Annotated in this window: 53 protein-coding genes, 1 tRNA gene and 1 other RNA gene (1 of these 55 only partly in view); 21 read left to right on the top strand and 34 right to left on the bottom strand. The window is 60.4% G+C overall.

Going from position 1 to position 56,964, the window contains the following annotated elements; genetic code table 11:
* On the top strand, positions 1-310 hold the end of the coding sequence (locus TL5118_RS09490) for a tyrosinase family protein (protein ID WP_058242833.1). It extends 1,427 nt beyond the left edge of the window; only the last 310 of its 1,737 coding nucleotides appear in the window; its start codon lies beyond the left edge, outside the window; its stop codon occupies positions 308-310.
* A 5-nt stretch (positions 311-315) separates the two neighbouring features.
* Positions 316-762 carry a hypothetical protein gene (locus tag TL5118_RS09485; protein WP_058242832.1) on the top strand — a complete coding sequence of 149 codons (447 nt, stop codon included), beginning with the start codon at positions 316-318 and terminating at the stop codon, positions 760-762.
* Here TL5118_RS09485 and TL5118_RS09480 read toward each other — a convergent pair.
* Positions 759-1,673, bottom strand: coding sequence for a LysR family transcriptional regulator (locus tag TL5118_RS09480; RefSeq protein WP_058242831.1), 915 nt, complete (start codon positions 1,671-1,673; stop codon positions 759-761). The two genes, TL5118_RS09485 and TL5118_RS09480, sit on opposite strands and share 4 nt — an antisense overlap.
* Before the next feature lie 112 nt (positions 1,674-1,785).
* Between TL5118_RS09480 and TL5118_RS09475 the strand changes: the two genes are divergently transcribed.
* From TL5118_RS09475 to TL5118_RS09465, 3 genes are all read left to right on the top strand, one after another.
* Positions 1,786-5,226, top strand: a complete 3,441-nt coding sequence (locus tag TL5118_RS09475) for an indolepyruvate ferredoxin oxidoreductase family protein (protein ID WP_082626210.1) — start codon at positions 1,786-1,788, stop codon at positions 5,224-5,226.
* 175 nt (positions 5,227-5,401) lie between these two features.
* The gene (locus tag TL5118_RS09470; protein ID WP_058242830.1) at positions 5,402-6,496 is read left to right on the top strand and encodes a CobW family GTP-binding protein; all 1,095 of its coding nucleotides are present in this window, start codon (positions 5,402-5,404) and stop codon (positions 6,494-6,496) included.
* A gap of 167 nt (positions 6,497-6,663) precedes the next feature.
* Positions 6,664-7,248, top strand: a complete 585-nt coding sequence (locus tag TL5118_RS09465; RefSeq protein WP_058242829.1) for a hypothetical protein — start codon at positions 6,664-6,666, stop codon at positions 7,246-7,248.
* A 93-nt stretch (positions 7,249-7,341) separates the two neighbouring features.
* Here TL5118_RS09465 and TL5118_RS09460 read toward each other — a convergent pair whose 3' ends face one another.
* From TL5118_RS09460 to TL5118_RS09450, 3 genes are all read right to left on the bottom strand, one after another.
* A complete protein-coding gene (locus TL5118_RS09460) occupies positions 7,342-8,970 on the bottom strand; it encodes a methyl-accepting chemotaxis protein (protein ID WP_058242828.1) in 1,629 nt (542 codons plus the stop codon).
* 482 nt (positions 8,971-9,452) lie between these two features.
* Positions 9,453-10,097 carry an NADPH-dependent FMN reductase gene (locus TL5118_RS09455; RefSeq protein WP_058242827.1) on the bottom strand — a complete coding sequence of 215 codons (645 nt, stop codon included), beginning with the start codon at positions 10,095-10,097 and terminating at the stop codon, positions 9,453-9,455.
* A 203-nt stretch (positions 10,098-10,300) separates the two neighbouring features.
* Positions 10,301-10,390 (bottom strand) — tRNA-Ser (locus TL5118_RS09450).
* Positions 10,391-10,731: 341 nt separating this feature from the next.
* Here TL5118_RS09450 and TL5118_RS09445 point away from each other — a divergent pair.
* Complete coding sequence (locus TL5118_RS09445; protein WP_058242894.1) at positions 10,732-11,829, top strand: AI-2E family transporter; 1,098 nt, start codon at positions 10,732-10,734, stop codon at positions 11,827-11,829.
* A 38-nt stretch (positions 11,830-11,867) separates the two neighbouring features.
* Here TL5118_RS09445 and TL5118_RS09440 read toward each other — a convergent pair whose 3' ends face one another.
* From TL5118_RS09440 to TL5118_RS09395, 10 genes are all read right to left on the bottom strand, one after another.
* Positions 11,868-12,587 carry an alanyl-tRNA editing protein gene (locus TL5118_RS09440; protein ID WP_058242826.1) on the bottom strand — a complete coding sequence of 240 codons (720 nt, stop codon included), beginning with the start codon at positions 12,585-12,587 and terminating at the stop codon, positions 11,868-11,870.
* Complete coding sequence (locus tag TL5118_RS09435) at positions 12,588-15,068, bottom strand: DUF3772 domain-containing protein (protein WP_165590037.1); 2,481 nt, start codon at positions 15,066-15,068, stop codon at positions 12,588-12,590. It lies immediately after the preceding gene.
* Between the two features lie 36 nt (positions 15,069-15,104).
* A complete protein-coding gene (locus tag TL5118_RS09430) occupies positions 15,105-16,139 on the bottom strand; it encodes a cysteine synthase A (protein WP_058242824.1) in 1,035 nt (344 codons plus the stop codon).
* A 54-nt stretch (positions 16,140-16,193) separates the two neighbouring features.
* Positions 16,194-17,321: an NUDIX domain-containing protein gene (locus TL5118_RS09425; RefSeq protein WP_058242823.1), complete on the bottom strand. Its 1,128-nt coding sequence runs from the start codon at positions 17,319-17,321 to the stop codon at positions 16,194-16,196.
* Between the two features lie 28 nt (positions 17,322-17,349).
* Complete coding sequence (locus tag TL5118_RS09420) at positions 17,350-17,793, bottom strand: TrgA family protein (protein ID WP_058242822.1); 444 nt, start codon at positions 17,791-17,793, stop codon at positions 17,350-17,352.
* A gap of 61 nt (positions 17,794-17,854) precedes the next feature.
* A complete protein-coding gene (locus tag TL5118_RS09415) occupies positions 17,855-19,081 on the bottom strand; it encodes an SAM-dependent methyltransferase (protein ID WP_058242821.1) in 1,227 nt (408 codons plus the stop codon).
* A 76-nt stretch (positions 19,082-19,157) separates the two neighbouring features.
* Positions 19,158-20,615 (bottom strand): cryptochrome/photolyase family protein, encoded by a 1,458-nt coding sequence (locus tag TL5118_RS09410; RefSeq protein ID WP_058242820.1) that lies wholly within the window; start codon positions 20,613-20,615, stop codon positions 19,158-19,160.
* Positions 20,616-20,683: 68 nt separating this feature from the next.
* Entirely contained in the window at positions 20,684-21,907 is a 1,224-nt protein-coding gene (locus TL5118_RS09405; protein ID WP_058242819.1) for an aminotransferase class V-fold PLP-dependent enzyme, read from the bottom strand.
* A 216-nt stretch (positions 21,908-22,123) separates the two neighbouring features.
* The gene (gene acuI, locus TL5118_RS09400; protein ID WP_058242818.1) at positions 22,124-23,113 is read right to left on the bottom strand and encodes an acryloyl-CoA reductase; all 990 of its coding nucleotides are present in this window, start codon (positions 23,111-23,113) and stop codon (positions 22,124-22,126) included.
* Between the two features lie 18 nt (positions 23,114-23,131).
* On the bottom strand, positions 23,132-23,647 hold the full coding sequence (locus tag TL5118_RS09395) for a DinB family protein (RefSeq protein ID WP_058242817.1): 516 nt from the start codon (positions 23,645-23,647) through the stop codon (positions 23,132-23,134).
* Positions 23,648-23,773: 126 nt separating this feature from the next.
* Between TL5118_RS09395 and TL5118_RS09390 the strand changes: the two genes are divergently transcribed.
* From TL5118_RS09390 to TL5118_RS09370, 6 genes are all read left to right on the top strand, one after another.
* Entirely contained in the window at positions 23,774-24,496 is a 723-nt protein-coding gene (locus TL5118_RS09390) for a FadR/GntR family transcriptional regulator (RefSeq protein ID WP_058242816.1), read from the top strand.
* 276 nt (positions 24,497-24,772) lie between these two features.
* Positions 24,773-25,297 carry a DUF1287 domain-containing protein gene (locus tag TL5118_RS09385; protein WP_207383445.1) on the top strand — a complete coding sequence of 175 codons (525 nt, stop codon included), beginning with the start codon at positions 24,773-24,775 and terminating at the stop codon, positions 25,295-25,297.
* Between the two features lie 13 nt (positions 25,298-25,310).
* Positions 25,311-25,661: a transfer-messenger RNA gene (ssrA, locus tag TL5118_RS20910) on the top strand.
* Positions 25,662-25,748: 87 nt separating this feature from the next.
* On the top strand, positions 25,749-26,990 hold the full coding sequence (gene chrA, locus TL5118_RS09380; protein WP_058242815.1) for a chromate efflux transporter: 1,242 nt from the start codon (positions 25,749-25,751) through the stop codon (positions 26,988-26,990).
* 182 nt (positions 26,991-27,172) lie between these two features.
* Positions 27,173-27,652, top strand: a complete 480-nt coding sequence (locus TL5118_RS09375; RefSeq protein WP_058242814.1) for an SspB family protein — start codon at positions 27,173-27,175, stop codon at positions 27,650-27,652.
* A 132-nt stretch (positions 27,653-27,784) separates the two neighbouring features.
* Positions 27,785-28,336, top strand: coding sequence for a class I SAM-dependent methyltransferase (locus TL5118_RS09370; RefSeq protein ID WP_058242813.1), 552 nt, complete (start codon positions 27,785-27,787; stop codon positions 28,334-28,336).
* Between the two features lie 15 nt (positions 28,337-28,351).
* Here the strand turns inward: TL5118_RS09370 and TL5118_RS09365 are convergent, their stop codons facing one another.
* On the bottom strand, positions 28,352-28,570 hold the full coding sequence (locus TL5118_RS09365) for a DUF6500 family protein (RefSeq protein WP_058242812.1): 219 nt from the start codon (positions 28,568-28,570) through the stop codon (positions 28,352-28,354).
* 188 nt (positions 28,571-28,758) lie between these two features.
* On the opposite strand from TL5118_RS09365, the gene fumC reads away from it, so the two are divergent.
* From fumC to TL5118_RS09350, 4 genes are all read left to right on the top strand, one after another.
* A complete protein-coding gene (gene fumC, locus TL5118_RS09360) occupies positions 28,759-30,153 on the top strand; it encodes a class II fumarate hydratase (RefSeq protein WP_058242892.1) in 1,395 nt (464 codons plus the stop codon).
* Positions 30,154-30,264: 111 nt separating this feature from the next.
* Positions 30,265-30,408 (top strand): hypothetical protein, encoded by a 144-nt coding sequence (locus tag TL5118_RS21370; RefSeq protein WP_165590036.1) that lies wholly within the window; start codon positions 30,265-30,267, stop codon positions 30,406-30,408.
* A 70-nt stretch (positions 30,409-30,478) separates the two neighbouring features.
* Positions 30,479-30,664, top strand: coding sequence for a DUF4169 family protein (locus tag TL5118_RS09355; RefSeq protein ID WP_058242811.1), 186 nt, complete (start codon positions 30,479-30,481; stop codon positions 30,662-30,664).
* Complete coding sequence (locus TL5118_RS09350) at positions 30,661-30,882, top strand: ribbon-helix-helix domain-containing protein (RefSeq protein ID WP_058242810.1); 222 nt, start codon at positions 30,661-30,663, stop codon at positions 30,880-30,882. Before TL5118_RS09355 ends, TL5118_RS09350 begins: the two co-directional genes overlap by 4 nt.
* 91 nt (positions 30,883-30,973) lie before the next feature.
* On the opposite strand, the gene TL5118_RS09345 is transcribed toward TL5118_RS09350, so the two are convergent.
* The 12 genes from TL5118_RS09345 to TL5118_RS09290 form a co-directional block, all read right to left on the bottom strand.
* A complete protein-coding gene (locus TL5118_RS09345) occupies positions 30,974-32,353 on the bottom strand; it encodes a cytochrome P450 (protein ID WP_058242809.1) in 1,380 nt (459 codons plus the stop codon).
* Positions 32,350-33,582: a hypothetical protein gene (locus tag TL5118_RS09340; RefSeq protein ID WP_058242808.1), complete on the bottom strand. Its 1,233-nt coding sequence runs from the start codon at positions 33,580-33,582 to the stop codon at positions 32,350-32,352. Before TL5118_RS09340 ends, TL5118_RS09345 begins: the two co-directional genes overlap by 4 nt.
* A 74-nt stretch (positions 33,583-33,656) precedes the next feature.
* Positions 33,657-34,418 carry a cytochrome c biogenesis CcdA family protein gene (locus tag TL5118_RS09335; protein WP_058242807.1) on the bottom strand — a complete coding sequence of 254 codons (762 nt, stop codon included), beginning with the start codon at positions 34,416-34,418 and terminating at the stop codon, positions 33,657-33,659.
* A 133-nt stretch (positions 34,419-34,551) separates the two neighbouring features.
* Positions 34,552-37,719, bottom strand: coding sequence for an Rne/Rng family ribonuclease (locus TL5118_RS09330; RefSeq protein WP_058242806.1), 3,168 nt, complete (start codon positions 37,717-37,719; stop codon positions 34,552-34,554).
* Between the two features lie 473 nt (positions 37,720-38,192).
* Complete coding sequence (locus TL5118_RS09325; protein ID WP_242601761.1) at positions 38,193-38,924, bottom strand: HAD family hydrolase; 732 nt, start codon at positions 38,922-38,924, stop codon at positions 38,193-38,195.
* Entirely contained in the window at positions 38,878-40,212 is a 1,335-nt protein-coding gene (locus tag TL5118_RS09320; RefSeq protein ID WP_058242805.1) for a sigma-54-dependent transcriptional regulator, read from the bottom strand. The genes TL5118_RS09325 and TL5118_RS09320 overlap by 47 nt, the downstream gene beginning before the upstream one ends.
* Positions 40,213-40,226: 14 nt before the next feature.
* Positions 40,227-42,011, bottom strand: coding sequence for a sensor histidine kinase (locus tag TL5118_RS09315; protein ID WP_058242804.1), 1,785 nt, complete (start codon positions 42,009-42,011; stop codon positions 40,227-40,229).
* Positions 42,012-42,056: 45 nt separating this feature from the next.
* Positions 42,057-42,725 (bottom strand): phosphoribosylformylglycinamidine synthase subunit PurQ, encoded by a 669-nt coding sequence (gene purQ / locus TL5118_RS09310; protein WP_058242890.1) that lies wholly within the window; start codon positions 42,723-42,725, stop codon positions 42,057-42,059.
* A gap of 236 nt (positions 42,726-42,961) precedes the next feature.
* A complete protein-coding gene (locus TL5118_RS09305; RefSeq protein ID WP_058242803.1) occupies positions 42,962-44,377 on the bottom strand; it encodes a hypothetical protein in 1,416 nt (471 codons plus the stop codon).
* A 188-nt stretch (positions 44,378-44,565) separates the two neighbouring features.
* Positions 44,566-44,796 (bottom strand): phosphoribosylformylglycinamidine synthase subunit PurS, encoded by a 231-nt coding sequence (purS, locus tag TL5118_RS09300; RefSeq protein ID WP_058242802.1) that lies wholly within the window; start codon positions 44,794-44,796, stop codon positions 44,566-44,568.
* A gap of 77 nt (positions 44,797-44,873) precedes the next feature.
* Entirely contained in the window at positions 44,874-45,635 is a 762-nt protein-coding gene (purC, locus tag TL5118_RS09295) for a phosphoribosylaminoimidazolesuccinocarboxamide synthase (protein ID WP_058242801.1), read from the bottom strand.
* 159 nt (positions 45,636-45,794) lie between these two features.
* A complete protein-coding gene (locus TL5118_RS09290; RefSeq protein WP_058242800.1) occupies positions 45,795-46,289 on the bottom strand; it encodes a tellurite resistance TerB family protein in 495 nt (164 codons plus the stop codon).
* Positions 46,290-46,449: 160 nt separating this feature from the next.
* On the opposite strand from TL5118_RS09290, the gene TL5118_RS09285 reads away from it, so the two are divergent.
* Positions 46,450-46,767: a DUF1476 domain-containing protein gene (locus TL5118_RS09285; protein WP_058242799.1), complete on the top strand. Its 318-nt coding sequence runs from the start codon at positions 46,450-46,452 to the stop codon at positions 46,765-46,767.
* A 151-nt stretch (positions 46,768-46,918) separates the two neighbouring features.
* Complete coding sequence (gene bmt, locus TL5118_RS09280) at positions 46,919-47,935, top strand: betaine--homocysteine S-methyltransferase (RefSeq protein ID WP_058242798.1); 1,017 nt, start codon at positions 46,919-46,921, stop codon at positions 47,933-47,935.
* Between the two features lie 22 nt (positions 47,936-47,957).
* Here the strand turns inward: bmt and TL5118_RS09275 are convergent, their stop codons facing one another.
* The 3 genes from TL5118_RS09275 to TL5118_RS09265 form a co-directional block, all read right to left on the bottom strand.
* Positions 47,958-48,344, bottom strand: a complete 387-nt coding sequence (locus TL5118_RS09275; protein WP_058242797.1) for a response regulator transcription factor — start codon at positions 48,342-48,344, stop codon at positions 47,958-47,960.
* Positions 48,344-49,333, bottom strand: a complete 990-nt coding sequence (locus tag TL5118_RS09270) for a sensor histidine kinase (RefSeq protein WP_058242796.1) — start codon at positions 49,331-49,333, stop codon at positions 48,344-48,346. The genes TL5118_RS09275 and TL5118_RS09270 overlap by 1 nt, the downstream gene beginning before the upstream one ends.
* Positions 49,334-49,415: 82 nt before the next feature.
* Complete coding sequence (locus TL5118_RS09265) at positions 49,416-50,498, bottom strand: PA0069 family radical SAM protein (protein ID WP_058242795.1); 1,083 nt, start codon at positions 50,496-50,498, stop codon at positions 49,416-49,418.
* Between the two features lie 328 nt (positions 50,499-50,826).
* Here TL5118_RS09265 and TL5118_RS09260 point away from each other — a divergent pair, with 328 nt between their 5' ends.
* Positions 50,827-51,525, top strand: coding sequence for a cobalamin B12-binding domain-containing protein (locus TL5118_RS09260; RefSeq protein WP_058242794.1), 699 nt, complete (start codon positions 50,827-50,829; stop codon positions 51,523-51,525).
* Positions 51,526-51,540: 15 nt separating this feature from the next.
* Positions 51,541-52,200 (top strand): DUF1638 domain-containing protein, encoded by a 660-nt coding sequence (locus tag TL5118_RS09255; protein ID WP_058242793.1) that lies wholly within the window; start codon positions 51,541-51,543, stop codon positions 52,198-52,200.
* 59 nt (positions 52,201-52,259) lie between these two features.
* Here TL5118_RS09255 and TL5118_RS09250 read toward each other — a convergent pair whose 3' ends face one another.
* Positions 52,260-52,670, bottom strand: a complete 411-nt coding sequence (locus TL5118_RS09250) for a SufE family protein (protein ID WP_058242792.1) — start codon at positions 52,668-52,670, stop codon at positions 52,260-52,262.
* 157 nt (positions 52,671-52,827) lie between these two features.
* On the opposite strand from TL5118_RS09250, the gene TL5118_RS09245 reads away from it, so the two are divergent.
* Positions 52,828-53,337, top strand: coding sequence for a CBM20 domain-containing protein (locus tag TL5118_RS09245; RefSeq protein ID WP_131727430.1), 510 nt, complete (start codon positions 52,828-52,830; stop codon positions 53,335-53,337).
* Positions 53,338-53,445: 108 nt separating this feature from the next.
* Here TL5118_RS09245 and rnd read toward each other — a convergent pair whose 3' ends face one another.
* The 3 genes from rnd to purM all read right to left on the bottom strand — a co-directional run bounded on the left by rnd (position 53,446) and on the right by purM (position 56,446).
* A complete protein-coding gene (gene rnd / locus TL5118_RS09240; protein ID WP_058260781.1) occupies positions 53,446-54,603 on the bottom strand; it encodes a ribonuclease D in 1,158 nt (385 codons plus the stop codon).
* 203 nt (positions 54,604-54,806) lie between these two features.
* Positions 54,807-55,400, bottom strand: coding sequence for a phosphoribosylglycinamide formyltransferase (gene purN, locus TL5118_RS09235; RefSeq protein WP_278044374.1), 594 nt, complete (start codon positions 55,398-55,400; stop codon positions 54,807-54,809).
* Positions 55,397-56,446 (bottom strand): phosphoribosylformylglycinamidine cyclo-ligase, encoded by a 1,050-nt coding sequence (gene purM, locus TL5118_RS09230; protein WP_058242789.1) that lies wholly within the window; start codon positions 56,444-56,446, stop codon positions 55,397-55,399. Before purM ends, purN begins: the two co-directional genes overlap by 4 nt.
* Between the last annotated feature and the right edge of the window lie 518 nt (positions 56,447-56,964).

The raw sequence follows: 56,964 nt of genomic DNA, 5'->3' as shown, positions 1-56,964 counted from the left end.
TGAGCTCTACGTGGCGCCGGGCAACAGCGAAGCTGTGCCGGGCAACGCCGATACGGTTCTGGGCGGCACGTTTGAATTCTTTGGCATGCGCGGCGCCAAACACAGCCATCACGCAGACCCGCTGCATATCACCTATAACATCACCGATGCGGTGCAGGCGCTGAACGGGCAAGGCTTGCTGGAGAAGGATACAGAACTGTCCTTCGCCATGGTCACACAATCCAATGAGGTCGGCGGGCTGGAAGCGGCGGCCGAGGCCACACAAATGCGTGATGGTCAGTTGCTGGGGGTCAGTGTCGCCTCCATCTAAAGGGCATGAGACTGTCCCCACCCTCCCTAAGCGTGGCCGCCTTGGCGGCTGCGCTTGCCCCTGCTTTGGGGGCTACCCTATCACTGGCGGGCACTGTTGCCCTCGCCCCCGCCCCGCTTATGGCTGATCAGATGACCGAAGACGCAGCCCTGTTTGAAATCCCACTGACCACGTCAGATGTGCCAGAGCGCTGGCGGTTGGACCACGGGCCCTTGCCAGCCAAGGCTCAGATCACCCTGCTCTATGAAGATGGCAGCGCCTTTTCCGGGGTGCAGTTCTTTGGACAGCGCGGGGCAATCCCCCCCGGCAGACATCAGATCATTGCCGAACCACCGACGCAGCCTATCCGAGGTAGTATACGAGTGCGCGCCTTTATCTGGACGCCTACCACCGGTCTGCGACCCGCCACCCCCGGGGAGATCACCCTGCTGGAACCGTTGCCCGCCCGTTAAGGAGCGGCCTCGCCGCGGCCTGCGATCTGCTGCACCACGCTGACCAAAGCCTCAGCCCCCGGCAATTGCCGCCGTCCGCGCCGGGTGGCGACTGACCAATTGGCCAAGGTCTGCAGGTCCAGATCCACCTCAACCAGCGCGCCTTGAGCCACGTAATGGCGGGTGCAGTCGCGGATGCTGAGCATCACCAGATCGCTGTTCACCGTCAGATCGCAGATCAGGCTGGTGTTTTCGCTGTCGACCACCAGCGGCAGATCCTCGACCTTGGCGTAGCCAAACCAATCGGCAAACTGCGCCAGAACCGAAGGCGCGTAATGGGATCCGGCCAGACCGAAGTCCTGCAGGTCCTGCGGGTGCAGCTCCGGCTTTGCCAAAATAGGATGCCCCTGACGCACGAAGGCGCGGCCGGGCTGCGCCCCAAGCGGCAACATTTCCAGCTGCGCCGCCTCAGGCATCAGGGCCGAGGTGATGCCGACAATTACATCCAACTCCTCCGCCAGCAGCTTATCCACCAAGACAGGTGTTGGCCGCACCAGCACATCCAGCGTCATGCGTGGGTTTTCCTTCAGCCATTTCGCCGTTGAACGCCCGCCAAAGGCCGAAGCAAAGGCCGCCGTCATCCCCAGACGCACATGGCCCGCCGCCCCATCCCGAAGCGCCTGCACCGTGATATCTAGATTGCGCGCCTGAAACAGCAGCCGCTCCACCTCGGCCAGTAGGCTCTGACCATGGGCGGTCAGCTGGATCGGGCGTTCCTTGCGGTCAAACAGCTGAAAGCCTAGCCGCTCCTCCAGCGATTTGATCGCATTGGACAGCGCGGGTTGGGTGATATTGGCCATGGCGCAGGCCTGCGCAAAGCTGCCGGTCTGGGCGACCAGTTCAAAGTAGCGCAATTGGGTGAGGTTCAGCATCGGGCACGGCTCCGCACAGACATTCATGTAGCGAATGGAAAATATAGAAAATCCAAATTTGTGCAAATGTTGCTACCCCCCTAAACTGCGCGAAATTCAGGAGCCTTCGCCAATGACTTACGCCTTCCCCGAAAAACGACTGGAGATGACCCTCGCCGACCGGTTGGAACAGCCCGAAGGCTGGGTTTACATGACGGGGATGCAGGCCTTGGTGCGGCTGCCGATCCAGCAGGCCCGGCGGGACGCTGCGGCGGGGCTGAACACGGGCGGCTATATCTCAGGCTATCGGGGCTCACCGGTTGGGCGCTATGACGTTGAGCTGTGGCAGGCCGAAGAGGTGCTGAAGGCGCACAACATCGTGTTTCAGGCCGGGCTGAACGAAGATATGGCCGCCACCGCCGCATGGGGCAGCCAGCTGGTGGGGCATTTCCCCGGCGCCCGGGTCGAGGGCGTGTTTTCCATCTGGTACGGCAAGGCACCGGGCATGGACCGCTCGATGGACCCGTTGCGCCACGCGAACCTTGCGGGCACCAACCCCAAAGGCGGCTCACTCTTGCTGGTGGGCGATGACCACGGGGCAAAATCGTCAACGCTTGCCTGTTATTCAGACCTGAACTTTGCCTCCACCGGCATTCCGCTCCTGGCCCCGGCCACCGCGCAGGATGTGCTGGATTTCGGCCTGCATGGCATCGCCATGAGCCGCTTCACTGGCACCATCGTGGGGATGAAACTGGTCACCGACGTGGTTGAGGGCGGCGGATCGGTTGAGGTCGGGCTGAACAGCCCCGAAATCACCGTGCCTGAGGCGCCCGAAGATGTCGCCATCCAGCCGTTCCGCGCCATTCTGGAGCAGGAAAAACTGCTCTGGGACGTCAAGATCAAACGCTGCCTCAGCTACGCCCGGGCCAATGGGCTGAACCAGATCAGCGGGGACACAAAGGCCAAGGTCGGCATTCTGGCAGCGGGCAAAACCTGGCAGGATCTGCGTCAGGCGCTGGACGGGCTGGGCTTTGACGGCGACCATATTGGCGACGCGCCTGTGCGCCTGATGAAGGCCGGGATGGTCTGGCCGCTGGACCCAGAGGCGATCAAGACCTTTGCGCAAGGGCTGGACACCATTGTTGTGGTCGAAGAAAAACGCGGATTGCTGGAGGATCAGCTGCGCGCCACGCTGTACGGATCGGACCTGACCCCACGGATCGTCGGCAAGACGTTTTCCGGCGAAACCGGGGAGGTTGCTTTCCCAAACTATGGTGAGATCAGCCCAAATCTGGTGGCCCGGGTGATTGCGCGGGTGGTCAATGAAACCAACCCCAACTACGGGTTGGCGGTGCCCAACCAGCCCGGCGCAGCGCCGCGTCTGGGTGGCGGCGTGGCGCGACCACCGTCGTTCTGTGCAGGCTGCCCGCATGGCCGTTCAACCCAGGTGGTTGAGGGCAGTCGCGCCCTTGCCGGCATCGGTTGTCACACAATGGCGGCCTTCCGCGATCCAGCCACCACCAACTCGATCAGCCATATGGGCGGCGAAGGCGGCATGTGGCTGGGCCAGTTCCCCTTTACGGATGAGGGCCACGTCTTCGCCAATATGGGTGACGGCACCTACAACCACTCGGGCTATATGGCGATCCGCGCCGCCATCGCGGCCGGAGCTCCGATGACCTATAAACTGCTGCACAACGGCTTTGTCTCCATGACCGGGGGACAGCCGCATGACAGCGAAGTGTCGCCCCAGATGATGGTCCAGCAACTGCGCGCCGAAGGGGTGAACCGCATTGCGCTGGTCAGTGATGAGCCTGCAAAATACAGTGATATGAACCGCCCCGCCGGTGTGACCGTCCACCACCGTACCGCCCTGGCCGAGGTGGAGCGTGAACTGCGCCAGATCGATGAGGTGACGGTGCTGATCTATGACCAGCCCTGCGCCACCGAACGGCGGCGGCTGCGCAAACGCGGCAAATGGCAGGATCCGGACAAACGTGTCTTCATCAACGCGGCGGTCTGTGAGGGCTGCGGTGATTGCTCCACCGTGTCACAATGTATGGCGATTGAACCGCTGGAAACCGATCTGGGCCGCAAGCGGGTGATCAACCAGACCTCCTGCAACAAGGACTTTTCCTGTGTTGAGGGGTTCTGCCCCTCCTTTGTCACCGTTTCGGGCGCGAAGCCGCGGCGGGTCAAAGCCGCGGCCGCCCAGTTTGACACCGATCACCTGCCAAAACCGCAGATCGCCGCCGTTGACAGCAGCTGGTCCATTCTGGTGTCCGGCATTGGCGGCGCGGGGGTTGTGACCGTGGGCCAGACCCTTGCCGTGGCGGCCCATGCCGATGGTTACTTTGCCTCAAACCTCGACATCACCGGGCTGGCGCAGAAATACGGTGCGGTGCATTCCCACATCAAGATCGCCGCCGCGCCGGAAAAGATGCGCGCCACGCGGATTGCGGACGATGAAGCCGATGCGCTGATCGGCTGTGACCTTGTTGTTGCCGCCGGGGATGAGGCGCTGGCGAAAGTCAAAGACGCCGAGGCCGTCTGCGTGACCGACACCACCGTGGTGCCAACCGGCGAATTTGCCAGCAATCCTGACTGGTTGCTCAACGGCGCCGAGCAGTTGGAGAGGTTGACCCGCACCCTTGGGGATCGTGCCATGGGCATGGATGCGCAAGGTCTGGCGGAGAAGCTGATGGGCGACCGGGTCTTTGCCAATATGCTGCTGGTGGGCGCCTCATGGCAGCAGGGTGGCCTGCCGTTGTCTTATGAGGCGTTGATGCATGCGATCACCCTGAACGGGGTGGCGATTGAAAAGAACAAGCAAGCCTTTGAATTGGGTCGCCTGGCCTATGCGGAGCCGGAAACCGTCTCCCGCCTGATGCAGCCCAGCCCGCCTGTCTTGCTGGACGCCCACCGGCCCCAAACGGCGGCAGAGGTGATCGCAGATCGTCTGGAGCGGCTGCAGGCCTACGGCGGTGCCAGCTATGTGGCGCGCTACCGGGCCATGATCGACCAGCCGGGGTTTGACGCCCTGTCACCCGAGGCACAGCTGGCGCTGGCCAAAGGGGCCTATAAGCTGCTGGCCGTGAAGGATGAGTGGGAGGTGGCCCGCCTGTACGCCCGGCCTGAATTCCTGACCGAGCTGGAGGCCGCCTTTGAGGGTGATCTGAAGCTGCAGTTCCACATTGGGGCCTGGCCCTTTGCCAAACGGGACAAAACCACCGGCAAACTGGGCAAGGCGGCACTGGGGCCCTGGCTGCTGCCAGCGCTGCGTCTGATGAGCCGGATGCGGGGGCTGCGCGGCAGCTGGTTGGATCCCTTCCGCTACGGGCAAGAGGCGCAGCTGCACCGTGAGGCACTGGCGATCTATGAGGCGGATGTCAGCTTTGCATTGACGCAGGCCGCAGCGGGTGCCGACCCGCAAGTGCTAGCAGAATTGCTGAACCTGCCAGAACAGATCCGCGGCTATGGCCATGTGCGCGAACGCCATCTGGAAAAGGTGCAGACCCGCCGCACGGAACTGCGCGCCGCCCTGACACAGCCCAGCACCGTCGCGGCAGAGTAAGGCCGCCGCCCTTCGTGGCTTCCAGGATCGCGCCCTGCACTGCGGGGCGCGGTCTGTCGAAGTTTCCGGAGGCTGTGGTGAGCGCCCCAACCAATTGACACGGTAAAGACCCCGTATTGCGGCCAAGATGGCGCGAGATTATTATGTTATTTCATAACAATTTGAGAAGTCCACCATGACCGTCCCTACTGCCATACCTGTCAGCCTTCTCACCGGGTTTCTGGGTGCAGGCAAAACCACGCTCCTGAACCATCTGCTGCGCGAGCCCAAGGCGGGGCGAATTGCCGTTGTTGTCAATGAATTTGGCGATGCCGGCCTTGACCATGATCTGGTTGAACAGGCGGCAGAGGATGTGGTGTTGATGGCGGCGGGCTGCATCTGCTGTTCGATCCGGGGGGATCTGTCGCGCACGCTGACCTCACTTCTGGCGCGTCGGCAAACCGGGATGTTGGACTTTGACCGGGTGATCATCGAAACCACCGGATTGGCCGATCCCGGCCCGGTGCATCACACCCTGCTGGTCGATCCGCAACTGGCGCCGCATTTCACCCTTGATGGGATTATCACGGTGGTCGACGCCGTATTGGGCGCCGATACACTGGATCAGCACAGTGAAGCACAGGCGCAGGTGGCGATGGCCGACCGCATCGTCATCAGCAAAATGGACCGCGCCCGCCGCGTGGACACGCAGGCGCTGAAACGTCGCCTGGATCGTCTCAACCCACGCGCCACGCGGCTGCAAGCCAACCATGGCGCGGTGCCGGTGGAGGCGCTGTTCCACCTCAGCCCGCTGCGCCGCGAAACCGGGCCGCAGAACGTGATGGACTGGCTGTCCGCCGCCCCCCTGCCCCAAAGCAAGGATCCACTGGCTGGCCTGTCTGGGTTTTCTGTACCACAGCCCGGCCTCACTGCCGCCATTGAACCCTCATCGCACCACGCCTTTGACAATCGGATCGTGACCGCCTCGATCGAGATTGAAGAGCCGATTGCCCCCGGTGTTTTCGATTTCTGGCTGGAAACGGTGATCGCTGCACGGGGCGCGGACATGTTGCGGATGAAGGCGATCTTGCACATCGAAGGCACTGCCCCCCCCTATGTCATCCATGGGGTGCAGCATATTTTTGAGCCCCCGGTGCCGCTGAAGACCTGGCCACATAAAGACCGCACCAGCCGTGTTGTGCTGATCGCGCGGGATTTCAGTCAGGGTGATCTGGACCACTGCCTGGATGTGCTGCGCATGCGCCCGAAAGAGGTGGTGGCGGAGATGTGAGACATCGGAACCGCCTGTACCGACAGCGTTTTGACCACTGAACGGGCAGACCTCGCGGCCCTTGCCCCCTTCTGCGCCGTCAGTACCCATAACATGTGCGTGAGAGATTGACGCAGTCTGAGATTGCAGGCATTGACCTGATCGTTCCAAAAACTCAAAAATGGCCCATGTTCCGCTTTTTATACACCATCGTGAAACTGTTCGGCGGCGAACAGCGTGCAACGGCTCTGCTGCAAAACAAACTGCGGGTGGCCAAACGCGCTACCTCGCAGGTTGAAATGACGCTTGAGAAGGCCGTGCGCGGCATTAAGGTCGAAAGCACCCGTCTGATCAAGAAAAGCGAAAGCCTGCCCAAGCAGGAACAGATCGATCTGGCCGATGACATTCTGGCCTCGGTCTCGGACGTGGAAAAGAAGGCCACAGTGGGCTTCCAAAACGCCAAACGTCTGCATGAGCTGATTGCAGGCATCGCGCGGCACCCAAACCTGCCCGACTGGGAGCGGATTTCTTATCAGGTGGATGCCCAGCAAGCCAATGCGCAGGCGATCAAACAGCATGCCGTGGCGCTGACCCAAGCGATGCACACCAATATCGACCGGCTTACCGCGCAATATGCCCCGGACGAACCGGAAGAAGGGCTGGAGGCAGAAGCCACCGCCGAGGCTAAGGCGGAGGTCGCACCCACGACCGCCTCCAAGCCAGCCACCAAATCAGCCACCAAGCCCACACCGAAGGCCGAAACGGATCAATAAGCCCAAAAACGCAAAGCGCCGCCCATCACAGGCGGCGCCTTTTGTTTCTAGCATTGCGTCACGTGCGCATAGCTGCGCCCGCTTGCCAACGGGTCAGGAGGCCAGACGCAGCGCGTCGTCTTCTCCTTCGGTAGCCTCCGCAACATCGCTGTCCTGCAACTGATCCGGCTCTGCTGCACACTCGTCAGCTGTGCCTTCCGACGCTTCTGCAGACTTACCCGTGCCGTCGAGATCGAAATAGCTCACCACATCGGTCAATTGTGCCGCCTGCCCTGACAGCTCGGTCGCGGTGCTGGCCAGCTCTTCTGAGGCGGCAGTGTTTTCCTGCGTCACCGCATCCAAGCGCTGCACAGCCTCATTGATCTGGCTGGCACCAATCGCCAGTTCCCGCGAAGAACCGGAAATGCCACTGACCAGGGTGGAGGTCTTTTCGATCTGCGGCACCAATGCGGTGACCATTTCGCCAGCCACACGGGCGCGTTCAACCGTCTCACTGGACAGCGTGGAAATCTCGGCCGCAGCTTTCTGGCTGCTTTCCGCCAGCTTGCGCACTTCGCTGGCCACAACCGCAAAGCCGCGGCCATGTTCACCAGCGCGCGCCGCCTCCACCGCAGCATTCAGCGCCAAAAGATCGGTCTGACGCGAAATGTCCTGCAGAACGTTGATCCGTTCCCCGATCATCCGCATGGCAGAGACCGCTTCGGAAACCGCATCCCCCGATTTCTGCGCTTCAACCGACGCGCGGCGGGCGATCTGTTCCGTTTCAGATGAGTTTTCCGAGCTGGCGGAGATATTGGCCGACATCTGTTCAACAGCGGCCGAAACCTCCTCGGTCGAACTGGCCTGCACGGCAGCCCCCTCGGACAGGGTTTCTGAGGTGCCCGCCATCTGTTCCGAACCCACAGACAGGTTGCGTGCGGCGGCGTCGACATTGGTCAACGTATCTCGCAGGCGATCCACCATATCGATCTGGGCGCTCAGCAGATCCGAAATCTCATTGTTGCCCTTTGGGGTGGCTCTCACGCTCAGATCACCTTGTGCCACGCTGCGCGCCATGTCGATGGAGGTTTTCATCCCCGTCGAGATCGACCGGATGATTGACAGGGCCGCGATGCTGCAGACCACCAGCGCCACCACCGACAGGATGGTCAGGTTGCGCGACAGATCCGCCTGAGTGCTCAGCACCGCTGAAACCTCTTGATCAGCACGAGTGCGAATGATGGTTGAGATTTCCTGAGCCGCCTCATTGATGGTGCTCATCGCCCGGCCAGAGGGGCCGTGATAGAGTTTCTCGGCCACCCGCGCGCGGCCCATTTCGATCATGATAATGGCCCGCTGGTTCTGCGTATCTGCGGTGTTATGCGCCTCGGTGATCACGGCAAGGATCTCTTGCAGCTCAGGATCGACACGGGCAGTCAGGGTCTCGGTCAGTTCTGCAAACTTAACGTTCAGCCCTTTGATCTGTTCAATCAGCTCCCCGCGGCGCTGCGCGTCGTTTTCGTCCTTGGGAATGATCGCTTCGCCCATATAGGTGCGGATCAGCACCTCAGTCAGAGCGATTTCGTTGATCAGTTGAATGTCCTGAGCGTCCTCTGACACGAAGATCTCAAAATCGGTGGTCAGTTTTTTCAACTCACTGATCGCATAGGCCAGCCCGCCGAGGAAAAAGACAAATACGGATACGTAGGACAAGAACAACCGTGACTTCAAAGTGAAGCGCATCTAGGTCTCCCATTGTTGGATGTTTCGCGGTTCGGCGCTTCCTGCGGGAAACGATCGGCGCGATCCCATGCACTGCACGGGTAAAACGCCATTACCAATGTTGGCGCGCTTAAGAGGTCACACATCACCAAAGTCCGAACACAAACTGTTTTGCGCCAGCGGGTTAAGCTGGGCACGTAACAAGTCTAACGGCGCATACCCCGTCCATTTTCGCTTTTTTGTGGTTTAATTTTGGGCGCTAACAGCCCCGTGGCGCTTGCCGGCGCCAGACCCGAAAAAATGCACAAATTGCAGGCAGATTGGCGGTTTATCCCGCAAAAACGAAAACACCAATTGAGTGCCGTCCCTGCTATTTGGGTAGAATGCTGAAATTCGTTTCAAGGCCCCTCAATGAGCGGTGCGCAATAAGATGCCAGATACAGCCCCGCGCCCACTCATGCGCGCCCGGCAAGCGGCGTTTTCGGGATGGTTGAAATCCGGCGCTAGGGCGCGTTGCGCTGCGAAGGTGCGGTCACAAAGGCGTCGGTCGGCAGGCCGGCTGCGCGCTGTTCCTGCGCGGCCTCTGCCCACCAGGCAAGTTGCAACAGGGTGCGGCCCAGATACCCCTGCCAGCGGGCGGCATCCACGTCTGGCAGGTAGCTGCCATCCTCGGCAAAAACCTCCTGCGCATGGGGCACATGCACCATGCTTGAGACCGGCAGGCATCCCAGTTCCGCCAGGAAGGTCCGCATGTTCACCGCTGCACGCGCGCCGCCCCATTGTCCGGCGGAATAGGTCACGATGGCGCTGGGTTTGAAGGAAAACAACGAGCTGCCAAAATGGTTCAAAAGATCGGCCAAGGCCGGGCTCATCGAATGGTTATACTCCGGGCTAACCGCCACATAGCCATCCGCCGCGGCAATTTTTTCGGCCAGCTGATCCAGTGCCGCCGGCGCGCGGCCCTTGGCATAGGCAAACTGCGGTTTGAACGAGGTCGGCAGGTCAAGATCCAAGGGATCGATTAGTTCCACCTCATGGCCGGCCTCAAGCAGCCAAGCCACCGTAGCCCTGGCCACCCGCTCCCCCAACCGCGCCGGCCGCGGCGGTGTTGAGGTGCGAACGGATCCAAGAAACACCAAAATCTTCATAACACCCTCCTGCTGCCATTGCCCTTTTGCGGGCCTTACCGACCCCCTGCGAAGAGGTAGCGCAAAACATCACCCTGCCCAAACTGAAATCAAGAGGCTTGCGGCGGCTCTACAGGCGTTGCCAAGCAAAAGGTAAACGCACAAAAGCATCCACCACAGGGGCGAAGCTTTACACCAAAATATGGAAGATTTTTCAGAAGGTATGGCAGAGAGGAAGGGATTCGAACCCTCGAGACGGTCTCCCGCCTACGCACTTTCCAGGCGCGCGCCTTCGACCACTCGGCCACCTCTCTAACTGGGCCATCATTTATTAGAGCTCATCATCGGTCGCAAGCCCAAAATGCAAACTTCTGCCACAGCACCGATTTTTTTTGATCCGCCCCGCCAAGGCGCGCGGCCCAATGATACCTTAGCGCCCCCTGCCCCGGTCACCGGCTGCCGCCGGTTCGGGCAATCGGCACAATGGCGCGCAAATGTGAGGCGGGAAATGGCGCGGGGTTGTTGTATCCTTGACGCGCTTGGAACATAGTCACGCGACACCCCGCATGAGCTGAAAGCACACGTAATGAACCAAAGTCCGCATCGTCCCCCTGTTGCCCGTCGTCTGACGGGGGCGGATCCGCAGAAATCGCAGATGCAACGGGTTCAGACAGGGGCGTTGATCATCATCGCCTTTGCGGTGGTGCTGTTTCTGCTGGTGCAGGCAAGGTTTCTGCTGATTTCGCTGGCCACAGCCATTGTGCTGTTCTCATTGACCAGTGACGCCATCAACTTCATCGCGCGCCAGCGGATCGGGCCGTTTCGCATTCCGAACTTTCTGGCATCGATCACCGCTCTGTTGCTGATCTCTGCCGGGATGTTGACGCTGACCTCAATCATTCTAAGCCAGCTCAACACCGTTCTGACCACCACGCTCAGCTACGCCGAAAGCCTGCCGGGCGCGGCCGCAGCAATGTTTGCCTGGATGGGCGAGGATGTTGAAAAGTCGGTATTTGACACGGTCAGCTCGATCAATGTGGGCAGCTACCTCAGCACGGCTGCAGGGCAAGCGGGCAACCTGATGTCGGCAACCGTTCTGGTGATCCTCTTTGTGGGCTTTCTGTTCGCTGAGCGGATTTGGTTTTCCACCAAGCTGGTCAACTTCATTGGCGATGAGGAACAGGCCAAGCGGGTGGGCCGGATCATGGCCACCATCATTCACCGGGTGAACTATTACCTGCTGGTGAAATCCGGCGTCAGCGCGGTCACGGGTGTGATGGTCTGGGTGGTTGCCGGGGTGTTCCAGCTAGAACTGGCGGCGGCCTTGGGCATTTTGACCTTTGTGCTGAACTATATCCCCAATATCGGCTCCATCGTGGCGACCGTTCTGGTGGCGCTGGTGACCTTTGTTCAGATTGGTGAGCCGGGGCCGACGGCGGCGATTTTTGTCACCGTGGGGATCATCCAGTTTGTCAACGGATCGGTGATCGATCCAATGCTGATGGGGCGGGCGCTGCGGCTGTCCTCCTTTGGGATCATCATCAATCTGGCCTTCTGGGGCGCGGTCTGGGGCGTGCCGGGCATGTTCCTGTCAGTGCCGATCATGGTGGCAATGATGATCATCTGCTCGCAGGTGCCGGAGTTGCGCCCCATTGCGATCCTGTTGTCGCGCGAAGGGCTGCCGGAACAGGATGACGACGGGTCCGAGGCCGCCCCCTCACGGTCTGCCAGAAACGAAGACAGCGCCGCCTAAGCGACGCTGTTTCCTGTGCTTAGCATGACAGTTCAGCCTCAGTTGTCGAGGTGCAGGTAGACCCGGCGGTTCTGCTTGCCCTTCTTTTCGACCTTGCCCAGACGGATTCGGCCGATTTCGCTGGTGCGCGCCACATGGGTGCCGCCGCAGGGCTGCAGATCAACCTGATCGTCGCCCGAGCCGATGCGCACAAGGCGCACACGCCCCTGCCCCATCGGCGGCATCACCGACATGGTTTTCACCAGCCCCGGATTGGCCTGCAGCTCCTCATCGCTGATCCAGTCTTCGCTCACCTCAAGGTCACGGTCGATCAGCGCATTCAGGGCCTCGGCCAGGGCTTCCTTATCTTCCGGCGCCTCAGGCATATCGAAATCCAGCCGCCCCTTATCGGCGCCGATGCTACCGCCGCTGACCGGCAGCGGGATCACCACAGACAAGAGGTGCAGCGCCGTGTGCACCCGCATATGACGGTGGCGGCGGTTCCAGTCGAGGCTCTGGCGCACCGCAGTGCCCACGGGTGGCAGCGCGCCGGGTTCTGCCGGAACCAGCACAATCGCGCCATCCTCACCTTTGACAGTGGTGGCGATCACCATCTCTGATCCTTCCCACGACAGCTGACCGCTGTCGCCGGGCTGACCACCCCCGGTGGGGTAAAAGACACTTTGATCCAGCACGATCCCGCCTTCAGGCGTCAGCGCCACCACCTTGGCCTCGGCCTCCCGCAGGTAGGCATCGTCACGAAACAGCGGATGTGTCATTCAGACCTCTTTGTCTTTTGGGGTTATGTCTTCGGAAGTGTCAGCTTGCCCGGCCTCGGCTTCGGCCGTGGCGGGCGTGCCCGGTGCCTGCGGCTGCAGCACCTCGGGATTGCGCAGCCAGACGTCGCGCTGTGCGAACGGGATCTCAATCCCCTCTTCGGCAAAACGCTTGGCAATCGCATGGTTGATTTCACTGCGCACGCTCAGTGCCCAGTTCACATCCCGCAGGATCGCGCGGATCTCAAAATCAAGCGAGTCTGCGCCAAAGCCTTGGAACAGCACCGCCGGGGCCGGATTGGCCAGCACCATCGGGTGATCTTCGGCGATTTCGCGCAGGATCCCTTCGACCCGGTGGGTGTCCGTGCCATAGGCCACGCCCACCGAAACAATGACCCGGCCTACGGTATTGCCACGGGTATAGTTGGTCACCGTGCCGCTGACGAGATCCGCGTTGGGGATGATCACATCGGTGCGGTCAAAGGTTTCGATCCGGGTGGCGCGCACCGAAATGTCACGCACATAGCCCATCTGGCCGCCCACCTCGATCCAATCACCTTCGGAGATCGGGCGTTCGATCAGCAGGATGATGCCGGAAACGAAGTTCGACACGATGGTCTGCAGGCCAAAGCCAATGCCTACGGACAGCGCACCGGCCACAATCGCGATCGAAGACAGATCCAGCCCCGCGCCCGTGATCGCGACCAGCGCCGCAAGCGTGATCCCCAGATAGCCAACACCAGAGACCACAGCTGTCTGCCCGCCCTGATCCAGCCGGGTTTTGGGCAGGACCGAGGTTTTCAGCGCCCCTTGCACCAGCCGCGTGACGACATAGCCAACAGCAAAGAGAATAGCAAAAGCAATAAAATCACGTGGGGAAAACCGGGTATCCCCCAATGTAATCCCAGCCATGAATTGGCTCCACAGCTCGGTCAGATCGGTGAACCGCATTCCCCAGATCAGGGCCAGAATAGGCAGCGCCAGTACTGCAAGCGCAACGCCGACCAGCGCAGGCACCAACGCCTCTGACGGGTCATCGCGCGTAGTGAACAACGCATAGACCAATGTCGCCAGATGGTGGATGGCAAACAGGATAGCCAACAGGCCGACAGTGTCGACTGCCGGATAAATGAGCGCCTCTGCCGCATTGCGATAGCCAATCGCCACCAGAAGCGGCGCAAGAACGGCAATCACCATCGCACCGCGCACCAGCAGGTTTGCTGCGCGCAACCTCAACGGTGCGGCCTCCCCCTCGGTCAAAGCGGCCAGCGCCGGTGCGGTTAGCGCGCGCATCAGACGCGCCAAGCGCATCAAGGCCAAGCTGCTGATCACCATGAGCGGGAAGGCCAACAGAACGCCTGCAACCTCATCAAGGCCGCTCAGCGCCTCAAAGGTGGCACCAACCTGGGCCAAAACCACTGCGGTAGCCAGACCACCCCCAACGCGACGCAACGCCGGCCGTCTGCCTGGGTCGACCTCAAACACAGCTGGTGCGGGTGGATCACTGAACAGTTTGTCACACAGCCAAACCGCGCCCAGCAAGATCGCGCCCCACAATGGCACCTGCGCGATCAATGCCTCACCGCGCAGACCGAACATGCCCGTGAGCAGCAATGCCTGCACCAGCAACAAAAGGCCCGTCCAGGGCACCAAGACCTTGCCCAATGACACAACGAAGGTCAAAATTTCGGCGCTGGCCGTCACCCGCGCACCAGACGCAAGCCGCAACCGTTCGCGCAACCGCGAGACCAGCCCCCCCGTCCAGCTGCGCCCACGCATCAACAGCAAGGCCCCAAACAGGCTGAAGGGAATGATCACCAACAGGTTCTGGCGGAACTGAAACAGCCGCAATTCGTTATCAAGGTTTGCGCGCACCTCCTGCAGAGGGACAAACACCGCATCCTTCAGCTCTGCCAGCCCTTCGGCCCAGTCCACCGGGTTCAGCGGGCTGGGACCAATCGAAACCAGAGCGTCCGCCTGGCGATTGCGCAATACAGTATCAACTTCCGCAATCAGCCCTGCTGCCCGGCTGGCTGCGGTTTCTGCCGCCAGAACAGGGGCACGCAATTCGGCCAGCCGCTCCGTCAGATCCTGACGGCGCGCGGTGATCTCAGCGCTTTCGCTGCCGTCATCGGGGGCCGGGCCCAAAACGGCAAGCTGACTTTGCAGGTTGTCAATCCGCTGGGAATGGCCGCCCTGCGCGTCCGTGAACACCTCGCGCCATTCAACCAGCTGCGCGCGCAGCCGCTCCAGCGCCCGATCAGAGGCGCGCCCCGCTTCCAGCGTCAGCTCCGCGCGGCGGGCCGTGGCCTGCCATTCCTGGTTTTCCTCATCACTGAGGGCTGGCACACCAGAAACTTGCGCCGAAACCATCGGCGCCGAAACCTCGAGCGTTATCAGCAGGAGGACACACACCAGCCCTGCCGCGATGCGCCCGAACCAAGAGGTGCGGGCCAGTGAAACAAGGCGGGAGGGCTGTGTCATGTCCATCAAGCTATGTCAGCTGCGGATTTTTCAAGCTTACGGGTTTTCAAAGACGGCCGGCGGCGCGGGCAGTTCCTTGGTCAGCCATTCCGGCTGCGGCAGGCCCTTTTCCGCCAGGAACGCGGGGTTGAACAGTTTCGACTGATAGCGGGTGCCATAGTCACACAGGATCGTGACGATCGTATGGCCCGGCCCCATGTCCTTGGCCATCCGCACCGCGCCTGCGATGTTCACCGCCGAAGAACCGCCCAGGCACAGGCCTTCGTCCTGCAAAAGGTCAAAGACCATCGGCAGCGCCTCTTCGTCGGGGATCTGGTAGTTCATGTCCGGCGTGAACCCTTCGAGGTTCGCGGTGATCCGGCCCTGCCCGATGCCTTCGGTGATCGACGTGCCGGTGGAGGCAAATTCACCATGCGCATAGTAGCTGTAAAGCGCCGCGCCCATCGGATCGGCCAAACCGATTTTCACGCCTTTGGGCTGCAGCGCCATGCCAACACCTGCCAGCGTGCCGCCAGAACCAACGGCGCAGATGAAGCCATCCACCTTACCACCGGTCTGTTCCCAGATCTCGGGCCCCGTGGTTTCAATATGCGACTGACGGTTGGCAACATTATCAAACTGGTTGGCCCAGATCACGCCGTTTTCTTCCGTCTCGGCCAAGGCTTTGGCCAGACGTTCCGAGTAACGCACATAGTTGTTGGGGTTCTTGTAGGGGGCGGCAGGCACTTCAACCAGCTGGGCGCCAGCCAGACGGATCATGTCCTTCTTTTCCTGACTCTGGGTTTCCGGGATCACGATCACGGTTTTGAAGCCCATCGAGGCGCCGACCAGTGCCAGACCGATACCGGTGTTACCGGCGGTGCCTTCAACGATGGTGCCACCGGGTTTCAGCTGGCCTTTGGCGATAGCATCTTTGATGATGTAAAGCGCCGCGCGGTCTTTGACCGACTGACCGGGGTTCAAAAACTCAGCCTTGCCCAGGATCTCACAGCCGGTTTCTTCACTGGCCGCTTTCAGGCGGATCAACGGGGTCTTGCCAATGGCATCAGCCAGGTCGCGTGCAATGCGCATGTTCTTTATCCTTATCAGGTCCAATCCCAGACTTAGGCCTCTCAGCACGGATGCTCAAGCACCTCTACGCAGGGATTCACGATTCCGTGCAAGCCAATGCAGCGCAAGCGCCAGCGGTGTCACACGGATTTGGCCAGTATCCAACATTTCCAACGCCCTATCGAGGGGCATCAAATGGGTTTTGATATCTTCCTGCTCAGAGGCCAATCCGCCGATCTGAGTGGCCGCATCTGGCAGATCCGCCAGCCCCAGATAGATGTGGAAAAACTCACTGTCACAGCCCGGCGACGGGTAGCCTAGGTGGATCTCTTTAAGGGCTTTCAGATCCAGCCCCGCCTCTTCCGCCGCTTCGCGCCGCGCGCAGGCCTCAGGCGTTTCGCCGGGATCAACCCGGCCCGCAATGGGTTCCAACTGCCAGGGCCCATGATCCCCCCGCGCCAGCGGACCCATTCGAAACTGTTCGATCAACAGCACCCGGTCGCGCACCGGATCATAGGGCAGTACCAATGCCGCATCGCTGCCCATGAAGGCCGCCCGGTCCACTACCGGACACATCGAGCCGTCAAAACGGCGGTAGCGCAGCTGCATCTCTTTCAGGGCAAAGAAATTGGCGTAGGGGTAGCTTTCTGACAGCACCTCCAGATCCGCCAATCCGCGCCCTGACGGGCCCAACACAGGTGTTTCCTGCTGCGCCAGAACCTGGGCGGCAGCGCGGGTGTGGATCATCCGGTAGATCGCGCCAACCTCTTCAGGGGTTTTCTGACCGCGATGCAGCAGAACCTCTTTGGCGGCGGCGCAGTTGGTTGTCCCCCAGGTCGCGGCCCAGTCTGACAGGATGAACTCTGGGCCCGCCTCATAGCTGCTTTCTGGTGGCCAGAACATCTGCACCCGGCGCATCTGGCCATCCTGTTCCAGATCCACCCAGATCAGATCATAGCCAAAGACCCGCTCATAATAATCCAGCCGCGCCACATCTTCATCGCTCAGCCCTTCGGCCAGCAATCCAATCGCGCTGCTGCCGTCCTTGGGCAGGATCAGCGGAAAGGCCTGCCCCTTGGCCCAGCGAATCTCATACCCCGGCAACCCGGCCTCAGACAGGGCAATACCATCCAGCGAATGGCCCACCACCGTTTCAAGCAGGGGCAAATGGCGCAACGTGCCATAGAAGAACAATGCAGGCATTGAGGGAGCTTTCAGCGCAGATCTGTTTCTAACGCCACAAGCTATTGGCGATTTCCACGATAATGGCAATCACCACTGACCCAATAATCAGCGGCCCAATCACCGTGGGGTGCAGCAGCACAGACCCGTAATCCGCCAGAATGCGAAAGATATCTTCCAACGCGCGTAGCGGGTTTGGGTACATCTTGCGGGTCGACAGGCGCAGCATCTCATTGATCGCCTGGGTGAACAGCCCCACCGTCGCCAGCGCAAAGGCCGCCGTCAGACCGTTCGCCAGCGAAATCATCAACCCGCCGCCGGCCTTGGGGCCCAGCATAGCCCAGCCGATCAGAAACCCAAGCCCAAGGTTCACATGGTTGAACCAGCCAAAAATGGTGCTTTCCGGCATCAGGGGGCGGACAAGGTCCGACACGAACCACCCCAGCCCGGCCATCATCAGCGCGCCAATCACGCGTGCCGCCGTAAATGTCATCTGCTCGCCTTTCTTTGTTATCTGTTCTTTTGGCCTTAACGTCCCGCAGTCAGATCAGCAGTCAGGCCAACTGTCGCGGATCATCCTCGCGGGCGACTGTCAATTGTACCACATCACAGTTGCCGCCCCGAAACGATCCCGCGCAGGAGGTCAGGTAGAAATTCCACATGCGGCGGAACCGGTCGTCAAATCCCAAAGCGGCCACATCAGACCAGCGGTCATTAAACACCTGATGCCAGCGCCGCAGAGTTTGGCTGTAGCTGTCGCCAAATTCCAGCACGCTTTTCTCGGCCAGCCCCTGCTGGCGCACCTGCTCACGCAGCGCGGTTTTGGACGGCAACATGCCACCTGGGAAAATGTATTTTTGAATAAAATCAACGCCTTTTCGGTAGGTCTCAAAGCGTTTTTCCTGCAGCGTAATGATCTGCAGCGTCGCCTGCGCGCCGGGTTTCAAACAACGTTTCAGGGTTTGGAAATAGACGGGCCAGTATTTCTCGCCTACGGCTTCAAACATCTCAATACTGGCGATCCCATCATATTGCCCCTGTTCATCCCGGTAGTCCTGCAGGCGAAACTCCACCAAATCAGAAAGACCCGCCTTTTCAATGCGTTCCCGGGCATAGTTGAGCTGCTCCTGCGAAATGGTCAGCCCGGTGACCCGCAGCCCACGTTCGCGCGCTGCATATTCGGCAAAGCCCCCCCAGCCACAGCCAATTTCCAGCACATGATCGCCGGGTTTCACCGCCATCTGATCCACCATGGAGGCATATTTTGCCTCCTGCGCGGCCTCCAGGCTTTGCTGTCCTGAGGTGAAAATGGCGGAGGAATAGGTCATCGACGGATCCAGCCAAATCGCGTAAAAGTCATTGCCTAAGTCATAGTGATAGCTGATATTTTTCTTCGCCTGCTCCCGCGTGTTGGAGTTCATCCAATGGCGCATGCGTTCATAGACCCGCACCAGAAACATGCCGGGAAACCCGTCATAAAGCTCATCATTGCGGTCATGCAGAAGATCTAGGAAAGCCTGCAGATCAGGCGTGTCCCACCAGCCCTCCAGATAGGCGTCGCAAAAGCCAAGATCGCCCTCCCGGACAAGGCGCGCAAAGGTATCGGTGTTATGCACCCGCAGCTCAGCCACGAAACCCGGATTGCCCCCTTCGGCGCGAAACACCCGGCCGTCCGGCATCACGAAATCCAGCCGCCCCGACTGCATCCGATTGGCCATTTGAAACACCTGCGCAAAGTAGCGCGGCAGGCCTGTTTGCCCTTCTGTTGATGTCAGGATCATCTTGCAACTCCCCCAAGTTTTCATCTCAGGCTTGCAAGAAATGCGTTTTCGATCAAGGTTTTCGTGCAGATTGCGCTTAATCCACGGTCCCCAGATCGCGGGATTTGAACCGCTCCAATGCGGCCAAGGCAGCCGCGCGCCCCTCGGCCAGACCCACGATGGGGCTCAGGGGGCGCGGTGTCTCTGTGACGTTCCACGCACGCGGCGTGGCCTCGGCAAACCCACTGTCGGTTGCCAGCCAGCGCCGGGTATAGCGGGCCTCCGCATCAAACTTTTTCTGCTGGGTCTCAGGGTTGAACACGCGGAAATAGGGCGCCGCATCGGGCCCGCAGCCCGCCACCCATTGCCAGCCCATCGCGTTTGACGCCGGATCCCAATCGACCAGAGTGTCGGCAAACCACTGCTGGCCCAAGCGCCAATGCAGCCGCAGATGTTTGGTCAGGTAAGAGGCCGCGATCATCCGCACCCGGTTGTGCATCTTACCGGTCACATGAAGTTCCCGCAGGCCGGCATCGATCAGATCCACCCCGGTGCGCCCCTGCTGCCAGGCCTGCAAATGCGGGTGATCTGCCGCCGTTTTCCAGGGAAACGCCTCCCACTCATGGCGCCAGGCGCGGGTCTGAATATGCGGATCATGGTAACTCAGGTGCCAGGCGAAATCGCGCCACGCCAGTTCTTTCAGGAACTTTTCCGCGGCACGGGCCAAGGCGGCCTGCCCGGCAACCGTGACCCGCGTCACATGCCAGATCTGACGCGCCGAAATCTCACCATAGGCCAACGGTTCACTTAAGCCCGATGTCACCTGCCGCGCAGGAAAATCGCGCCCCTCCGCGTAATCCTGCAGCGCCCCCGCCAGAAAATGATCCAATTGCGCCTGCGCCGCCGCCTCGCCCAACAGCAGATGCGGCGCCACGACAGATGCGCCGCGCTGCATCGCCTTACCCAACTGCCAACTGTGCAGCGCTTCTGACTGCGGCCAACTGTCTGGCACTGGCAACCTATCCGGCGCGGGCTTGGCGGGGGCAACTTCCTGCGCCGCAAGGGCCCGCCAGAACGGCGAGTAGACGCGGAAATGCCCACCGGCTTTGGTGGCCAAGGTCCAGGGTTCCGCCAGCAGGTTTCCGGTAAAGCTTTTCACATCAAGGCCTTGCGCGGCGAAATGCGACTTGACCGCCGTGTCCCGCGCGATCCCCTCAGGCTCAAACGACCGGTTCCAGTACAGCGCCTCTGCCCCGGTCTCCTGCACCAGCTGCTGCAGTGAAGCCAAGGCGGGACCGGACCGCAAGATCAGCCCGCTGCCGATGCGTTGCAAACTGTTCTGGAAATGCTCAAGACCCAGGCCAAATCGCCATTTCGGCGCAGCGCCCAGCGCCTCGAACAGGTCGTCACGCAGAAAGATCGGGATCACCGGACGGCCGGTTTGCGCCGCCGCTGCCAGCGCCGGATTGTCCGTCAAACGCAAGTCTCGCCGCAGCCAGACAAGGACCGGGCGGGTGAGATCGGAGTGGGATGTGGATGTTTTGCTGTGGGGCATATCGGGGCCTTTTTCCACATTACGATCCGACCCTCGGGCCGGATCAGTTTTTCTGCCCGGAACTTGCCTTACAGAACGGCGTCCAAAGCCTTGAGAAGCTGCTGAATTTCCGCCTCAGTAGTGTAATGCACGAAACTCAGGCGCAACACGCCCTTCGCAGGATCCACGCCCATCGCCTTCAGCGCCCGCACCGCATAAAAATCGCCGCCGCCAGCCATAATGCCATGATCCGCCAGCGCCGTGGCCACCGGCAAAGCCGCCCGGCCCAGATCCAGCGCAACCGTTGGCGCGCGGCGTTCCGGATCCGTCGGGCCGATCAGCCGCAGATCATTGCGGTTTTGCAGATAGTCCATCAGCGGCGCGGCCAGTTTCACCTCATGCGCCCGCATCAGATCATGAACTCCACTGCCTTTTGCCGTCAGATCGCCGCTGATCCCGTGATGGGCCGCCAAGGCCTCAATGTAATCAACCATCCCTGCCGAGGCCGCGACCTGCGCGTGATCGGGGCCCGCCGGAGTGAACCGTTTGTAAAGAACATCCGCATTAAAATAATGCGCCTGATTGGGCAGTTGCATGCCCAGCTCACGCCGGATCACCATAATGCCCTGATGGGGCCCATAGGTTTTATAGGCCGAAAACAGATAGATATCTGGGCCCAGCATACCCACATCGGGGATCCCGTGCGGCGCGTAGCTGACGCCATCAACGCAAACGAAGGCGCCAGCGGCATGGGCCATCGCAGTGATTTCCACCACCGGATTGACCTCCCCCACCACGTTGGAGCAATGCGGGAAACAGACCAGACGCACCTTTTCATCCAGCAGATTTTCCAGACCGGCAGGATCCAGCGTGCCGGTTGTCGGGTTGATCCGCCATTCCCGCACGTCGATGCCACGTTCCGCCAAACGGCGCCACGGGCCTGAGTTGGCCTCATGATCCTGATCGGTCACCACAATCGCTTCACCCGGTTGCAGCCACTGACCAAAGGCTTGCGATAATACATAGGTGTTCTGCGTGGTGGACGGGCCAAAGCTGACCTCATCCGTGGCCACCCCCATCAGCTGCGCCAGTCGTTGGCGCGCCTCATCCATTTCGGTACCGGCAAGCTGACTGGCGGCATAGGGCGCATAAGGCTGCACCTTACGCGTATGATAAAACCGCTGCAGCCGGTCAATCACCTGCGCGCAGGTATAAGAACCCCCGGCGTTTTCAAAAAAGGCCTGCCCCTGCAGCGATTGTTCAGCAAACGCGGGGAAGTTTTCCCGCACGAAATTCACATCTAGATCTGTCATGCGCACAGCTTTGCCGTGTCTCATGGATTGGGTCAAGAACCGTTGTCACGGCCTAGATTTGACGCGGCGTTTAGCCAGACGGAGAGGTCCGGCCCAGAACCGGGCCGCAACAGTTTCATATAATACCCTGGAGCGTATTGGCGGCGGCGGGTGATGTCGGGACCCCGCCTTAAGGGGTCACCAAACCGCTATGTCGCAGTCGTTAAGACTCCGGAATCAAGCGTTTACGTCAACGACCACCCGGCCCTGAACCTTGCCCGCCAGAATATCCGCGCCCAACTGCGGCAGATCCTGTAGCGTCGCTGGCTGCACCATCGCGTCCAGCTTTTCCAATGGCAGGTCCGTGACTACCCGCTGCCAGGCCCGCTGCCGTTTCTCAAACGGCTGCAGGACCGAGTCGATCCCCAAGAGGTTCACGCCCCGCAACAGGAAGGGAATAACCGTTGCCGGCAGCGCCGCACCGCCCGCAAGTCCAACGGCGGCCACCGATCCGCCATATTTCATCTGCCCCAGAAGCCGCGCCAGCATTGCGCCGCCCACGGCATCGACACATCCCGCCCAGCTCTCACTCTCCAGCGGACGTTTGGTTGTTTCATTCAGCTGTTCCCGCGGAACGATCTGACTTGCGCCAAGGCCGCGCAGATACTCTTCGGTCTCAGGTCGGCCGGTCACCGCGGCAACCTCATATCCCAGATGCGCCAGGATTGCGGTTGCAACGGATCCAACACCCCCGGCTGCGCCCGTCACCAATACCGGACCCTGCCCCGGGGTCAGCCCGTGATCCTCCAGCGCCATTACGGCCAACATCGCCGTGAAGCCTGCCGTGCCAACCGCCATTGCCTGGCGGGTGCTGATCCCATCGGGCAGCGGGACAAGCCAATCACCCTTCACCCGCGCCTTTTGCGCATAGCCGCCCCAATGCGCTTCGCCGACGCGCCAACCGGTCAGCACCACCTTGTCACCCGGTGCGTAACGCGGATCTTCCGAGTTTTCGACCGTGCCCGCGAAATCAATCCCCGGCACATGAGGGTAGTTGCGCACCAACCCGCCGCCGGGTCCAATACACAGACCGTCCTTGTAGTTCACGGTGGAATAATCCACCGCGACCGTCACTTCCGCGTGCGGAAGATCATCCAACCGCAGCTGTTTCACCGCAGCCTGCGTTTTGCCATCTTCATTTTTGTCAACAACAAGGGCGTTGAACATCACGCTATCCTCCCAAAGTTAATTTTTCGCAAACGCAGGCGGCATAAATGGCAGATCCGTGGTCCACCCCTTGCCGCCCGCGGCCGTCACCATCGCGTGGATCTGACCGCGGTGATGGGTTTGATGATTGAACATCTGCATCAGGCACAGCGCCTTTGGCAGAGAGAAATCCCGTTGCATCGCACCGGAATACCAGCTGAAATCACCGTCCATATCCGCGGCAGTCAACTCGTTGGCCCACGCCAGAAACCGCTGATCCAGTGCCTCTCGCTTTTGCTGCCAATCCGCCAGATCCGCCGCCTCAGCGGTACTGTTTTCCAAGACCGTTTGCGGACCCGCGCCGCCGTCAAAACGCGACAACCAGGTCAGGTCCCCCCAGAGCAGATGATTCGCCGTGCCTTGTATGGAGCCGAAGAAAGCGCTGCGATCCAGCCACAGCTGCGTCTCACTCAGCGCAGACATCGCAGCCGACATTTCGTTGTTTTGCCAGAGGTTATGTTGTGCCATCCGCTGACAATATTGCGGCGTAATCATTTGTTCATTCCTTTGGTTCATCATGATCTGGCGACACCAAAACCTAAGGAGGATGCTCAGGAGTGTTGCGAGAAACCACGGGGCTTGATAAATGTCTGACAAATAAATCAGCACCTGCCAAGTAAAATGTCAGACAATTCAAAACCCCGTCCACGCCCGACCGATCTATCGGCAGCGATCGCCAGTGATATCCGCGACGCCATCATCGCGGGTCGGCTGATTGTAGACGAACGCCTACCGTCTGAGGCAGAGCTGGCCGCCCAGTTCGAAGTGTCACGCCCAACGGTACGTGAAGCGTTGAAACGATTGGCGGCACAATCGCTGATCCGCACGCAACGTGGCGCAAGTGGCGGGGCCTTCGTGAACCGGCTGAGTTATGAACAGGCCTATGGCCAGCAGATCACCACCTCGACCCTGCTGCTCAGCATGAATGGTGTCAGCTTTGACACCGCCTGCGAAGCACGGTTTGCGCTGGAACGGGCCTGCGCCCCTTTGGCCGCAGAAAGGCGGCAACCTGATCACCTGGCGGCGATGCAGGCTGAGATCACCCGCCAGTCTGCCACCGGCCTATCGGATGAGGCATTCTGTGCTTCGGATGTTGCGTTTCACCGGGCCCTTGTGGATGCCGCGGGAAATCCCGTGCTGTCTTATCAACTGGCCGGGGCGGTTGAGGCGATGCAGCCCTTGATGAATATGATCACCTACACACGCCGGTCGCGGGATGTGATCATCGGTCTGCATCAACGCATTGTGGATGCGCTGGAACAGAAATCTCCGGAAGACTGCGACAGTGCGCTTGTCGAACTGCACAGCTATACCCGCGATCTGAACCAGCCCACTGCCCGCTGATCAGCCTGTTCCCGCCGAAACCTCTGCGACTGCGGGGTGCGACTTGCCCAACATCACCGCGCGGCTCATGGTGCGCACATGCGTAAACGCCTCCTACTGATTTCTTTTTTGGCCCTGACTGGCGCTGCGTATGGCCTGGCCCCACCGCATCAACGGCTTGCGGCCCATGCCAAACTGTCAGACATTGTTCACACTGTCCTTCCCGCGCCGCGGCATCCCAGTCAGGAAACACGCGCAGAAGATGTAATCCCTGCTACTACCTGGGCTACAGAGTTGGTGACAGCCGCGACGGATCAGATCGGCATAACAACGCAGTATGATGGCGCCTATCAAGGGCTGGACTATCCTATGGGTGACATTGATCGGCGTCGCGGCGTCTGCACGGATGTGGTGATCCGCGCCTTGCGGGACGCCCATGATCTGGACTTGCAGGTGGTCGTACATGAGGACATGGCCGATCACTTTGCCGCCTACCCTGCGCTCTGGGGGCTGCCAGGTCCCGATCGAAACATCGATCACCGCCGGGTGCCAAATCTGCGCCGGTTTTTTGAGCGCATCGGTGCTGAACGCCCGCTGACCGCGCCGCCCAGTGCCACAGATTTTCGGCCCGGTGACATCGTCACCTGGTCCTTCGGGCCTGGTCAGCCGCATATCGGCATCGTCAGTACCCAGGTGGATCGCCACAGTCAGACGCCGCTGATCATTCACAATGCCGGGGCCGGCACCCGGCTGGATAACATCCTGTTTTCATACCCGATCACCGGACATTACCGTCTGGAGGGGGCCCTGCACCCCACCTGAATTTGCAATTCTGCCCCTTCTCTTCCCCGAAGTTCCCGCCTATATAGGGGCTGTCCCCTCGGGGGCTATGGACATAAACGCGCTCGTAATAAGCGGATCGGACCCGGGGGCGGTACCCGGCGGCTCCACCAAACATCCTTTATTGGGGGATCATGGGGCCGAAACAGGATCGACGAACGTCTAAAGGGGTTAGCTTTGTCCCGGTGAGATACCACTGTTATCGGTTCGCTAAGCATAATTGCCAATAACAATCGTGCTCCGATGGCTCTGGCTGCGTAAGCAGTCCGAAAAATCGACCTTTAAGCCCTTACGCCTAGCAGCCTAAGGCGGGGTCCGCAGGTACCTGGCAACAGAAACCTGCACCTTCCCATTCTGACCTGATTTAGCCGCTATACGTGCCCGCGTTCCGCCGGTATGAGGGAGGCATTTGCAATGACAGCAGCATCAGGCCATGATCACCCCATCCCTTTCTGAACTGACCCGCGTTTTTGGCCGCATTGGCGTCTTGTCCTTTGGGGGGCCCGCCGCCCAAATTGCCCTGATGCACAAGGAGTTGGTGGAAGTTCGCCCCTGGCTGAGCGAAAAACAGTTCCTTTCAGCCTTGTCGTTTTGCATGTTACTGCCCGGGCCAGAGGCCATGCAGCTGGCAACCTATGCGGGTTGGTTGAAACGCGGTGTTTTGGGCGGGTTGATCGCTGGCGCCCTGTTTGTACTGCCTGGGGCGGCGGTCATTCTGGCGCTGGCGCTGGCCTATGCGCAGTTTGGCACGCTGCCCTTGGTGCAATCGGCATTCCTGGGCATTCAGGCGGCCGTGGTCATCGTTGTGTTCACCGCATTGCGCAAGATCGCCGGCAAAGCCCTGACCCGGCCAAGCGCCTATGTTCTGGCCGCACTATCCTTTGCCGCGATCTTTTTCCTGCAGCTGCCCTTCCCGCTTGTGGTTTTGGCCGCCGCTGTATGGGGCGCGTTGAGCGCGGAACACGCGCAAGCGTCAACCGAAGCAAAGGAAGCGCCGCGATTTCTGTGGCGTCCGGTTCTGGCCTGCGCCGCGCTGTGGGCGGCGCCGTTTGGCCTGCTGGCACTTTGGGATCATGCTTTCCTTAGCGAGATTGCGCTGTTTTTCTCCAAGCTGGCGGTGGTGACCTTTGGCGGTGCCTATGCGGTGCTGGCCTATATGACGCAGGCCGTTGTCAATGATCATGGCTGGCTGAGCCTGCCACAGATGATTGACGCCCTGGGTCTGGCAGAAACCACCCCGGGCCCGCTGATCCTGGTCACGCAGTTCGTCGCAACACTGGCCGGGCAGATGCAGGGCGGGGTGAGCTTGGCGCTCACGGCCTCAGCTCTCGCACTTTGGGTGACTTTTGTGCCGTGTTTCCTGTGGATCTTTGCCGGCGCGCCCTACGTCAACCTGCTGACCCACGCCCCGCGCCTGTCCAATGCACTGGCCGCAATCACGGCGGCCGTGGCGGGGGTGATCGCCAATCTGTCGCTGTGGTTTGCGCTTCAGGTGCTTTTTGGTCAGGTCAGCCAGACACGTTTCGGCCCTGTGCCGGATGTCAGCAGCTTTTCACCTCTTGCGGCAGGGTTCATGGGACTGGCAGCACTTTTGATGCTGGGTCTAAAACGCGGCATGCTGACGACCTTGGCCATCATGGGTCTGGTCGGCATCATCTGGGGCCTTCTGAGCTAACACTTCGGGTTAACCCATTGACCACACATCAGGATACCGCTGCTCAATCGCCCCGTCGAACGGCACAGTCAGACACACATCCCGACCCACTTACAGATTTTTTTTACCCGCTTTCGGTCAGTTGCCCTTTCGTTTTTTGGCAAATCCCCTATGCTCAGACCCGCACCAAGAAAGGCACTCTTATGTCAAGCAGCATTGACTACGGAAACCTGATGCACCGCGCCATGCGCAGCCTGATTCAGGAGGTTTTGCAAGGCGTTGCGGAAAACGGCCTGCCGGGCGCGCATCATTTTTTCATCACCTTCGACACCACACACCCGGATGCGGTGCTGGCCAGTTGGTTGAAAGAGCGCTACCCCAGCGAAATGACCGTGGTGATGCAGCATTGGTATGACAATCTGTTGGTCGAAGAGGACGGGTTTCACGTCACGCTGAATTTTGGCGATCAGCCGGAACCGCTTTACGTGCCATTTGATTCAATCTGCACCTTTGTCGATCCCTCGGTCGAGTTTGGTCTGCGGTTTGAAACCCCCGAAGATGGGGATGAGGACGGTGAGGGTTTCACCGAACAGGACGGCACCGCTGCCTTGGAAGAGATCCTGGAAGAAAAATCCGCCCCGCAAGAGGCCGAGGTCGTCAGCCTCGACAGTTTCCGCAAGTAAGTAGCGCCCGCCGATCGGCGAATGCTTGCCCATTGCCAAGGTGTTGTCCGGATTTTTGGGCTGCGCCATCTCACATTTACAATCAGGTGACATATCTTAACCCGGAATAGATTTTATGACGGGAGGATTGATATGGCACGGGACTTCACGCTGTTTATTGGCGAAATGATCCGCCGCCCCAATGAGGTGGGCGCGGTGGCTCCGTCTTCGACAAAAACGGCGCAGTGGATGTGTGAAGGGCTGGCACAGGTCGAGGGTCCGATTGTGGAAATCGGTCCCGGCACCGGCAGTTTCACCCGCGCCATACTGGATCATGGCATCGCGCCCGAGCGGCTAACCCTGTTGGAAATGGGCCCGCGGTTCTGCGACACGCTGCGCGAAAAATTTCCCGGCGTGCAAGTATTGAATCGCCCTGGTCAAGACATTGACAAAATTGGGTTAAACAACATCGGCGCAGTGATTTCAGGTGTGCCGATGCTGGCCCGCCCGGATCTGCAGCGCGGCGTTTTGGAACCTGCCTTTCGCGTGCTTGCGCCGGGGGCCAGTTTCACCCAGTTCACCTATTCGATCCGCACCCCGTTTGGCGATGACCTCCTGTCGGATCTGGGGCTGCAATCGCGCAAACTGGCGACGGTCTGGGCCAACCTGCCCCCGGCCACCATTTACCGGATTACGCGCCGCTGATACGCGGCCGCGACCTCAGGCACCTGATGCGATCAGAGCCCGCACCTTCATCGCTTTTTCAAAGTGGTCCAGCTGGTGGGTTCTGATCCACCACTCCGCCGCCTCCATTAGCAGATAGGGGTCATCATTTTTGTTGGCGAAAAACGCGTAGAAGGACAGGCCGACACCGTCGCCTTTATGCGCGATCTTGGCGTCACAGATTTTGATGGCTTTGAGGCGCAATGTCTCTCGCATGGGGCCGCTCCTTTTCCTTCGGGGTAATATGCGGCGACTTGGCACTTCAATCACCCTGCTGACAGGCGCTGTCAGCATCCCCGCCAATGGCAACGCTGCGCAAGTGTTAGCGGTATCCCACGGTATACAGCATTGCACTTTGCCCGGATTACGCTATGAAAACTGCAACAGATATCTCGGAGGTCATCATGGCGAATACCCGCACCGAAACCGACAGCTTCGGCCCCCTCGAAGTTCCTTCTGACAAATACTGGGGCGCACAGACCCAGCGTTCGATCATGAACTTCCCCATCGGCTGGGAAAAACAGCCCGTCGCCATTGTGCGCGCGCTGGGGGTGATCAAACAGGCCTGTGCGATGGCCAACAAAGAGTCGGGCAAGCTGGACGCTAAGATCGGCGATGCGATCATTCAGGCCGCCGGTGAGGTTTTCCAGGGCAAGTTCGACGATAACTTCCCGCTGGTGGTTTGGCAGACCGGGTCGGGCACCCAGTCGAACATGAACTCGAACGAGGTGATCGCAAACCGCGCGATCGAAATCCTGGGCGGCGTGATCGGCTCCAAAGACCCGGTGCACCCCAACGACCACTGCAACATGGGCCAGTCCTCCAACGACACCTTCCCGACCGCGATGCACATTGCCGCCGCCATGATGGTGCGCGACACGCTGCTGCCAGGTCTGAACAAACTGGCCGAAGGTCTGGAACAGAAGTCGGAAGAGTTCAAAGACATCATCAAAATCGGCCGCACCCACACCCAGGACGCGACCCCGCTGACACTGGGCCAGGAATTTGGCGGCTATGCCCATCAGATCCGACAGGGCATCGCCCGTGTTGAGGCCGCCCTGCCCGGCATCTATGAGCTGGCGCAAGGGGGCACTGCGGTTGGCACCGGCCTCAACACCCAGAAAGGCTGGGGTGAGAAGGTCGCGGCAAACATGGCCGAAATCACCGGCCTGCCCTTTGTGACCGCGCCGAACAAATTCGAAGCGCTGGCCGCCCATGACGCGATGGTCTTCATGTCGGGCGCCTTGGCCACCGTCGCCGGTGCCATGTATAAGATCGCCAACGACATCCGCTTCCTGGGCTCCGGCCCGCGTTCGGGTCTGGGCGAGCTGATCCTGCCGGAGAACGAGCCAGGTTCCTCGATCATGCCGGGCAAGGTGAACCCAACCCAGGCCGAGGCAATGACCCAGGTGGCCGCCCATGTGATGGGTAACAACGCCGCGATGACCTTTGCCGGTTCGCAAGGCCATTTTGAGCTGAACGTCTACAACCCAATGATGTCCTACAATCTGCTGCAGTCCATGCAGCTGCTGGGTGACGTCGCCGACAGCTTCACCGAGCGGATGCTTCTGGGCATCAAGGCCAATGAGCCGCGCATCGACAAGCTGATGAAAGAAAGCCTGATGCTGGTCACCGCCCTGGCCCCGACCATCGGTTATGACAATGCCACAACTGTGGCCAAAACCGCTCATAAGAACGGCACCACATTGAAAGAAGAAGCCATCGCGCTTGGCTTCGTGGATGCTGAAACCTTCGACGCCGTTGTGCGCCCGGAACAGATGATCGGTCCGAAAGACTAATTTTCGGTTACCACCGACAAGAAAAGGCGGCCCAAAGGTCGCCTTTTTTGTTTTCCCACGACGGAACAGCCCGTGGTCCGCGTATCACCCCCATTGAAAACAGGGGGCTCCATGGTCAAGACTTACATTCCGCCGGCGTTTCTGGTTCTGCTTTTGGTGCTCAGCGGCTTTTGCCTTGCCACCTCACCGGTTTTTGCCGACGCGGGGGAAATGCAGGATGCGCGGCTATTGCTGCAGCTTGGGCTGTTGTTCTAGGCGGCATGAGCCACAAATTTGGTGGCAAGTGGTGCTGGGCAACACGCCCCGCGGCGGCTAGAGTGACGTAATGACAGTGGTGAACCTCAACAAGTTTCGCAAAGCCAAGGCCCGCGCCGAGAAAAAGGCGCAGGCTGATGAAAACGCTGTGAGATTCGGCCGCACCAAGGTTGAGAAGTCGCTGGACCGCGCCCAGAATACCAAGGCGCAACAGGATCTGGACGGCAAAAAACGCGACGAGCAGCCCCCGAAATGAGCCGCCCGGTCAAACGTTCCCTCACCCTGCGCGGTCACCGCACCTCCGTCTCATTGGAGGATGAGTTCTGGCAGGCGTTTCGCGAAATTGCGCAGGAGCGCGATCTTGCGATCAATGAATTGGCCGCCGAAATTGATGAGGCGCGCGCACTGGATTGTGGGCTGGCCACCGAAATGCGCCTTTATGTATTGCGGCACTATCGGGCCCGTTGTGCCTGATTATTTTGGCAACGGCGCATATATCTGCACTGTGTTAAACCTTCGTTCATCTCTTGCCGCTAGTCTGGGCCTGAGAGGAGAAAAGCCTGAGTTAATCCCGCGGAGTCAGACGCAGCCAAATACCATCTTTCCCGCGTACCGTCAGATGCGCCACCGGCACAGGCGGGCGTTCGTCTACCAGGTCAAACCGGTAGGCCCGCACCAGCTGTGCCAGCAGCAGGGTGCCTTCAACCATGGCAAAACCGGCGCCGGTGCACACCCGTTGCCCGGCTGAAAACGGCATATAGGCATGGCGCAGGCAGTCTTTGCCATTCTCGGTCGCAAAACGTGCGGGATCAAAGCTGTCGGGATCATCCCAAAGACGCTCATGGCGATGCAGATGCCAGGGGCTGAGCACGATTTGGCTACCTACGGGCACATCCCGTTTGCGAAACGTCTCGGGGCAGCGGTTTTCGCGCACCATCATCGGCACTGGCGGGTAAAGCCGCAGCGCCTCCCGAAAGACATCGCGGGTCAGCCGCAGTTTGGAGACAACAGAAAATTCCGGCAGCACTGGGCTGGCTAGCACATGCGCCTCCGCCGCCACCTTTTCCTGCCAGTCGGGATGCAGCGCCAAGAGGTAGAGCGCCCAGGCCAGGGCCGAGGCACTGGTTTCATGCCCCGCGAGGAAGAAGATCGCCACCTGATCCACCATTTCCTCGGTGTCAAAGCGCGCGCCGGTTTCAGGATCCAGGGTGGTCATGATCTTGGTCGCCAGATCATCTGGTGCCTCCCCCGCGCGGATCGCCACCATTCTGTCCTGCGTCAGCTGGGTGATCAGCGCCCGTATCACCGCCGCCGTTTCGCGGGTTTTCTTGCGGTGGAACCGGGGCACCCATTTGGGCAGCGGCACAAAGGCACCAAGGTTCAGAACTGGCTGCGTGCGCTGATGTTCACGGAATTGGTCGAACACCTCAGCCGCAACCGCATGTTCGATCGGGATCGAAAACAGGGTGCGAAAAATAACATCCGCGGCCGCATGGCTGCTATGGGCCTCAATCTCCACCGGCTTGCCGTCGGCTGCCGTGTTCAACCGCGCCACCGCCGCCTGCCCTGCCGCCCACATGGCCGGAAACGTGTCGCGCAGACGTCCGCCCTCAAAGGCGGGATCGATGATGCGGCGTTGGCGTTTCCAGGTTTCGCCATTGGTCAGGAACACCGAATTGCCCAAGAGCGGCCGAAGCCCCTCACTGATCCGATCAGACTTGGGAAAGTCATCCGGACGCTGTTTCAGCACCAGATCCACCAGATCGGGCTGGTTGCACATGTAGCTGCGGAAAAACGGCGTGCGAAACTCAGCCATCCAAGCCCGATAAAGCCGCTGCGGCTGCGCCGAAAGGATATCCTGCCGAAACAAGCGCAGGTAACGCCAGAGCGATACCTTATCGGCCCGTGCTGGGGGTTTCGGTGGCAGCGGCGCTGGCGTGGTCATGGCGCCACCCGCTCAGAAATCTGGATGAACTTGTTCACCGGGGCTTCAATGCGCGATTTGGACGGCTGGCGCCCGGCAAAACGGTGATCCAAGCGCTTCGGCCCTGCCGTGATGCGGAAATAGTCATAGTCACCGGGGCGATCAAAGGCGCAGAGATATTGAAAATGCAGACGGAAAAACCGCCAGCGCAGTGCCTTCCAGCGTTCCGGGCTGAGCGTTTGCGAGAAAGCAGCTGAGATCACGATGGGCCAGCGTTTGCCCTCAGGTGCCACACCGCTGACCGCCACAGGATCGCAGAGCGCAAAGGCGCAGCCATCCCCGGGCGCAGTGACGTCGAGCCAGAAGATCTCTTCCCGCTCAGACAGATAGACCAGATCGCCGCGCAGCCGCCCGGCCTGCGGCAGGAAAGAAACCATCGGCACCACCTGCCCCAGCGACAGGAAATTCAGCCGTGCGCCCTCTGCCGGCACCTCTCCCGCGCGGATCAGATCCGACAGGATTGAAATCGCCAGATGCGCGCCGGAACTGTGACCCACCACCAAAACCTCATCCACATCGGTGCGCAGGGCCGCAGCGATCAGCGCGCGAAACTCGGTGATCCGTGCCTCAAGCGCGGGCGGGTTGGCGCCTTTGAAATGGGCCGAATAGGCGTAGTCATGCATCAGGTAATAGGCAAAGAACTTGCCATCCTTCTTGCGAAACCAGTTGAGCACAAAGGGCACCACAATCAGCCCGCCCCATGCGGCCCAAGGGTGCATAAGTGACAGCCCCTGCCCCAGCCCCCAGGCCAGCAAAAGTGCCAGCATCAGCTGCACCAACAGAAAAATCACCGGGTATAGTGCCGCAATCACCGGCCCTTTGCGCAGCCGCATCAACCGCCAGAGCGCGCCCGAGCCGATATAGGTCCACGCGGTGCGGATCAGCTGCAGGTAGGTTTGGGTGATGCCCAGATCCATACTGTCGCGCACCAAATCCGCCCAGTAGAGCACCTGCACATCGGTTTCTACCGCGGCACCGTCCTGGGTTGAGGTGACATGCCAGCCGTAGGGCCCCTCAAGCTGTTTGGGGCTGAGTGTCAGATCATAGCCCGAGATCAAAGCCTGCGCCGCGCCCTCCTTGCGATAAAGTTCGCGGTAGCGGCGCGGGTGAATCGGATCGTAGCCGGGGATGTAAAACACCCGGCGGCGCTGCACGTTTTGGGCGGATCTGTTGTGGTCTTGCTCGGTCATAGGGGCCTCGTCCGCGCCATCTTAGCGCAGATTTGCCAAAGCACCACAACCGAAACCTGTTTATTTTGAAGAGATTACCCGACCAGCGCCAGCGCCGGGAAGGTTTCCAGCAACCAGTAGGAAAAGGCGGAGAAGCCGCCGGTCAGCATCAACAGGCCGATGGTCCACAGCAAAAGCCCCATCACCCGTTCGATCTGTTCCATATGGCGCTTCATCCAGCCCATCACCCCGGTCAGCCGTGGCAGGAAGGCCGCGACCAGCAGGAACGGCACCCCAAGCCCCAGCGCATAGACTGCCAGCAGCAAGGTGCCGCGGGTCAGCGAGGCCTCAGAGGCCGCCAGCGACAGGATCGCGCCAAGCTGCGGGCCGATGCAGGGCGTCCAGCCAAAGGCAAAGGCCAGCCCCAGGATATAGGCACCAAAGGCCGATCCCCCGCGGTCGCCCGCATCAATGCGCGCCTCGCGGTCCAGAAAGCCGATCCGGTAGACGCCAACAAAATGCGCGCCGAAAATCATCACAAGAATACCGGCGATGGCGTTGAACCAGCCCTGATATTGCAGGAACAGCGTACCCACCGCGGAGGCTGTGAAGCCAAGGAACAGGAAAATTGTCGAAAGCCCCAGAACAAAGAACAGCGCTGGCACCACCGCCTTGCCGGTCTTGGCCTTGCCTTCGCTGAGATCGGTGATCGAGACCCCGGACATATAGGCCAGATAGGGCGGCACGATCGGCAGCACACATGGGCTGAGGAAGGAAATCAGGCCCGCAATAAGCGCGATGAGCATGGCAGGCAGCAGGGCGGCATCGATGATGCTGATATTTTCAAGTCCGAACATAGGGTTTAGCTACCTGATCGCTGCAGCGCTGTCACCCGACGCATTGTCACAAGGCCGTGGCGAAACGTTACAGGCCCAAATGCAAACGCCGCCCCCGAAGGAGCGGCGTTCAATCTGTAATACTGTCAGGCCCTTAGACGGACCACCAACCGCGGCGCTTGGGCTTTGGCGGGGCTGCGGGTTTTTCCACAGCGACCTCGGCCACCGGCTCGGGTGTGGGTTCCGGGGCTGGCTCTTGCGCAGCGGCGGGTGCTTCGGCTGGCGGAGCTTCGGCTTGAGCTTCCGGCGCTGCCTCAGCAGCAACCTCTTCCAGAACGGGTTCCGGTGCAGCCTCTGTTTCGGCTTCAGCTTCGACCTCTGCAGCGGCGTCCTCAGCTGGGGCGTCTTCTGCCGCAGCTTCTTCGGTTGCTGCCTCCGCAACGGTTTCCGCTTCAGGTGTCTCGGCCACGGCCTCTTCGGCGCTTTCTTCCACAGCCGGGGCTTCTGCCTCGGCGCTCACCTCTGCCTCAACGGCAGGCTCCGCGCCCTCATCAGCGGCAGGGGCTTCGGCGTCAGCTGCGGCCCCCTCTTCGGTGCCCTCAGCGGGTTGATCTGATTTGCGGCGACGCGAGCGGCGACGGCGGCGTGGTTTCTTCTCTTCCGCCGGGGCATCGCCCTCAGCAGCTTCCGAAGCATCCGCACCTTCTTCGGTCACAGCCTCGGCAGCCTCAGCGGTTTCGCCCACAGCACCGGCTTCAGCCTCTTGCGCCTCACCGTTTTCGCCTTCAGCCCGCTCAGAAGCGTTTTTCCGGCGACGGCGACGACGGCGGCGCTTCTTCGGCTTGTTCTCATCCTCACCGTTTTCAGCAGTTTCTGCGGCCAGCGCTTCCTCTGCTTCTTCGGCTTCCGCCTCCTCGTCGATCTGATCCATCAGCGAAGTATCGACCGACACGACAGGCGCTGGTGCTTCTGCAACAACACGGGTGGCGGTTTTGAACTTCTCCAGCGTGAAGTCGGGGCTGATCAGCATCGGATCGCCTTCGATCCGCACCGACAGACCATAGCGACCTTCAATCTGGGCGACGTGTTCACGTTTCTGGTTCATGATGAAGTTGGCGATACCAACCGGGCATTTCACCAGCACTTCGCGCGAGCGGCCACGGGTACCTTCCTCTTCGATCTGACGCAGGATCGACAGCGCAAGGTTGTCGTCCGAACGGATCAGGCCAGTGCCGTGACAGGCGGGGCAAGGCTGGGTGGTTGCCTCAATCATGCCGGGGCGCAGACGCTGACGCGACATTTCCAGCAGGCCAAAGCCCGAGATACGGCCGATCTGGATCCGCGCACGGTCCGATTTCAGCTTATCTTTCAGACGTTTCTCAACCGCGTTGTTGTTGCGGCGCTCGTCCATGTCGATGAAGTCGATGACGATCAGACCGGCCAGATCGCGCAGACGCAGCTGGCGCGCCACCTCTTCGGCGGCCTCCAGGTTGGTCTTCAGCGCGGTCTCCTCAATGGAGCCCTCTTTGGTGGCCCGGCCCGAGTTCACGTCAACCGCCACCAGCGCTTCGGTCACACCGATCACGATGTAGCCGCCGGATTTCAGCTGAACGGTCGGGTTGAACATGCCACCGAGGTAGCTTTCCACCTGATAGCGCGCGAAGAGCGGCAGCTGGTCCTGATAGTTCTTCACGTTTTTGGCGTGGGACGGCATGATCATTTTCATGAAGTCCTTGGCGATGCGGTAGCCGCGTTCGCCTTCCACCAGCACCTCATCAATCTCTCGATTGTAGAGGTCACGGATCGACCGTTTGATCAGATCACCTTCTTCGTAGATCTTGGCGGGCGCGATCGACTTGAGCGTCAGCTCGCGGATCTGTTCCCACATGCGCTGCAGATATTCGTAGTCGCGCTTGATCTCAGCTTTGGTGCGCTTGGCACCGGCGGTGCGCACAATGAGCCCGGCGCCTTTGGGCACGTCCAGCTCATTGGCAATCTCTTTCAGTTTCTTCCGGTCAACAGCATTGGTGATCTTGCGCGAAATGCCACCGCCGCGGGCGGTGTTGGGCATCAACACGCAGTAACGACCCGCCAGCGACAGGTAAGTGGTCAGCGCAGCGCCTTTGTTGCCGCGCTCTTCTTTGACGACCTGCACCAGCAGGATCTGACGGACCTTGATGACTTCCTGAATCTTGTAGCGACGCGGACGCGGTTTGCGGCGCGGGCGGATCTCTTCGCTGTCATCTTCTTCGGCAACGGATTCGATGCTGTCGTCTTTTTCGGTCGCATCCAGCTTGTCGTCGCCGTCTTCGTCTTCATCGTCGGAGGATTCTTCCGAGGCCTCTTCGGCGTTGGCTTCCGCAGGGGCATCCGCTTCGGCGTCTGCTTCGGCTGCGGGCGCGTCTTCCGCAGGGGCCTTCTCGGCCTGGGCTTCTTCGGCAGGGGCTTCTGCCACGGCGTCGTCGGCTTTCACCTCTTCTGCCTGAGCGGCCTCAGGGGTGGCTTCCGGGGCAGCTTCGGCAGCAACTTCTGCCGTGTCCTCAGCAGGTGCCTCTTCGGCAGCAGGCTCTTCAGCCGGCGCCTCAGCGGCGTCTGCCGCAGGGTCCTGCGCCACGGCTTCATCTGCCTTGGGGTCCTCAGCAGCGGCGGCCTCTTCACCCGCTTCCGGGGCTTCAGCCGTTTCTTCTGCCGGCGCGTCCTCTGCGGTTGCTTCAGCAGGCTCTTCCACCGGGGTCTCTGCCACGGTTTCCATCGGTGACAGGCCTTCGCCTGCGTCCACCACATCTGCGGCGCCAACTTCAACGGCGTCCGAGGTGTTTTCGCCCGTCAGGTCGATGGTTTCCATGCCAGCGATTTCGCCGGACGCCTCAGCAGCGGGCGTATCGGCCTCAGCCGCCGGAATGTCCTCCGCAGGCTTTTCCACCTCTTTGGAGACTTTCGCATCCTTCGAGCGGTTCGACGCAGCGCGCGAGCGCGACCGGCGACGGCGCGGCTTTTTCTCTTCTTCTTCCTCTTCGGCCTTCTGCTGTTCGGCATAGGCACGTTCTTCTTCCATCAGTGCTTCGCGGTCGGCGACCGGGATCTGATAATAGTCAGGATGGATTTCCGAGAAGGCAAGGAAGCCATGGCGGTTGCCACCATAGTCCACAAAAGCCGCCTGCAGTGAGGGTTCGACCCGTGTTACTTTTGCAAGATAGATGTTGCCAGCAAGCTGGCGTTTGTTTTCGGATTCAAAGTCGAATTCCTCAACCTTGTTGCCGTCCACCACCACGACGCGGGTTTCCTCCGCGTGGGTGGCGTCGATGAGCATTTTCTTTGCCATGTTGTCCGTTTGCATCGCGGCAGAACCGCCCGGCCCGGAGGCCCGGCAGGTTGCGGCAGATGTCTGTCAGGGGCGAGTGCGGACGCGCTGCAAAGCCGGCTGTTCTCAGCCGTTGCAGTGGAACTCGTAGGTTTCGCGCGCCTCATCGCGTTTCTTCTCCGACGCTACTGGCGGGTATGGTGACCTCGCTCAATGCGCCCGTTCATGGCCCGCACCAGAGTTTCTGGCGTCAGGCGGTCTAAAATGGCTCGTCCGCGGGGGCGCGGTCCGGGCCCAATCGGTCTGTCCGAGGGGTCGCGGCGATGTTTGATGCCGTCGGCCGATCTTCGGATCAGCGAAACTCATGCGGTGCGGGAGGAGTCCACGACACCGTCTCCAGAACATAGTGCGGGCTGGGGATAAATTACAATGGGAAAATGTCTGCGCGATCTGCCTGAAAGGGAATTGAGCCTGAAAAAGCAACCATTAAGGGATCAACGCCCCTTATTTGCCACGCTGTGCTGCGCCATGCTGACAGCTTCGGCCAGGGAGTGGGCGACCATTTGCCCCAAATCCGGCAGCGGTTGATCCACAGGCCGCAGATCCGGGATCTGCACCGCGTGACATCCAGCGGCCACAGCGGCGGCAATGCCGCGGTCACTGTCTTCAAACGCTGCCGAACGGTTCGGGTTGACCCCCAGCCGTTCCGCCGCCTGCAGGTAGGGGGCCGGATCGGGTTTGGTGGCCCGCACCTCATCGCCGCCCAGCACAAATTCCACATGGCCCAGCAAGCCAGCAACCTCCAGATGGTGGCGGGCGCGGTCCCCCAGTGTTGAGGTGACAACCGCCATGCGGGCGCCCTGCCCGGCCAGATCGGCCAGCACCTCAGCCGCACCTTCTTTGACAGGCAGATCCGCGGACACCGCTGCATCGAAATTGGCGCGCCATTCCTCAATGACATCCGCCGGTTTCAGCGCTTTTGGCAGAAACTCCAGCAGCATGGCGTTTGTGGTGGCGGCAGAGGTGCCAACAAGGGTCAAGAAGAACGGCTCAGCCTTTGACAGTGCGACGCCTTTGGGCGCCACGGTATCAAGGAAGGAGGACATGGCCAGCCGCTCACTATCAAGCAGCAGACCGTCCATGTCGAACAGATAGGCCTCTGGCAGCATTGCGCAGATCTCAGAGGTAATCCGCACGGGCGAGGCCGTATTTCGCCATCTTCTCATTCAGCGTCCGGCGTGGCAGGCAAAGCTCCTCCATCACTGACGCGATGGAGCCTTTGTGACGGCGCATGGTGTTGTCGATCAGCATCCGCTCAAACGCTTCAACATATTCTTTCAGTGGTTTGCCTTCGGTGGTCATCACCGGCTGCATATCCTCATGATCCGACATCAGGAGCGAGGCAATGGTGCCCGACCCACGGCGCGATTGCAGCACCGCACGTTCTGCCAGGTTGATCAGCTGGCGCACATTGCCCGGCCAGGGGGCCTGCAACAGCTGCGCGGCTTCTTGGGCTGACACCTGCGGCGTATCGCAGCCGTATTCCTCGGCAAACTGTTCGCTAAGGCGGGTGAACAGGGTCAGGATATCCTCGCCGCGCTGGCGCAGCGGCGGCAGGGTGATGCGCAACGCGGCCAGACGGTAGAACAGATCCGAGCGCAGCGCGTCTTCGCAGGTGCGGTCCTGTTCCTGCATGTTGCAAATCGCCACCACACGGGTTTCCGCCGGCGTGCCCTGATCATTGATAAACGACAAGAGGCGCGCCTGCAGGCTGTCGCTCAGCGCTTCGACGTCTTCCAGAACCAAGGTGCCGCCCCGCGCCTCTTCCACGGCGGGCAGCTGGCTGTCTTCGGGCAGCATCGGACCAAAGAGGCGTTTGGCCAGCGCATCCTCATCCCAGGCTGCGCAGGAGAGCAGCACAAATTTCTTACCGGCGCGCGATCCAACCGCGTGCAGCGCATGGGCCACCAAGGTCTTACCGGTGCCGGTTTCACCATCGATCAGCACATGTCCGTCGGCCTGACCCAGATCCAGAATATCCTCTTTCAGACGTTCCATCGCCGGGGCGGAGCCGATCAGCTTCTTCATCAGCTGACCACCATCCGACAGTTCACGGCGCAGGGCACGGTTGTCCAACGTCAAGCGACGGGCATTGGTGGCCTTTTTCGCCAGCTCAGTCATCCGGTCAGGGTTGAACGGCTTTTCCAGAAAATCAAACGCGCCCACGCGCATCGCCTCAACCGCCATGGGGACGTCCCCGTGGCCAGTGATCATGATGACCGGCAAGGCGCTGTCGGACCCCATGAGTTTTTTCAGAAACTGCATCCCGTCCATGCCCGGCATCTTGATGTCCGAAATGACAATGCCCGGGTAATCCGGCCCCAGCGCCTTTAGCGCATCTTCGGCGCTGGCGAAGGTTTCGGTGTCATAGCCCGACAGGGCCAGCCATTGGCTGATGGACTGACGCATATCCTGTTCGTCGTCCACGATGGCGATTTTCATTGCTTTTGCCATGGTCTTCTCGGCCCTTATTCCGCCGCCTCAATATCACTTTCACCGGTCAAGATAGGAAGTTGCATCTCAAATACAGCCCCCCCGCCCTCGGCGTTACGCGCCAAAAGGCGCCCCCCTAGGTCGTTGACGATCCCCGAGGAAATGGCAAGCCCTAGCCCCACGCCTTCCCCCGGACGTTTGGTGGTGTAAAAGGGCTCAAACAGGGCATCAAGGTCATCAATCCCCTGCCCGTTGTCGCGCACTGTCAGCGTCGCAGTCTCACCGGCAGCCAGCAGCAGTTCGATCTGCGGCTCATCGACCGATTGGGTGGCATCCAAGGCGTTGCGCAGGAGGTTGATCATCACCTGTTCAACGCGCACCCGGTCCCCCATGACCATCACCGGGTCATCGGGGTAGACGCGGCTGATCTCCACCTTGCGGCTCTTCAGCTGTGGTTCCATCATCGACAGGGCTGAGGCCAGCGCATCGCCCATATTCACAGGGGTAAACTGATCGCCGCCTTTGCGCGCATAGGATTTCAGCTGGCGGGTGATCTGCCCCATCCGATCAATCAGATCGTCGATCCGCTGGAAGGACGACAGCGCCTCTTCGGGGCGATTGCGATTGAGCAGCAGGCGCGCGCCCGCCAGATAGGTGCGCATCGCCGCCAGCGGTTGGTTCAGCTCATGGCTGACGGCCGCTGACATCTCACCCAGCGCGGCCAGTTTCGACGATTGCGCCAGCGTCTGTTCGGCCACGGCAAGGGTCTGTTGGACCTTTTCGCGTTCGGCGATTTCCCGCTGTAGCCTTGCGTTCAATGCGCGAAGCTCTGCCGATTCCCGCTGGAACAACATCAGGCGACCGGCAGTCTTGCGGCTGAGCGCATAGAAGGCCAGCGCCAGAAGCATGGCGAATCCCATAATCTCCAGCGCCAGAACGCCGTTCACCTTGTCACGAACGCTTTCGTAGGTGGTGAAACTGGCGATGTGCCAGCCACGGAAGGGAATGCGGCTTTCCATCCGCATCACGGCCTTACCCTGCACATAGGCATCTGCCGGCAAGGTGGTCCAATCTGCGGTGGCCTGAATGGCGCGCTGAATGGCCGATTGCGCCGGTGCCTGGGCCAGCGCCTCACCCTCGGTTTTTGACCGCCAGCGCGGTTCGGTGGCCAGGATGATCGTGCCGGTGCTGTCGGTGACCAGCACCGCGTCCGAAATGCCCGCCCAAGCGCGTTCGAACTTGTGCAGATCAACCTCCACCATGATCACGCCCAGCGTGTTGCCCTGTTCCTCAATCCGGCGCGAGTAGATAAAACTATAGCCACCGGTTTCGGTTTCCAACACGGTAAACAGGGTCTCGCTGGCGCGGATGGCGTTGACAAAATAGGGGTCCGAGCGGTGTTGGCTGCCCAGCCGGTTGCGATCTGTTGCGGCCACCGCGCGGCCATCGGAATCCAGCAACATCAGTGAGGCGGCGCCGATTTCTTCGACAAAGGAGATCAGGCGCTGGGTCGAGGTTGAGTAGTCAGACGAATTCAGCGCCCCGATCAGTGCCGGGTCCCGCGACAGCAGCTGCGGCACAATGGCGTTGCGGCGCAGCTCAGACAGCAGGTTGCCGGAATAAAGCGCCAATCGCAGCTCGGCCCGGTTACGGGTGTTTTCCGTGAAACGATCGGTCAGCAGTTTGTTGGTGACCACAATGGTGATCACCGCCATCACAAACAGCAAAGCCAGCGCCAAACGCACCCGCCAGGAGGTTAGGCGGGTCCGGCGCAGCGATGCAGCAGGTGTCGGGGATTTGGAGGTGGGCAGCTCAGACATGCCCCAAAGTAAAACAGCCCCCGAGGGGGCTGCAAGATCTGTCGCTTAGGCTGTGACCAATTGGTCCATCAGACTGCGGAACATTGCCGATCCGTCGGTGCCGCCGTGGCGTTCATCCACCGACCGCTCGGGGTGGGGCATCATGCCCAGCACCCGGCGGTTGTCCGACAGGATGCCGGCGATATCGCCGTCCGAGCCATTGGGGTTGTCGGTGTAGGTGAAGGCCACGCGGTCTTCGCCCTTCAGACGGGCCAGCAGCTCGGCATCGGCGTTATAGTTGCCGTCGTGATGGGCCACGGGAATGGTGATTTCCTGGCCTTGGCTGTAGCCCGAGGTAAAGGCGCTGTCCGCGGTCGCAACCTGCAGACCGACCTGTTTGCAGATGAACTTCAGCCCGGCGTTGCGCATCAGCGCGCCCGGCAGCAGGCCGGTTTCGGTCAGCACCTGAAACCCGTTGCAGATGCCCAGCGCGTAACCGCCGCGTTCGGCGTGTTTCACCACCGAACGGCAGATCGGCGAATTGGCCGCGATCGCGCCGCAGCGCAGGTAGTCACCAAAGGAGAAGCCCCCGGGAATGCCGACAATATCGACGCCCTCAGGCAGGTCAGTGTCCTTGTGCCAGACCATGGTGACATCAGCACCTGCCTGCTCAAAGGCAACGGCCAAATCACGGTCACAGTTGGATCCAGGGAAAACGATGACGGCGGCTTTCATCGCGGCATTCTCCATGCTTGGGCCATCTCAGCGTGATGAGGGAGAGCGCCCCCCTCAGCCCCTAGCGGATGGCGGCGACGGCCAAGCGTCGCAGTTGAACTGCGGGCCTGATACGATGCACGCCCGCGCGGATCAAGCCCAGCGCGGGCGCGATTTGCACTTGCGGCGTAATTGTCGCCATTTGGGGGCGCTTTCAGCCCCCTGAGGCGGCATTTTTGCCGTCGATTTGTGCCAGATTAGGGCAACGGCTGCAGACCACTGTAGATATGGCTGATCTTCAGGTCCGAGTCGCTGGAGGTGCTGTGGCACAGGAAACAGTTCTTGGACTGGAAACCGTTGTTCTCATCCGGGTATTGGTGAAAGGTTTCCAGGGTTGAGTTGGCCAGCCGATCACCGCCGCGAATGTTGGGATCACTGTCACCCGTGGGCATTTGCCCTTTCTGCGTCCAGATGCTGCCGATCTGATAGTAATTGCCCCGGACATCCCCCCGCTGCTGCAACATGTTCAGCAGCGATCCGTTGAGCGAAACCAGGTCGGAATTGGCCAGCGCCGTATTCATATCCTCCGGCGCCAAACCAAATGGGTTCATCTGCACCACGCTGACCGGGCCAATGGTTTTGCCCGCAACCGCAGCAATGCCTGTGTCACTGGTGGCCGCCACCGTGGCAATCATCGGCGAGGTTCCGGCCGGCGGCATGGCATCAAAGAAGGTCCAGTTCCCCGCCGTGTCAGGCATCGCCAAGGCAGGCTGACGCGCCGAGGTCATATAGTAGTAGCTGAGGTTCGGTGCGTTATCGATATGTTCGAAACTGGCCCAGATCATTTCGGGATGCCCTTTGGCGGTGCCAACCACATGCATCCCCACCATCGCCAGTGGCATGGTTTCGGTGCCCGTCTGCGGCCAATCGGTTGCGCTGCTGCGATCAAAAGCGGGGACTTCGGCGTTGATCACCAGATAGCGTGAGGCATCCACCGTGCGGGCATCCACCCAGGAGGTTTTCAATTCAAGCACCAGCGCCTCAGCATAGGGCAGCTGTTTGCCAATCACATTCTGCAGCTCCTCCATCTCAGGCTGGTCACTGGGGAAATTGGTGTTAAGTGCGCCGCTGAGCTGCCCGGCCTTTTGCGCAGTGAGGTATTCGGCATAGGCCTCATTCACGTGGATGCCATAATAGGTAAGCGATCCTTTCTGCGACAGCAGCACATCGCCGCCGCCCGCCTGACCGGTGCCACCGATGGCTTCGTCCCCTTTCAGGCCGCGCACCACAAAGGCATTAGGCGCATCGCCCAGAAACTGCTCAAAGGTGAAGTCATCATTGCCGTGATTGATCACGTCATAGAAAAACGGCCCGTCAAAGACATACCCCGGATGCGCCGTGTTGGGGCTGGTCAGAAACAGAAACATCTGCGCGCCCCAACGGTAGAAATCGCAGTTGGTATCGTCGTTGAACAGATCGCTGTCAGGGGGATTGAAGGGGCCGTTGGGGCCTTCGCTGCCGTAGCGGGCCCATTGGTGCAAATCGCCCGGGGTTATCGGGCAGGTTACGTAGACATCATTTGGAAAAGTCACCTCGGCGCGGGCTGTATTTACACCGACCGAGCTAACGAAGGCGGCCAAAGCGGCCGCAGCTAGGGAATAGGTTTTCAGCATTAAAGGACCTCAGAAATTGAGTAAGAAACAGCTGGGCCCCTTCAGCTGGCCCCACAATACCACCTAGGCGCGCACGAAATCAATCGAAAAACACAACCCATGCGCAAGCAACTCTCTCAAACTCTCGCCAAATGCGCATAAAAAAGGGCGCCTCAAGGGCGCCCTTTCTGACATCTGTTAAACAGACCTTAGGACAGTTCGATCGAGTAGCTTTCGATCACCGTGTTGGCGAGCAGCTTCTCGCACATGTCCTTAACAGTGTCCTCAGAGGTGCCATCGGCCAGATCCAGTTCAATCACCTTGCCCTGACGAACGCCTTCGACGCCCTCAAATCCAAGCGACCCAAGGGCGTGGCGCACGGCCTCACCCTGCGGGTCCAGAACACCGTTTTTCAGCATGACGTGAACGCGAGCTTTCATGTGCGTTTCTCCGGTCTCAGAAGTTAACAAAATTGCAGTTCGATAGAGGAACGCCCGGACAAAAGCCGGGCGTTTAATCAGTTGATCAGGGTCGGTTTGCCCATCGGCGGCTGGTTCTTCGGCAAAAGGCCCAGACGGTTCGCGACCTCGGTATAGGCGTCCGTCAGGCTGCCAAGGTCGCGGCGGAACACGTCTTTGTCCAGTTTCTCACCGGTTTCCAGATCCCACAGTCGGCAGCTGTCAGGGCTGATTTCATCGGCAACAACCAGTCGCTGGAAATCACCTTCAAAGACACGGCCGATCTCAATTTTGAAATCCACCAGCTTGATGCCGACGCCATACATCACACCCGAGAGGAAGTCGTTGACGCGCAGTGCGAGGCTGAGGATATCGTCCATGTCCTGCTGGGTGGCCCAGCCAAAGGCGGCGATATGCTCTTCAGTGACCAGCGGATCGCCCAGCTTGTCCTCTTTGTAACAGTATTCCACGATCGGACGCGGCAGCTGGGTGCCCTCTTCGATGCCCAGACGTTTGGACATGGAGCCGGCGGCGTAGTTGCGCACGATCACTTCCAGCGGAATGATTTCGCACGAGCGCACCAGCTGCTCACGCATGTTGAGGCGTTTGAGGAAATGGGTCGGAACGCCCACGTTCGCCAGACCCAACATGAAGTATTCGGACAGGATGTTGTTCAGAACACCTTTGCCTTCGATCACGTCTTTCTTTTCGGCGTTGAACGCGGTGGCGTCATCCTTGAAGTATTGCACGATGGTGCCGGGTTCCGGGCCCTCGTACAGAGTTTTTGCTTTGCCTTCGTAGATTTTCTTGCGCCGTGCCATGACCACTCCGTCAGTGATCCGGGGCCGAGTCCCCGGGGTTGGCGCCCTCTTAGGCCATCAAAGCCCTTGCCGCAAGCACACTGAGGGCTGTTTGAGGGTTAAAAACAGCGGGCGAAGCGATCACAGCGCCCCCTGCCCGCCTGTTCAGCAAATGTCGGATTAAGCCGCGCGCTGCAACATGCCGACCACATCAATGATGCGGCCAACCACCTCATCCGGCATGGCGAAGCGTTCGGCAATTTCTGACAGCGCCTGTTTTTCCCGGTGCGCCAGAACGCCGTCCACCATGGCCACCCGCATGGCGAAACAAAACGCGGTTTCGCGCAGTTCCATCGGCAGCACCTCAGCGCAGTTTTCGATCACCGGCTCAGCACCTGCCTCTTGCAGATCGGCCAGGATCCGTTCGATCAGCGCCAAAACGGCGCCCTCTGGCAAGCGGGCAAAAATCGGGCTGAAAGCACAGAGGTTCTGCAACAGAGCCATCTCAGCCTCAGTGGCGCGCCCGTCAGAGGCCATGGTCAGCACTGCAGGGGCCAGAACCGCACGCGCTTCGACGGGTAACACCGCCAGATCCAGCGCCTCTGCGACGGCCTGTTCGGCCGAGGGTTGCGAGGATGTTCCGCTGCGCCCCAGAAGGCGGGAAAAAACTGTCATGGTGACCCCTTATATCTCTGTCCTGAGTCCAACGGGCCAAACCGGTCTGGTTTTAGATCAAAACAAGGTTGAAAACTGGCGTCAGCGTGCTTTGATCTGTATCATATGAAGCGACCCAGGCTTGTGTCAGGAAGTGATTAAACAATAAGGGAAAACGTGAATGAGCACCTTTGAAGAACGCGAAACCGCATTTGAAGCCAAGTTCGCCCATGATGAAGAGACCAAATTCAAGGCCGAGGCGCGCGCGAACAAGCTGTTGGGCCTTTGGTCTGCAAAACAGCAGGGCCTGAGCGGTGAGGCGGCAGAAAGCTACGCGCTGACCGTGGTGAAAGCCGATTTCGAAGAGGCCGGCCACGAAGATGTGATCCGCAAAGTGGTGGCAGATCTGGAAGGCAAGGTCGAAGCAGAGGTGATCCGCGGCAAACGCGCTGAAATGCTGGCAGAAGCCAAGGCGCAGCTGATGCGCGAAGCTGAATAAGCCCACACCCGAAAAATGCTGAGAAACGCGGCGGTTCTCGCCGCGTTTTGTCGTTTCCGCCACAGCGCCCTTGGCCTTTGGCCCTTATCTCTATAGCTTCCCGCGAATCCGCCGTTAGGCGAATGACCCCATTTCTATATTGGACCAAGCGATGACCAACGCCCTTTCCCGTATCCTTGAAACCCGCGACTGGCTGCTGGCCGACGGGGCGACCGGGACCAACCTGTTCAACATGGGCCTGCAATCCGGCGATGCGCCGGAACTGTGGAACGAACAGCACCCTGACCGCATTAAGAAGCTGTACCAGCTGGCGGTGGATGCAGGCAGTGATCTGTTCCTGACCAACAGCTTTGGCGGCAATGCCTCGCGCCTGAAACTGCATGACGCAGGCGACCGGGCCCGCGAACTGTCGCGTATGGCCGCCGAGATTGGCCGTGAGGTTGCAGATGCCTCGGATCGTGACATCATCGTTGCGGGCAGCGTTGGACCAACCGGTGATATCTTTGCGCCGATGGGCCCGATGACCCATGAAATGGCGGTTGAGATCTTCCATGAGCAGGCCGAGGGCCTGAAAGAGGGCGGCGCCGATGTGCTGTGGCTGGAAACCATTTCCGCCCCCGAGGAATACAAAGCCGCTGCCGAAGCTTTTGCCCTGGCGGACATGCCCTGGTGCGGTACCATGAGCTTTGACACCGCCGGGCGCACCATGATGGGCGTGACTTCGGCGCAGATGGTCGACATGGTGGAAAAACTGCCGAACCCGCCACTGGCCTTTGGCGCCAACTGCGGCGTTGGGGCGGCCGATCTGATGCGCACCGTTCTGGGTTTTGCCGCGCAGGGGTCTGAGCGTCCCTTCATCGCCAAAGGCAACGCCGGCATTCCGAAGTATGTCGATGGCCACATCCACTATGACGGCACGCCTGAACTGATGGCGGAATATGCCGTGCTGGCTCGGGATGCGGGCGCCACCATCATTGGCGGCTGCTGCGGCACCATGGCGGAACACCTCTCGGCGATGCGCGCCGCACTGGAAAGCCGCGAACGCGGCCCGCGCCCAACCCTGGAACAGGTGGCCGAAGCGCTTGGCGGTTTCTCCTCCTCCTCGGATGGCACCGGCGACAGCGCCGAGGCCCCGGCGCGCCGCAGCTCACGCCGTCGTCGCGGCTAAGCGTAACACATCACGAAGAAATTCAGCGCTGTTCCCCATCCTCGGGGGGCAGCGCTTTTTTAACGGCTGCGAGCAACTCCTTGGCGCCAATGGGTTTTGACAGCACCTCAACCGCGCCCAGCACCTTGGCAATGTGAAGATAGTCCGTCGCCGATCCACGCGCACCGCCCGATACGGCAATGATCGGCAGGTCGCGGTGGGATTTGCGCAGGGCATTGATCACCTCAACCCCGTCCTTTTCCGGCATCATTATATCGGTGATCACCAGATCATAGCGCCCCTGTTCAATCTGGCGCAGCCCACTGGCGCCATCCGCGGCCGAGCTGACACGGTGACCGTCGCTGGCCAGGATGAGCTCAAAGGCTTCGCGCACCAGCGGGTCGTCCTCGATCAGGAAGATATGTGCCATTACCGCACCTCCGCCACGTGCTGCGCTGACTGTCCTGCCCCGGCCGCGGGCAGCCAAACCTGCATTTCTGTGCCGCGCCCCAGTTCGGACTGCACCTCAATCCGCCCCCCCGCCGCGTGCAAAAGGGTCTGCACCTGCCAGAGGCCCAGCCCCGTGCCCGCGCCCAGCGGTTTGGTGGTGAAATAGGGATCAAAGATCCGCTGTTGCTGCGCTTCGGATATGCCCGGCCCAGTGTCCGACACCGTCAGCACCGCCGCATGGCCGTTCGGGTTTGGACCTGAAGGCGGATGCAGCCGAATGTCCAGCTGGCCCGGCGAACCATCCATCGCCGCAACGGCATTTGAAAACAGGTTCATCGCGATACTTTCCACATCGGCCCATGCCATGCCCAAGGGTGGCAGGTCATCGGCCAGGCTGACAGTCATCTGAACGGTTGTCGGGCAGCTGAGCCGCATCAACTCAACCATTGACCGCATCGCCTCGCTGGTGTCATGCACAACAAAGCCTGCCGCCTCGCGCCGAGCGAACCTCAGCACACGGTCCACAGATTCGCGCGCTTTCAACGATCCGGCATAGATCAGTTCAACCTTCCGCCGCCTTGGATCCTCTTGGGGAGTTTCCGCCTCCAACAACTCAGACAACCCGACCAGTGGCTGCAGCTGGTTGTTCAACTCATGCGCTAGCCCTCCGGCCAAAGTGCCCAAACTGTCAATTTTGCGCACATGTGAAAGATCACGTTCGCTTTCCAGCGCGCGTTGGGACAGCCGCGTTGCCTCCCGCGCGCGGCGCACTGCGTACCACGCCAAAGGCAACGGCAACAGCAGGACAAGCAGTATAACTTCATCCAGCTCCCAGGTTTCATGTGCGCGGGTGAAGGAATGCAGCCATTCAAAGGCTTCAAATTCGGCGGCGGGAATCCACATCAGCAATAGGAACACCGCCATGATCCCAAGGTCACGCCATTTCTGCGATGGAAGATATCTACGCATAGGGCCTCTGCTTTTTGCCAGCCTACACAGGGAAACTACGGTAAATCCAGAAAATTCAACCGGGCAAAGCGTTTGGAGGGCGTCATAAATCCAGCGCCATCTGATCGCCGGGGCGCGGCGGGGGCGCAAACAGATCACAGCGCAGGGCGGGCTGCGGCTGATCCAGCCCCAGACGGCGGGCCGCCAGTTTGAACCGGTGCGACAGGATCTGCGCATAGTGCCCTTCACCGCGCATCCGTTTGCCCCATTCAGCCGAATAGGCCTGCCCCCCATGCATTTCGCGCAGCCGGGCCATCACCCGACCGGCCCGGTCGGGGTAGTGTTCTGCCAGCCAGGCCTGAAACAGCGGTGACACCTCCCGCGGCAGGCGCAGCATGATCCAACTGGCCGAGCGTGCACCGGCCGCCTGCCCGGCGGTCAGGATCGCCTCCAGCTCAGGATCAGACAACCCCGGCACCATGGGCGATGCCATCAGCCGCACCGGGATGCCCGCCGCGGAGAGCCTCTCAATGATCTGCAGGCGGCGTTTCGGGCTGGGCACTCGGGGTTCCATCCGCCGGCTCAGATCGGCGTCCAAGGTGGTCAGCGAAATCCCCACCCGCACCAGCCCCTTTGCGGCCATGTCCTGCAGAATATCAATGTCACGCTCCACCAAGGTGCCTTTGGTCACAATCGCCAGAGGATGATTGAAATCGCGCAGCACTTTCAGACAGTTGCGGACAATTTCAAGATCCCGCTCAATCGGTTGGTAGGGATCCGTATTGGTCCCCAAGGCCATGGTGGCAACCTGATAGGATTTGCGCCGCAGCTCCCGCGACAGCACCTCTGCCGCGCCAGTGCGGGCGATCAGGCGGGTTTCAAAATCCAACCCCGGGGACAGGCCCAGATAAGCATGGCTGGGCCGGGCAAAGCAGTAGATGCAGCCATGTTCGCAGCCCCGATAGGGATTGATGGAGCGATCAAACGGCAGATCCGGCGACCGGTTGTAGGTGATCAGCGACTTGGGCCGTTCCAGCCGCACCTCGGTGACGATCCGTGCCTCCTCCGCCACGGTCTGACCGTCCTGCCAGCCGTCATCAAAGGGCATCCGCTCAAACCGTTCAAACCGGCCAGTGTCATTGCTGGCCGCCGCCCGTCCACGGCGCCGCTGCGGCGCAATGGGCATCGCGGCGTGCTGCGGCGGCGCCGGGTCTTCTGGGGCGGGTTTCCTGTGCATGACGCCAAATTAGAACATTTAGCGAACATCATGCAAGACCGCGTGGTCTGAGACCGGCAAAACCTGCCTAGCGCCTTATAGACACTGAACAATCATCAAATTTTCAGACCCTCAGGTCGCAACTGTCCTTCGCCAAGTCGCAAATTGCCCAGACCAAAGGGGCACAAAACCGCCAAAGAGAAGAGACAAACACCGCCCGCAGTCCCTGCGGGCCCTACCCCCAGCCGGATCCCCCTGCCCGAAATTTGCAGGGCAGAGCAAGTCAAGGAAGCGCGCCATGTCGGACGAAGACGATATCATCCTGTCGGACCTCGATGATGAGGAACTGGTTCAACAGATGTTTGACGACCTCTACGATGGTCTCAAGGAAGAGATCGAAGAAGCGGTCAACATCCTGTTGGAACGCGGCTGGCAGCCCTATGACATCCTGACCAAAGCGCTGGTCGGCGGCATGACCATCGTGGGCCATGACTTCCGCGACGGGATTCTCTTTGTGCCCGAAGTTCTGCTGGCGGCAAACGCCATGAAGGGCGGCATGTCGATCCTGAAACCGCTGCTGGCGGAAACCGGCGCGCCGCGCATGGGCTCGATGGTGATCGGCACGGTCAAAGGCGACATCCACGACATCGGCAAAAACCTTGTCTCGATGATGATGGAAGGCGCCGGCTTTGAGGTGGTTGATATCGGCATCAACAATGCGGTTGAGGCCTATCTTGAAGCGCTGGACGAACATAAGCCTGACATCCTGGGCATGTCGGCGCTGCTGACCACCACCATGCCTTACATGAAGGTCGTGATTGACACGATGGTCGAACAGGGCCTGCGCGATGACTACATCGTGCTGGTCGGTGGTGCGCCGCTGAACGAAGAGTTCGGCAAAGCGATTGGCGCGGACGGCTATTGCCGTGACGCTGCGGTGGCCGTGGAAATGGCCAAGGAATATGTCGCCCGCAAACACAACCAGATGAGCGCTTAAGGCCGCGTCTCCCCTATGACGCGGCTTGATGACAGCACCCTCACCTCCGAGACCCTGGCACCTCTTCCGGGGTCATCTTCAGGTCGGGGGCGGGTGCTGATCATCGCCTGTGGTGCGCTGGCGCGGGAAATTCTGGCGCTGCGCGACATCAACGGCTGGTCCCATATGGATCTGACCTGCCTGCCCGCCATTCTGCACAATCACCCCGAAAAAATCGCCGCCGCCGCACAGGAGGCGATCGACAAACATCGTGGGGATTACGGTCAGATCTTCATGGCCTACGCCGATTGCGGCACCGGTGGCGCCTTGCAGGCGGTCTGTGACGCCGAAGGTGTAGAGATGATCGCAGGGCCACATTGCTACAGTTTCTTCTCCGGCAACGCGGCGTTTGAGGCTGCAGGTGAAGTGACCAGTTTCTTCCTCACCGATTTTCTGGCCCGGCAGTTTGACACCTTTGTGGTGAAACCCCTGGGCCTCGACCGGCACCCGGAACTGGCCGAGATGTATTTCGGCAATTATGAGAAGCTAATCTATCTGGCGCAGACCGACGATCCCGCCCTGACCGCCAAGGCCGAAGCCGCCGCCGAGGCCCTGGGATTGGCGTTTGAACGGCGGATGACGGGCTATGGCGACCTGGCAGCGGCGCTTGAGACGCTGAACAGCACGGCAGGCTGACAGCGAGGATTGGGGCGCTGCCCCAAACCCCGGAGTATTTGGAAAACGTTGAAAGCGATTTAGGCGGCCGCGGCGGCGGTTTCGCGGATCCGCTCGATCATCGCCCGCAACCCGTTTGAGCGCTGCGCGGAGAGGTGATCATTGAGGCCCAGCCGGCCAAATTCAGCGCGCGCATCAACCGCGGCGACCTCAGCCAGTGGCAGATCATTATAAAGCGCGCGCAGAACCGCAATCAGGCCGCGCACAATCATCGCGTCACTGTCGCCTTCGAAGCGGAACACCCCGCCCTCAATCACCGGGTGCAGCCAGACCTGACTGGCGCAGCCATCCACCTTGGTGGCAGGCACCTGCAGCGCCGCATCAAGGCCCGTCATGGCCTTGCCCAGTTCAATCACATGGCGGTAGCGATCTTCCCAGTCGTCCAGAAACTCAAAGTCTTCGACAATCTCTTCAAAGGCGGCGCTGGCCATGGGGGCTCTCCTGAATTCGGCGGGGTCTTGCACCTGTCCAGTTAGGCACAGCGGCCCCAAAGGTCCAGCCCAAAGCACAACAAAGCGCCGATCTGCAAGGCAAAGCGCGCAAGCGTCTTTTCAACTGGCCCATGATAGGGTACCCAGAGGCAAAGAGATGACAGGCAAGCCTATGCATAAATCCATTTCGGTTCTTCTGATTTCCTCGGTTCTGCTGGTGGGCTGTGGCCAGTCGCGCCTGAACCCGCTGAATTGGTTTGGACGCGCCGAACCGGTTGCAGCTGCAGACCCAACGGCCACGGTCAATCCGCTGATCCCAAAACGCAATTCCGTCACTGCACGCGATGAAACCTATCGCGGTGAACTGGTCGCTGTTATTCGCGAGCTGAAGGTGGAGCGCACCCCGGGTGGCGCGGTGTTGCGGGTGACCGGTGTGGCGGCAAACCAGGGATCCTGGGACGTGCGGATGGAGCCGCTCAACGACGGCAAACCGGTGAACGGCGTGCTGACCTATGAGCTGCGCGCCCTGCCCGGCGCCACGACCGTCGGCAGTGAGCGAACCCGGTTGATCACCGCGGCAACTTTTGTCAGCGATCAATCGCTGGCAGGCGTGCGCAGTCTGCAGGTTCTGGGGGCGGAAAACGGACTGAGCAGCCGCCGCCGCTGATCAGATGTTGGTCTAGCCAGAGCGATCAGAAAAGACGGAAAAGGGGCCATGCGGCCCCTTCTTTTTTGCCTATCTGCGGCGCGACCTTTGCACCGTCAAAGCAGCCAATCACAGCTCAATGATCTTGACGTTTTTGCCTTTGGCAGCCAGCGCCACCTCACCGTTGCACAGGCGCAGCGCGTCGTTGCCGAACACCTCTTTGCGCCAGCCCTGCAGGGCCGGAACATCGCGCAGACCTGCCGCGATCGCGTCCAGATCCGCAGCCGGTGCGATCAGCCGCGAGGCAACGCCGGCATGTTCGGTTTTGGCCTTCAACAGAACCCGCAGCAGATCCGCCAGCGCCGGGTTCACCTGCAGCTTGTCACGGCTGGTGTCCGGTTTCGGCATCTTGTCTGCCGGGCAGTCCACACCGGCCTTCACAGCGGCCAGAATGCCATTGGCGATGTCGCCTTTGCGGGCCTCACGCAACAGCAGACGCGAGCGTCCCAGATCCTGCATATTGGCAGGTTTGGTTGAGGCCAGTTCCACCAGCGCATCATCTTTGAACACCCGCGAGCGTGGCACGTTGCGTTCCTGCGCATAGGCTTCACGGAACTTTGCCAGCTCACGCACCACTGCCAGAAACTTGCCGCTAGTGGTGCGGGTCTTGACCCGTTTCCAGGCATCTTCGGGCTGAATGATATAGGTGTCGGGATTGGTCAGGATCCGCAGCTCTTCACGCACCCAGGCATCGCGGCCGGTCTTTTCCAGCTTGGCCGAGAGGTATTCGTAGATCACCCGTAGATGGGTCACATCCGCCAGCGCATATTTCTTCTGCGCATCGGTCAGCGGGCGGCGCGACCAATCAGTGAAACGCGAGGTTTTATCAAGGCTTTGCTTGGCGATCTTGCGCACCAGGGTTTCATAGCCCACCTGTTCGCCAAATCCGCAGACCATCGCCGCAACCTGCGTGTCAAACAGCGGTTCGGGGAAGACGCCCGCCTCCACAAAGAAGATCTCAAGATCTTGCCGGGCGGCGTGGAACACTTTGACAACGTTGGTGTCTTTGAACAGCTCCAAGAGCGGCGCAACCGAGATGCCATCGGCCAGCGGGTCGACCAGCACAGCATTGTCATCGGTGTCGCCCGGCATCGCCAGCTGCACAAGACAGAGTTTGGAGTAGTAGGTGCGTTCGCGCAGGAATTCGGTATCGACCGTCACGTAGGGATGTTTGCGGGCCTCTGCACAGTATTCGGCCAGCGCCTCGGTCGTTGTAATCGTCTTCATCAGAGAGCTTTTCGCCTCATTCTTTAAAGGGCTGCGGGGTCATCCCGCGGGATCAAACCAACCATCCCTGACGTTTGGGTATGGTGGATTTGAAAGCCTTACGCCATTGCAGCACGGTTGCAAAGCCAGCAAAGGCCTTCAAATGAGGGTTTTACGGTGTTTTGCGGCATTTCTGCCCGGCGACAGCTGTTAGAGAGCGGAAGTCAGCCCAGCATCAGCGGCGCATGGTCCCCTGCCGCGAAACGGCGCAAGACTGCCGGGTAGAGCAAATGTTCCTGCACCAGAACACGTGCGGCCAAGGTGTCAGCGGTATCCCCCGCCTCAACCGGTACCCGCGCCTGGCCTAGGATTGGGCCATCGTCCAGCTCCGGTGTGACCAGATGCACGGAACATCCGGCCTCGGCATCGCCTGCCTCCAGCGCGCGTTTATGGGTGTGCAAGCCTTTGTATTTCGGCAGCAATGAGGGGTGGATGTTCAGCATCCGCCCGTCCCAGTTGCGCACGAAACCTTCGGTCAGCACCCGCATGAAGCCGGCCAGACAGATGATATCAGGCTGCGCGGCCTCCAACTGACGCTGCAGCTCGGCCTCAAAGGCCGGGCGGTCGCCTTTGAACGGGCGGTGATCCACGGCAAAGGTTTCGATCCCCATGGCAGCGGCCTTTTTCAGGCCCCCTGCCTCAGGATCGTTGGAGCCCACAAGGACGGCGCGTGCAGGGTGATCGCCCTGCATGCTTTCGACCAGCTTGACCATATTCGAGCCGCCGCCCGAAATCAGCAGCGCAACCCGTTTGGTCACAGCAGCGAACCCTCATAGGCGACGCCGGGCGCTTCGGTGATCGCGCCCAGTTTGGTCACGGTTTCACCGGCCGCTTCCAGCACTTTGGTCAGTGCCTCGGCTTCCTCCTCGGCCACAACAAGGATCATGCCGATGCCGCAGTTGAAGGTTTTGAGGATCTCGGCCTCTTCCATGCCACCGGTTGCGGCCAGCCATTTGAACACAGGCGGCAGGTCCCAGCTGCTGAGATCAATGGTGGCGCCCAGATCTTCGGGCAAAACACGCGGCAGGTTTTCGGTCAGACCGCCGCCAGTGATATGGGCCAGCGCATGCACGCCGCCGGCGCGGATCGCTTCCAGCACCTGTTTCACATAAAGGCGGGTCGGCGCCAGCAGGGCCGCGCCCAGGGTCTGGCTGTCGTCCCACGGGCAGGTTGCATCCCAACCAAGGCCCGAGACCTCGACCAGTTTGCGCACCAGCGAATAGCCGTTGGAATGCACCCCGTTGGAGCCGAGGCCCAGCAGTACGTCACCGGCTTTCACATCCACCGGCAGGTCCGCACCGCGTTCCATCGCGCCAACGGCAAAGCCAGCAAGGTCAAAGTCACCTTCGCTGTACATGCCAGGCATTTCAGCGGTTTCCCCGCCGATCAGCGCGCAACCGGACTGCTCACAGCCAGCAGCGATGCCGTTGATGATGCGGGTGGCGCTGTCCAGTTCCAGCTTGCCGGTGGCAAAGTAGTCCAGGAACAACAGCGGCTCAGCGCCCTGACAGACCAGATCGTTGACGCACATGGCGACCAGATCGATGCCGATAGTGTCTACGTTGCCGGTGTCAATGGCGATGCGCAGCTTGGTGCCTACCCCATCCGTGGCGGCCACAAGGATCGGGTCCTTATAACCTGCGTCCTTCAGGTCAAACAGCGCGCCAAAGCCGCCAAGACCTGCCATCACACCCGAGCGGGCCGTCCGCTTGGCCGCTGGCTTGATGCGGTCGACCAGCGCGTTCCCTGCATCGATATCCACACCTGCGTCTGCGTAGGTCAGACCGTTCTTGCCCTGGCTCATAGATAGATCCCCCGAGTGCCACCGGTAATTTGGCGCCTCCGATAGACCAATGGCGGCCACATGTCCATGTTTTCCGTGCTGCAGCTGCAAAACACTGCAAAAGCCTAGGCTCAGGACCCATTGATTGCCGCCGCGCTGCGCAGGGCCAGAAAAATTATTTTACCAGATTTGGCGAACTCAAAGGTATGGGTTCGCTGCGCATGCGAGAGTTGGCTAAGCACTTGCGAAATATACCGCAAGCCCGACCAAGGCAGCATTTTCCCTATAAAATGAAACAATTGAGAACGGGTTTGGAAATCAACATCCGGCCGCCTTTCTGCGCAGGGGAGATCTAAGTCGCTGCGCCCTCAACTTTGACGAGATACCCCCAACTAAGACCCTGCGCGCTCAGGTCGTTAGTATGCTTGCAAGAAACGTGCACCCGTTAACCAGTCCAGAAAGATTTACGATGTCAGTAGACCCCACGTATCCGTCCGGTGTCCCCGCTCTGACGGCGTGATGGAGTGCCTGCTAGATGT

Origin of the sequence: Thalassovita autumnalis, from assembly GCF_001458255.1 — a bacterium.
GTDB classification, from domain to species: domain Bacteria; phylum Pseudomonadota; class Alphaproteobacteria; order Rhodobacterales; family Rhodobacteraceae; genus Thalassobius; species Thalassobius autumnalis.
This window is presented reverse-complemented; position numbering and strand designations above follow the sequence as displayed.

Bases quoted from the DNA above. Each gene is read 5' to 3' on its own strand.
- TL5118_RS09365 (WP_058242812.1), bottom strand. From the start codon at position 28,570: ATGCGAGAGACATTGCGCCTCAAAGCCATCAAAATCTGTGACGCCAAG.
- TL5118_RS09355 (WP_058242811.1), top strand. From the start codon at position 30,479: ATGACAGTGGTGAACCTCAACAAGTTTCGCAAAGCCAAGGCCCGCGCC.
- TL5118_RS09395 (WP_058242817.1), bottom strand. From the start codon at position 23,647: ATGATTACGCCGCAATATTGTCAGCGGATGGCACAACATAACCTCTGG.
- purS (WP_058242802.1), bottom strand. From the start codon at position 44,796: ATGAAAGCTCGCGTTCACGTCATGCTGAAAAACGGTGTTCTGGACCCG.
- TL5118_RS09465 (WP_058242829.1), top strand. From the start codon at position 6,664: ATGTTCCGCTTTTTATACACCATCGTGAAACTGTTCGGCGGCGAACAG.
- TL5118_RS09475 (WP_082626210.1), top strand. From the start codon at position 1,786: ATGACTTACGCCTTCCCCGAAAAACGACTGGAGATGACCCTCGCCGAC.
- TL5118_RS09260 (WP_058242794.1), top strand. From the start codon at position 50,827: ATGTCGGACGAAGACGATATCATCCTGTCGGACCTCGATGATGAGGAA.
- TL5118_RS09350 (WP_058242810.1), top strand. From the start codon at position 30,661: ATGAGCCGCCCGGTCAAACGTTCCCTCACCCTGCGCGGTCACCGCACC.
- TL5118_RS09335 (WP_058242807.1), bottom strand. From the start codon at position 34,418: ATGTTCGGACTTGAAAATATCAGCATCATCGATGCCGCCCTGCTGCCT.
- acuI (WP_058242818.1), bottom strand. From the start codon at position 23,113: ATGTTCAACGCCCTTGTTGTTGACAAAAATGAAGATGGCAAAACGCAG.
- TL5118_RS09330 (WP_058242806.1), bottom strand. From the start codon at position 37,719: ATGGCAAAGAAAATGCTCATCGACGCCACCCACGCGGAGGAAACCCGC.
- TL5118_RS09285 (WP_058242799.1), top strand. From the start codon at position 46,450: ATGAGCACCTTTGAAGAACGCGAAACCGCATTTGAAGCCAAGTTCGCC.
- TL5118_RS09460 (WP_058242828.1), bottom strand. From the start codon at position 8,970: ATGCGCTTCACTTTGAAGTCACGGTTGTTCTTGTCCTACGTATCCGTA.
- chrA (WP_058242815.1), top strand. From the start codon at position 25,749: ATGATCACCCCATCCCTTTCTGAACTGACCCGCGTTTTTGGCCGCATT.
- TL5118_RS21370 (WP_165590036.1), top strand. From the start codon at position 30,265: ATGGTCAAGACTTACATTCCGCCGGCGTTTCTGGTTCTGCTTTTGGTG.
- TL5118_RS09435 (WP_165590037.1), bottom strand. From the start codon at position 15,068: ATGACACAGCCCTCCCGCCTTGTTTCACTGGCCCGCACCTCTTGGTTC.
- TL5118_RS09420 (WP_058242822.1), bottom strand. From the start codon at position 17,793: ATGACATTTACGGCGGCACGCGTGATTGGCGCGCTGATGATGGCCGGG.
- TL5118_RS09320 (WP_058242805.1), bottom strand. From the start codon at position 40,212: ATGGCAAAAGCAATGAAAATCGCCATCGTGGACGACGAACAGGATATG.
- TL5118_RS09370 (WP_058242813.1), top strand. From the start codon at position 27,785: ATGGCACGGGACTTCACGCTGTTTATTGGCGAAATGATCCGCCGCCCC.
- TL5118_RS09250 (WP_058242792.1), bottom strand. From the start codon at position 52,670: ATGGCCAGCGCCGCCTTTGAAGAGATTGTCGAAGACTTTGAGTTTCTG.
- purC (WP_058242801.1), bottom strand. From the start codon at position 45,635: ATGGCACGGCGCAAGAAAATCTACGAAGGCAAAGCAAAAACTCTGTAC.
- TL5118_RS09455 (WP_058242827.1), bottom strand. From the start codon at position 10,097: ATGAAGATTTTGGTGTTTCTTGGATCCGTTCGCACCTCAACACCGCCG.
- TL5118_RS09440 (WP_058242826.1), bottom strand. From the start codon at position 12,587: ATGACACATCCGCTGTTTCGTGACGATGCCTACCTGCGGGAGGCCGAG.
- TL5118_RS09265 (WP_058242795.1), bottom strand. From the start codon at position 50,498: ATGCCCATTGCGCCGCAGCGGCGCCGTGGACGGGCGGCGGCCAGCAAT.
- TL5118_RS09375 (WP_058242814.1), top strand. From the start codon at position 27,173: ATGTCAAGCAGCATTGACTACGGAAACCTGATGCACCGCGCCATGCGC.
- TL5118_RS09405 (WP_058242819.1), bottom strand. From the start codon at position 21,907: ATGACAGATCTAGATGTGAATTTCGTGCGGGAAAACTTCCCCGCGTTT.
- TL5118_RS09425 (WP_058242823.1), bottom strand. From the start codon at position 17,321: ATGCCTGCATTGTTCTTCTATGGCACGTTGCGCCATTTGCCCCTGCTT.
- TL5118_RS09485 (WP_058242832.1), top strand. From the start codon at position 316: ATGAGACTGTCCCCACCCTCCCTAAGCGTGGCCGCCTTGGCGGCTGCG.
- TL5118_RS09255 (WP_058242793.1), top strand. From the start codon at position 51,541: ATGACGCGGCTTGATGACAGCACCCTCACCTCCGAGACCCTGGCACCT.
- TL5118_RS09340 (WP_058242808.1), bottom strand. From the start codon at position 33,582: ATGACCGAGCAAGACCACAACAGATCCGCCCAAAACGTGCAGCGCCGC.
- TL5118_RS09445 (WP_058242894.1), top strand. From the start codon at position 10,732: ATGCAACGGGTTCAGACAGGGGCGTTGATCATCATCGCCTTTGCGGTG.
- TL5118_RS09470 (WP_058242830.1), top strand. From the start codon at position 5,402: ATGACCGTCCCTACTGCCATACCTGTCAGCCTTCTCACCGGGTTTCTG.
- rnd (WP_058260781.1), bottom strand. From the start codon at position 54,603: ATGAAGACGATTACAACGACCGAGGCGCTGGCCGAATACTGTGCAGAG.
- TL5118_RS09305 (WP_058242803.1), bottom strand. From the start codon at position 44,377: ATGCTGAAAACCTATTCCCTAGCTGCGGCCGCTTTGGCCGCCTTCGTT.
- TL5118_RS09390 (WP_058242816.1), top strand. From the start codon at position 23,774: ATGTCAGACAATTCAAAACCCCGTCCACGCCCGACCGATCTATCGGCA.
- TL5118_RS09245 (WP_131727430.1), top strand. From the start codon at position 52,828: ATGACAGGCAAGCCTATGCATAAATCCATTTCGGTTCTTCTGATTTCC.
- TL5118_RS09415 (WP_058242821.1), bottom strand. From the start codon at position 19,081: ATGATCCTGACATCAACAGAAGGGCAAACAGGCCTGCCGCGCTACTTT.
- TL5118_RS09480 (WP_058242831.1), bottom strand. From the start codon at position 1,673: ATGCTGAACCTCACCCAATTGCGCTACTTTGAACTGGTCGCCCAGACC.
- TL5118_RS09410 (WP_058242820.1), bottom strand. From the start codon at position 20,615: ATGCCCCACAGCAAAACATCCACATCCCACTCCGATCTCACCCGCCCG.
- TL5118_RS09290 (WP_058242800.1), bottom strand. From the start codon at position 46,289: ATGACAGTTTTTTCCCGCCTTCTGGGGCGCAGCGGAACATCCTCGCAA.
- TL5118_RS09325 (WP_242601761.1), bottom strand. From the start codon at position 38,924: ATGAGAAGATGGCGAAATACGGCCTCGCCCGTGCGGATTACCTCTGAG.
- TL5118_RS09270 (WP_058242796.1), bottom strand. From the start codon at position 49,333: ATGCGTAGATATCTTCCATCGCAGAAATGGCGTGACCTTGGGATCATG.
- bmt (WP_058242798.1), top strand. From the start codon at position 46,919: ATGACCAACGCCCTTTCCCGTATCCTTGAAACCCGCGACTGGCTGCTG.
- fumC (WP_058242892.1), top strand. From the start codon at position 28,759: ATGGCGAATACCCGCACCGAAACCGACAGCTTCGGCCCCCTCGAAGTT.
- TL5118_RS09315 (WP_058242804.1), bottom strand. From the start codon at position 42,011: ATGTCTGAGCTGCCCACCTCCAAATCCCCGACACCTGCTGCATCGCTG.
- TL5118_RS09275 (WP_058242797.1), bottom strand. From the start codon at position 48,344: ATGGCACATATCTTCCTGATCGAGGACGACCCGCTGGTGCGCGAAGCC.
- purQ (WP_058242890.1), bottom strand. From the start codon at position 42,725: ATGAAAGCCGCCGTCATCGTTTTCCCTGGATCCAACTGTGACCGTGAT.
- TL5118_RS09345 (WP_058242809.1), bottom strand. From the start codon at position 32,353: ATGACCACGCCAGCGCCGCTGCCACCGAAACCCCCAGCACGGGCCGAT.
- purM (WP_058242789.1), bottom strand. From the start codon at position 56,446: ATGAGCCAGGGCAAGAACGGTCTGACCTACGCAGACGCAGGTGTGGAT.
- TL5118_RS09430 (WP_058242824.1), bottom strand. From the start codon at position 16,139: ATGCGCATTGCACGCGACCTGGCTGATGCCATTGGCAAGACCCCGTTG.